Genomic DNA, 56614 nt, shown 5'->3' with positions numbered 1-56614 from the left:
CCGACGGCCCCTCCCGGTACCGCACGACTGACGAGCGTCGTCGAGCTCGCGCCCAGATCGCGAACGTAGACGTCGAGGCGACCGTTCCCGTCGACCGCGTCGACGTTCGCGAAGGTGGCGAACGCGACCCGCGAGCCGTCGTCGCTGACCGACGGGGTGATGCCATCGGTCACGACGCCGGCGGATCCCGCCGTTCGGCTCACGACCGACACCGCGTCGCCACCGCCGATCTGTCGGCGATAGGCCGCCACTCCGACGTTCCCGGGGATCGCAACCCCCAGGTTCCGGGCCGCCGACGAGAAGACGACGACGTCCCCGTCCTGGTCGAGCGACGGAGCCCGCGACGAATCGCTCCCGACCGCTCCACCGCCGCTCGCGCGGCTGACCAGGATCGTCTGCTCGCTGCCCAGGTCGCGCACGTAGACGTCCCGGACGCTGTTGGTGTCGGCTGGGTCCAGCGGCCCGTCGCAGGTGAACCCGACCCGCCGCCCGTCGTCGCTGATCGCGGCCTCGGAGCAGTTGGCGTGCGCGACGTCGCCGGCCGGCCCGCTGCGGCGGCTGACCAGCGTGACCACGCCGTCGGCGTCGCGGACGTAGACGTTGGAGACGTCGTCGTCGTCGCCCGCGAGCAGCCCGTCCGATCGCGAGCTGAAGGCGATCCGGCGTCCGTTCTGGCTGACGGCCTCGGCGCCCAGCTCTGCGTCGCTCACCGGCCGACCCAGCGGCGTCCGCAGATCGGCGGCGCCCGAGAGCAGCGCCGTGGTGCCGGCGGGCAGCGGCGCGGCGCCGGCCACGGTGGGCGTCACGAGAACGCCTGCGACAGCGATCGAGAGGGCGAGCGAGCGCAGCATCCCCCCATCGAAGCGCGTGGCGACCGGCAGATCGGCCAGGTTCCGGGTCGCCGGGCGAATGTCCCGGGTCCGACCCCGAGTCGGAACCGACGCCCGCGCCCCGACCGCCGCTCCGCGACCAGGATCTGGCCCGCCGGGAGGGACGACCCTGGTCCTCGGCACGGCGCGCCGTCCGCCTCAGCCCGCCAGGTAGACGCCGTGCAGCAGCTCGGGACGGTCGGCGAGCTCGTCGGCGACGCCGCGGAAGCCGATCCGGCCGCGGTCCATGATCGCCACGCGATCGGCCAGGCGCAGGGCGACGGTGGCGAACTGCTCGATCAGCAGCACCCCGATCCCCCGCTCCGCGATCCCGCGCACGACCGGCTCGAGGCGCTCGACGACGACCGGGGCCAGGCCGAGCGAGAGCTCGTCGATGATCACGTACGACGGCTGTCCGACCAACGCCGACGCGATCGCCAGCATCTGCTGCTGACCTCCCGAGAGCCGCCCAGCGAGCTGTCCCTGGCGGGCCTCCAGCTCGGGGAACGTGACCCATGCCTGCTCGATGCCGGCACGGAGCGCGCTGCGGCTGACGCCGGTCCCGGCGGCCCGCAGGTTGTCGGCCACGCTCAGGCCGCGCAGCACGCGATGCCCCTCGGGGACGACCGCCAGGCCGGCGGCCCGGATCTGGTGGGGGCTGCGGCCGGCCAGGTCGCGGCCGCCGATGCGCACCGCGCCGGCGATCGGCAGGACGCCGCCGATCCCGAGCACGAGCGTGCTCTTCCCCGCCCCGTTGGGCCCCAGCAGGGCCGTCACCTGGCCGGCGGGGACCTCCAGGTCGACCCCACGGACGACCGGGCGACCGCCGCGGGCGACGGAGACGTCCGCGAGCGCCAACGCGGCGTCGCGCGGCGTCGCGGCGAGCGCCACGGTGGCGGCGTCGGACGTCATGCCGCCACCTCGCGGTTGCCGAGCCAGGCCGCCCGAACGCGGTCGTCGTCGAGCGTCGCCCGGGTCGCGCCGGTGGCCAGGTGCTCGCCGAAGTCCAGGACCGTGACCCGCGGACAGACGGCGGCGATCAGCTCGACATCGTGATCGACGAGCACCACCTGCGCGCCGCAGGCCTCCGGGATCGCCCGCACGAGCGTGGCCAGCGCGGCGGACTCGGCACCCGAGAGACCGCCGGCCGGCTCGTCGAGCAGGACGACCTGCGGCGCTCCCGCGAGGGCACGGGCGATCTCGACCAGCCGCCGCTGGAACCCGTCGAGCGTCGCGACCGGGCGTTCCGGGTCGGCGATGCCGGTCAACGCGAGGGCGCGCTCGACGGTCGCCGCGCGCTGCCGGCGGGAGCTGGTCGCGTCGACCGCGACCGCGACGTTGGCGCGGGCCGACAGCCGCTCCGCCAGGCACTCGGTCTGGAAGGTCCGCCGCACGCCCCAGCGGGCTCGCCGGCGAGCGCCCATGCGGTGCAGGGCGACGCCGTCGCACGCGATCCGCCCGGACGCCGGGCGGACGAGTCCGCTGAGGACGTTCAGCAGCGTCGTCTTGCCGGCGCCGTTGGGGCCGATCACACCGTGGATCGGCGCGTCGAGCTGCACGGTCAGGTCGCTCAGCGGGCGAACGCCGCCGAGCTGGACGGTCAGGCCGTCGATGGTGATCACGCGAGGACCTCCTCGTGGTCGCGGCGGATCCGACGCGTCACGAGCGCCTGCTCGGCCGCGCCGACGACGCCGTGCGGCGATCCCAGCATGCTGCCCATCAGCGCGACGCCGAAGAGGATCGTCGCGACGCTCCCGTCGACGCCCGCCTCGCTGAGGGCGAAGGGCACGACCTTGTAGAGGACCGCGGCCAGGATCCAGCCCGCCCAGTGGTGGGCGCCGGCGACGACGACCAGGGCGAAGAGCAGCATCGACTCCGAGATCTGGAAGGTCGAGGGCCCGAGCTGCCCGAGCTGCCCGGCGAGCAGGCCACCGGCCAGACCGGCCAGGACGCCGGCCAGGCCGAACGCCCAGATCTGCGACAGCGACAGCGAGACGCCGGCGCTGGTCGCCGCGGCCTCGCTGCGGGCGATCAGCGCCCAGGTCCGTCCGGCCCGACCCCGCAGCTGTGCCAGCACCACCAGGATCGCGACCGCCGCGACCGCCAGGACCAGCCGGAAGTAGCCCGCGTCGGAGCCGGCGAACCGTGGGCGCTCGAGCCGCTGCAGGGCACCGGTCGACTGGTAGCCGAGGACGCCCCCGCCGCCGTTGGGGAAGCCGGTGGCGTTGAAGACGACGTCGAGGCCGGCGGCGACCATCAGGGTCACCAGCGCCAGGTACAGCCCGCGCAGACGGAGCGCCGGCAGCGCGAGCAGCAGACCCAGGCCGCCCGTCAGCAGGCCAGCCAGTGCGACCTGGACGACGAACGGCCACTCGGTCGCGAAGGCCAGGCGGAGGGTGATCCACCCCCCGACCCCGACGAGGCCGACCTGGGTCAGCGAGGTCAGGCCGAGCCACCCGTGGAGGAGGCCGACGCCGGCTGCGGCGACGGCGAAGATCGCGCAGCTGGTCCAGACGCTCAGCCATGCGACGCCGAACGCCGCAGGCACCGCCAGACCGAGCACGAGGACCGCGGCGACGGCGACGGCGACCGGCCGCAGCACGGCCGCCACGGGGCCGCCGGAGGGGCCGAGGCCGGGGACCGCGCGCATCACGCCACCCCGATCCGCGTCGCGGCGCCGCGACGGCGCTGGTGCCAGAGCAGGAACCCGATCGCGACCGCGAACGGCGCCGCCCCGCGATAGCTCGTGAGGCTGTCGAACGGCGTCGCGAGCGCCTCGACCAGGCCGATGCCGAGGCCGCCGGCGAGCGTCCACGGCAGCGAGGACAGGTGGCCGACGATCGCCGCCGCGATCCCGGGAACCACCAGGAAGGTGAGCGTGCCGGCGTCCAACCGGATCAGGTCGGCGACCAGCAGCCCGCTGACGCCGGCCAGGGCGCCGGACAGCGCCCAGGCGACGGCCCCCAACCGGACGACCGGCACGCCGAGCAGGCCGCTCAGCTCACGATCGTCGGCCATCGCGCGCAGGGCCAGGCCGCCGCGGGTCCGGCGCAGGAGCACCGCGACGACGGCCGTCACCGCGACGGCGAGGCCGAGCGCGAGCGGCTTGGTGGCGACGACGGTCACGCCGAGCACGTCGCGGCTCCACTGGTCGGTGGGCAGCGCGAAGGTCCGCGGCTCGTCCCGCCAGAGCAGGATCGCCAGACCGAGCAGGACGAGCGTGAACCCGAGCGACGCCGCGGCCTGGACCGCGGGGTCGCGCTGGGCCAATCGCGCGGCGACGGTCACCCCGTAGAGGACCGAGAGGGCCACGGCGGCCGCGACGGCGGCCGCCCAGGCCACCGGCTCGGCGCCGCCGCTCTCGAGGATCGACCAGGCGACGAGCGCGCCGATCGCGCCCGTCGCCCCGTAGGCGAAGTTCACGACCCCGGTCGTGCGGTGCAGCACCACCAGGCCGACGCCGGACAGCGCGTAGACCGCGCCGAGCGCCAGCCCGGTGACGATGAAGGGACCCAGATCGGGCATCGTGTCGCCTCGCCTTCCCGTCCGCCCGTCAGGCGCCGCGCTCGGCGTCCCGGACGTCGCGCAGCTCGGGGTCCTCGATCTCGCGGCACTGCTCGATCGTCGAGAACCCGGTCTCGCCCTCGCCGGTCTGGCGCACGACCCGACCCGCGTGGTTCGGGTTGTGGCGATCGCCGTCCCCGAAGTACCACGGCGCGCAGAGCAGATCGGTCTTGAAGTCCCGGACGTCGCGCAGCGCCGCGCCGACGCTCGCCCGGTCGACCTGGCCCTCCAGCTTCAGGGCGGTGTCGACGAAGATCTTCGCCGCCAGGTAGCCCGCCTGCGAGAACGAGTCGCGCGGAGCGTCCCCGCCGTACTCGTCCATGATCGCGCTCCAGGTGGCGTTGTCCCTGCCCGTGCCGTCGAGCGGCGCGAGCTCGATCGCGGCGGTCAGCTTGTCGTTCCAGTAGGCCCCGACCGTCTTGGGGAAGCTCAGGTCGTAGGCCGAGGTCGGCAGGTACCACGGCCGGTCCTCGCCACCGCTGCCCTGCTGCTGGGCGACCTTCAGGTACGCGGCCATCGCCGGCGCCGCGTCCACCAGGACCACCGCGTCGGTCTTGGCGCCGAGCGCCTTGAGGGTGATCGACTCCGCGTCGCTCGCGTCGGGCTTGCCGTTGAAGGACTTCACCTCGACGCCGGCCTGGCGGCCCCACGCCTCGACGCCCTCGCAGACCCAGCCCCCGAAGTTGGGGATGCTGTTGGCGACGCAGGCGATCGACTTCGCGCCGTTCTGCTTGGCGTACTGCGCCGCGCCGATGCCGCTCAGCCGCGGCCCCTGGTTGGTCGGCGCGATGTTGCGGCTGTGGAAGCACTCGCGCGGCACGCCGACGCCGGCGACGACCAGCACGTCGCGCTGCTCGTAGTACTTCGCGTTGACGCCGCACTCGACGAAGCTCGTGCTGCCGATCATCGCCACGACCTTCTCGTCCTCGACGAGCTTGCGCGCGACCTGCCCGGCCTTCTCCGGGTTCCAGCCGTCGTCCTCGACGAGGTACCGGACCGGCCGACCGTCGATGCCGCCATTGGCGTTGACGCAGTCGAAGTAGGCCTTCGCCGACTTCGCGGCCGAGCTGAAGTCTGCCGGGCCGGTGGCTCCGACGACGGCGCCGACCTTGATCGGCGTACCGGTCGCCCTGCGGCCGTTGGCCAGGCCGCAGGTCGCCTTCGCCGCGGCGGCCGCGGCGGTGCCCGCGGCGCTCCCGGTCGAGGAGCCTCCGCCGTCGTCGCTGCCGCAACCCGCGACTGGAAGCGCGAGAACGGCGACGGTCAGCGCCGCGATCCACCGCCCCGCTCGACCTCGGGGGCGTGCTCGGCGCTGAGCGCCGTCGTTCCTGGGCATGGTCTCTCCCTGCATGGACTTGCTCTCTCTCCGTCGAGGCCCGAGCGGGCCTCGGTCGTTGGTGCTCCCGGAACGGCGTCCGGGAGCCGTCACCAGACCCAGCCGCTGGCCAGCGCCTCGTCGCGGGACATCTGCCCGAACGAGCCGCGGTGGAACAGCAGCGGGTCGCCAGCACGGCTGGCGAGGTGGCCGACCCGGCCCAGATACAGCGTGTGATCGCCGGCCTCGTGGCAGGCGTGGAGCCGACAGCCGACGTGCGCGATCGCTCCGCGCACGAAGGGCACCCCGTCGGCCCACTCGAACAGCTCGTCGTGCTCCGCCAGCGGCCGACCGGCGAAGTGCAGCGCGATCCGCTCCTGGTCGGCGGCCAGGATCGAGACCCCGTAGCGCCCGGTCTCCGGCAGCCGCTGGTGCATCCGCGTGCGGTGGTCGACGGACACGAGCACCAGCGGCGGGGTCAGCGAGACGGACGCGAAGCCGTTGGCGGTCATCGCGTGGACGTCGTCCCCGGCGTCGTCGGCCGTGGTCACGACGGTCACGCCGGTGCAGAAGCGCCCGAGCGTGGCCCGCATCGCCTCGGGCGAGATCGTGGTCACCGACATGCCGCTCCGGCGACCGTCTCGGCCATCGCCAGGTGGGCCGGCACCCCGCGGGCGATCGCGCCGCGGATCAGCCTGGAACTGACCTTCTCGGTCCGGCCGGGCAGCGTCAGGACCGGGACGGCGACGACCTCGATCCCCAGCGCGCGCAGCGCCGGGATCGTGCCCCGGCGCCCGCGGCCGAGGGCGAACTCGCTGCCGACGCAGATCGCGATCGCCCCGAGCCCGTCGACCAGCGCGTCGACGAAGGCCGCGGCGGCGACGGCCATCGTCGCCGGCGTGAACGGGACGACGACGACCTCGTCGGCCCCCGCGTCCCGCAGCCGTCGCAGCCGCTCGTCGAGGTCGCAGATGTCAGGCAGCGCGGCGCGCGGGCGGACGACCGCGTCGGGCCGCGGCGAGAACGTCACCGCGACCAGTCGCGCCGCGCGCAGGCGGGCCTCGTCGCGCGCCCGGGCCAGCAGCGCCCGGTGGCCGGCATGGACCCCGTCGAAGGTGCCGATCGTGACGACGGCCGGCCCGGCCGGTGGCCGCCGCAGCGCCCCCAGCGGGTCCGTGATCGCGTTCCCTCTCACCGCTCCGGCTTCCGCTCGCGTGGCGTCGCTCAGCCCTTGCCGTTGCGACCGGCGAAGCGGTTCACGTCGGCCGAGTCGATCAGGTCGGGAGCCGTCCAGCCGTCCAGGTCGTACTCGGCCATGCACTGCTCGGCGAAGCCCTTGTAGGCGTCGACCTGACCGCTGGCGGTGGCGCTCTCCAGGCACTCGATCCGGATGCCCTCGTGGTTGCCGGCGTAGTTGCGCTCGTACAGCTCGTGGCGGCCGCCGAACTCGGTGCCGACGGCGTCCCAGGTCAGCTTCATCAGCTTGATCCGGCTCTCGGCGTCGTAGCCGTTGGAGCCGCGGACGAACCGGTCCAGGAGCGGCCGGATCTCGGAGCTCTTGAAGTCGACCGCGTGCGAGTTGAGGTAGATCAGCGCGCTGCCGAGGTCCTGCTGGATGATCTCCTTGATCCGCGGATAGGCCTGCGTGCCGAAGACCCGGTAGGCCAGGCCGTAGTCGAGCTTCGGCAGCACCGTGCCGTCGATCCACGGATCCGGGGTCCGGGCCATCGCGTCGGTCAGCCCCCAGAAGAGGTTGCGCCAGGCGAGCACCTCGCCGACCCGTGCCTGGACTCCGCGGAAGTCCTTGCTCCCGGTCGCCTCGACCCCCTTCAGGATCAGCCCGGCGAGGAAGTCGAGCTTGACCGCGAACCGCGTGCAGCCCTGGAACGTGAACCGCGGGATGAAGCCGGACATCGGGAAGAACCCGTTGATCTTGTCCAGGTCGCCGTAGACGAAGACGTTCTCCCAGGGGATCAGCGCGTTGTCGAACAGCAGGATCGAGTCGTTCTCGTCCAGCCGGCTCGAGAGCGGGTAGTCGAACGGGCTGCCCATCACCTCGGCCGCCATCGCGTAGGACGGCCGCGAGATCAGCTTGACCCCCGGCGTGCCCATGTCGACGGCGAAGATCAGGGCGAACTCCTTCGTCCGCACCGGCGCGACGCCGTAGTGGGCGACGAAGTTGAAGTTCGTGAGCGCGGAGCCGGTCGCGACGACCTTCGCCCCGCTGACGATCAGGCCCTCGTCGGTCTCGCGCTCGACGTGGACGTAGACGTCGCGGATCTCGTCCGGGCCCTTGTCGCGGTCGACCGGCGGGTTGACGATCGCGTGGTTGAAGTACAGGCAGCGCTCCTGCGCATCCTTGTACCAGCGCCGGGCGTTGTCCTGGTACGGCGCATAGAACTCGGCGTTGGCCCCGAGCGTCGCCAGGAAGCTGGCCTTGTAGTCGGGGCTGCGGCCCATCCAGCCGTAGGTCATCCGCGCCCACTCGGCGATCGCGTCGCGGTCGGCGACCTGGTCCTCGACGCTTCGCGAGGCCTTGAAGAAGTGGTGGGTGAAGCCGCCGTTGCCGGTGTCGGTCGGCGTGGTCAGGATCTTCGAGCGCTCACCGTCGTGCATCGCGTCGTAGAGCCGGGCGATCATCCGCGCCGCGTTGCGGAACGCCGGGTGGGTGGTGACGTCCTCGACGCGCTCGCCGTAGCAGTAGACCTCCCGCCCGTCGCGGAGGCTCTCCAGATACTCGTCGCCGGTCATCGGCCGCACCGCGTTCGCGGTGCCCAGGGTCGTCGCCACGCTGCTCACTCTCCAGGGGTTGAACGGGACGGACCGTAGAACGCACCCCAGGCCGCAACAACATCAATGAGGGCTTGATTGATATCCCTCGCGACTGAATAATCGGCCGATGGAGCTCCGCCACCTGCGCTACTTCGTCGCCGTCGCCGAGGAGCGCCACTTCGGGAGGGCCGCCCAGCGCCTGCACATCGCCCAGCCGCCGCTGTCCCAGCAGATCCGCCGGCTCGAGGCCGAGCTGGGGGTCACGCTGCTGCAGCGGACGACGCGACGGGTCGAGCTGTCGCCGGCCGGGGCGGTGCTGCTCGACCGGGCGCGGGGCATCCTCGCCGCCGCGGACGCCGCGGCCGAGGACTGCCGGCGGGCCTCCGACGGCGAGATCGGCAGGCTCTCGATCGGCTTCACCGGATCGACCACCTACTCGCTGCTCCCGCGGGTGGCGACGGCGCTGCGCGAGGGCCTCCCCGACGTCACCCTCGATCTCCGCGGCGAGATGATCACCCCGGCGCAGGTCGAGGGCCTGCTCCAGGGGACGCTCGACATCGGCTTCCTGCGGCCGCCGGTCCGGTCCCGGGACCTGACGCTCGAGGTGATCCGCTCCGAGCCGCTGGCGGCCGTGCTGCCCGCCGGTCACCGGCTGGCGGATGCGGACGAGGTGCCCCTGGAGGCGCTCGCCGACGAGCCGTTCATCGTCTACGCCCCGCACCTCCGATCGGTCCTCGGCGATCTCGTCGAGGACGCCTGCGTCGCCCACGGATTCACGCCGCGGATCGGGATGGAGGTGACGGAGACCGCGACCCTGGTCAGCTTCGTCGCCGCCGGGCTCGGCGTGTCGCTCGTTCCCACCTCGGTCTCGGGCATGACGGTCGCCGGCGCGGTCTACCGGCCACTGGCCGGCGTCGCTCCGCGCGCGCAGATCGCCGTCGCCCACGCGGCCGGGGAGCCACCACCGCTCGTGGCCCGCGCCCTGGACCTGGTGCAGACCGCCGTGATGGGGATCCCCGCCGACACACTCATATCGTGAGCGTCTCATTCCTTCCATCAGAACGACTTGGCACGTCTGGATCTGGGACGTACGGTGCGTCCGCCCCCAGCGCCCCCCGGCCGAGTCCCCATGCAGATCACCCACATCGACGCGATCCCGTTCCTCCTCCCCCTGCGCCGCGTCGCCCGCTTCGCATCGGGCGCCCGCGAGCGCGCCGACCACGTCCTGGTCCGGGTCCACACCGACGAGGGTCTCGTCGGTCAGGCCGAGGCCCAGCCGCGGCCGTACACCTATGGCGAGACGCAGGCGTCGATCGTCGCCGCGATCCGCGAGCACCTGAGCGCGGCCGTGACGGGCCTCGATCCGCTCGCGACCGAGCGGATCGACGAACGGATCGGCGCCCTGGTCGGCAACACCGTGGCCCGCGGAGCGGTCGACCTGGCGGTCTGGGACCTGGTCGGCAAGCTGCTCGACCGCCCCTGCCGCGAGCTGCTCGGCGGCTACGCGCCGGACGTGGCCGCCGCCCACATGATCAGCCACGGCGACCCGGCCGCGATGGCCGCGGAGGCGGTCGAGTACGCCGAGCGCTGGGGCATCTCCACCTTCAAGGTCAAGGTCGGGCGCGAGCTCGCCGTCGACATCGCGGCGACGACGGCGATCCGCGAGGCCCTGCCCGACGCCGAGCTCTACGTCGACGCCAACCGCGGCTGGGACGAGGACGGAGCGCGGCGTGCCGTGCAGGCGCTGCTGCCGCTCGGGATCCGCTCGATCGAGGAGCCGGTGCCGGTCGACGACCGCGACGCCCGCCGGCGGCTGGCCGCGCTCTGGCCGGTGCCCCTGGTCGGCGACGAGAGCTGCACCTCGCTGGCGAGCACCGCGCGCGAGCTCGACGCAGGCGCGGTCGGCACGGTCAGCGTCAAGGTCGCGCGGACCGGCTTCACCGACTCGCGGCGGATCCTCGGCCTCTGCCTCGGCCGCGGCATCCCCGTCACGGTCGGCAGCCAGTACGAGGGCGCGATCGGCGCGATCACCACCGCCTCGTTCGCGCCGGCGTTCGCCGCCACCGCCGGCCGCGCCGCCGAGGTCATGAACTACACGGACCTCGCCGACGACCTGCTGGCGGTGCCGCCCGACGTCCGCGGCGGGCGGATCGTCCCGCCCTCCGGGCCCGGCCTGGGCATCGAGATCGACGAGGACAAGCTCGACCACTACCGCCTCGACTCGCGACCCGCGTCGGCGGCGGCCTGACGGAGGCCCGACCGTGCTCTTCCTCGTCCAGATGGAGGTCCGGATCCCCCACGACCTCGATCCCGCGGCCGCCGACGACCTGCGCGCCCGGGAGCGGGACGTGGCCCAGGCGATCCAGCGCGACGGCCGTTGGCCGCACCTGTGGCGCGTCGCCGGCCGCTACGCCAACGTCAGCGTCTTCGACGTCGACTCCCCCGACGAGCTGCACGCGCTTCTGAGTAGCCTGCCCCTCTTCCCCTTCATCGACGCACGCGTGACCCCCCTGGCGCGTCATCCATCGGCCATCGACCACGAGACGGCGGCTGCCTTCGAGCAAGCCTCCGCCGCCGAGCGGCGAGAGAGGAGATAGATGTCCACCACCATCCAGCGTGGCGATCAGGTCGTCGGAGAGCTGCTGCAGCGCATCAACGCGCTGATCGCAGAGGCCGACGTCACCTACGACGAGTACCAGGCGGCCAAGCAGTGGCTGATCGACGTCGGGGAGGCGGGCGAATGGCCGCTGCTGCTCGACGTCTTCGTCGAGCACGCCGTCGAGGCGCAGGCGACCCGCCGGCGCGACGGGTCCGAGGGATCGATCCTCGGGCCGTACCACCTGCCCGACCACCCGTTCCTGGAGCCGCCGTTCGAGCTGCCGCAGCGACCCGACGAACGCGGCGAGTCGCTGTGGATCTCCGGTCGCGTCACCAGCGCCGACGGCCGACCCCTGCCCGGCGCGGTGCTCGACCTCTGGCACGCCGACGCCGACGGCCTCTACTCCGGTTTCTCGGAGCTTCCCGCCGGGCTCCTCCGCGGCAAGGTCCGTGCCGACGAGGAGGGCCGCTTCGCCGTTCGCACGATCAAGCCCGCGCCGTACACGATTCCCCACGCCGGCCCGACGGGCCGGCTGATCGCCGTCTGCGGCTGGCACCCGTGGCGTCCGGCGCACGTCCACCTGCTGGTGACCGCCGAGGGCCACGAACCGCTGGTCACGCAGCTCTACCTCGACGACAGCGAGTACCTCGACGGCGACATCGCCGGAGCCGTCAAGCCGTCGCTGGTCGTCCACCCGCAGCCGGTCGGGGATCACCTGGAGTTCGAGTACGAGTTCCGCTTGGCTCCGGCGCCGAGCGCCGCGGCCTGACGCCATGGCCGAGATCCTGCCCCTCCCCGTCGCCGTCGCGGAGCTCGTCCGCGACGGCGACAGCGTCGCGATGGAGGGCTTCACCCACCTGATCCCGTTCGCGGCCGGCCACGAGATGCTGCGCCAGGGCCGCCGCGACCTGGAGCTGATCCGGATGACGCCCGACCTGCTCTACGACCAGCTGATCGGCGCCGGCGCCGCACGACGACTCGTCTTCTCGTACGGCGGCAACCCCGGCGTCGGCTCGCTGCACCGCTTCCGCGACGCGATCGAGCACGACTGGCCGCATCCGCTGGAGTTCGAGGAGCACAGCCACGCCGGGATGGCGGCGCGCTACGCCGCCGGCGCGGCCAACCTGCCGTTCGGGATCCTGCGCGGCTACGCCGGGACCGACCTGGAACGGCGAACCGCCGTCGAGCGGATCGCCTGCCCGTTCACCGGCGAGTCGCTGGCCGCCGTCCCCGCCCTGCGCCCCGACGTCGCGATCATCCACGCCCAGGAAGCCGACCACCACGGCAACGTCCAGCTGTGGGGCATCCCCGGGGTGCAGAAGGAGGCCGTGCTCGCCGCAACCCGCTCGCTGGTCACCGTCGAGCAGATCGTCGAAGAGCTGCAACCACGCCCCGGCGGGATCGTCCTGCCCGGCTGGACGATCGACGCGGTCGCCGAGGCCCCCGGCGGCTCGCTGCCGTCCTACGCCCTCGGCTTCACCGAGCGCGACAACGACGCCTACCGCGAATGGGACGCGATCAGCCGCGACCGCGACCGCTTCCGGGCGTGGCTCGCCGAGCACCTCCTGACGACCACCGAGGCGACGGCATGACCGCGGTGACGGGTCGCGCCGGCCGCTCCCGCGGCGGTCACCGGGCGGCCACCCCGGAAGAGCTGCAGACGGTGGTCGCCGCGCGCCGGCTCGGCCGGGCCCGCTCCTGCTTCATCGGCGTCGGGCGCCCGAGCACCGCGGCGATCCTCGCGCGGATGCTCCACAACCCCGAGCTGGTGATCGTCTACGAGTCCGGCACGATCGGCGCCCGCCCGTACCGGGTCCCGTTGTCGATCGGCGACGACGCGCTGGCGGTCAGCGCCGACGCCGTCGTCTCGGTCCCGGAGATGTTCGCCTACTGGGTGCAGGGCGAGCGGATCGAGCTGGCGTTCCTCGGTGCGGCGCAGATCGACCGCTACGCGAACCTCAACTCGACCGTGATCGGGGACTACGACGCCCCGCGGACCCGGCTGCCGGGTGCTGGCGGCGCGCCCGAGATCTCCGCTGGCTGCCACGAGGTGGCGATCATCGTCCCGCATGGCCGGCGGACGTTCGTCGAGCAGCTGGACTTCCGGACCACGGTCGGTCACGGCGACGGCCCGGGATCGCGCAAGCGGCTCGGCCTGCGCGGCGCGGGGCCGACGGCCGTCTACACCGAGCTCGGCGTCCTGGAACCCGATCCCGAGCACCTCGAGCTGACGCTGACGCAGGTCCATCCCGGCGTCGACCCGGAGCAGGTGCGAGCCGCGACGGGCTGGGACCTGCTCGTCGCGGAGCACCTGCGCGAGACCGTTCCGGCCACCGCCGAGGAGCTCTCGGCGCTGCGGGAGCTGGTGGCGCGATGAGCTGGGGCGGCCTGCTCCACCACCAGGTGACCGGTCCGCCGGAGGCCCCGGTGATCGTGCTCTCGAACTCGCTCGGCACCGATACGCGGCTGTGGGACCTCCAGGTCGACGCGCTCTCCGAGCGGCTGCGGGTGGTGCGCTACGACCACCGCGGCCACGGTCGGTCCCCCGTCCCGCGTGGCCCCTACGCGCTGCAGGACCTCTCGCGCGACGTGCTCCGCCTGCTCGATCACCTCGGGGTCGCGCGCGCGTCGCTCTGCGGCGTCTCGCTCGGCGGCATGGTCGGGATCTGGCTCGGCGCCTACGCGCCCGAGCGGATCGAGCGGCTGGTCCTCTGCTGCACCTCGGCCCACCTGCCGCCTGGCGACGCCTGGGTCGAGCGGGCCCGGGCGGTCCGCGCCGCCGGGTCGACCGCGGTCGTCGCCGACGCGGTGCTCGCCCGCTGGCTGACCGCGGACGGGCTCGACGAGGATCCGGTGCGGGCCGCGGCGCTGCGCTCCATGCTCGTCGCGACGCCTGCGGAGGGCTACGCCGGCTGCTGCGAGGCGATCTCGCGACTCGACCTGCGGGACGCCCTCGGGCGGATCGTCGCGCCGACGCTCGCGATCGCCGGCGCCGACGATCCCGCCACGCCGCCGGAGCACCTGCGCGCGATCGCCAACGGCATCCTCGGCGCCCGGCTGGAGGTCCTCGAGGGCGCGGCGCACCTGGCCAACCTCGAACGCCCCGACGCCCTCACCGCGCTCGTCCTCGAGCACTGCGCCGCGCCGGAGGTCGACCGTGCGTGAGGCCGTGATCTGCGCCCCGTTGCGCACCCCCGTCGGACGCTTCGGCGGGGTCTTCCGCGACGTCCCGGCCGCGACCCTCGGCGCCACCGTGATCACGGCCCTGATCGAGCGGACGGGGATCGACCCCGCGTCGATCGATGACGTGCTCTTCGGCCAGTGCTACCCGAACGGCGAGGCGCCGGCGATCGGCCGGGTCGCCGCGCTCGACGCCGGCCTGCCGATCGACGTTCCGGGGTACCAGATCGACCGTCGCTGCGGCTCGGGCCTGACCGCGGTGGTGACCGCCGCGATGCAGGTCCAGACCGGGGCCGCCGAGGTCGTCCTGGCCGGCGGGGCGGAGTCGATGAGCCAGGCGGAGTTCTACGGCCTGATGCTCCGCTGGGGGCCCAACCGCGAGGGGATCGCCCTCCACGACCGCCTGGCGCGGGCCCGGGTGACCGCCGGGGGCGAACGCCATCCCGTCCCCGGCGGGATGCTCGAGACGGCCGAGAACGTCCGTGCCCGCTACGCGATCCCGCGGGCCGAGCAGGATGCCTTCGCGTTGGAATCCCACCGGCGCGCCGTCGCCGCGCAGCGCGCTGGGCGGTTCCTCGACGAGATCGTCCCGGTGACCGTCCGCGCCCGCGAAGGGGATCGACGGATCGAGAGCGACGAGCACCCGCGGCCCGACGCCAACCTGGAGCGGCTGGCGTCGATGCGTCCGATCCTCTCCGGGACGGTCGAGGACGCCACCGTGACCGCCGGCAACGCCAGCGGCCAGAACGACGGCGCGTCGGTCTGCCTGGTGACCACCCCCGAGCGCGCCCACGCGCTGGGCCTGCGCCCGCTGGCGCGACTGACCAGCTGGGCCGTCGCCGGCGTCGCGCCGGCGCTGATGGGCCTCGGCCCGGTCCCGTCGACGGCGAAGGCGCTGGCCCGCGCGGGTCTGACCCTGGCGGACATCGACCTGATCGAGTTGAACGAGGCATTCGCCGCCCAGGCCCTCGGCGTCACCCGCGAGTGGGGGCTCCGCGACGCCGACTTCGAGCGGCTCAACGTCAACGGGTCGGGGATCTCGCTCGGGCACCCGGTCGGCGCGACCGGGGGACGGATCCTCGCGACCCTGCTGCACGAGCTGGACCGCCGCGAGGCCCGCTACGGTCTCGAGACGATGTGCATCGGCGGCGGCCAGGGCATCACCGCGATCTTCGAGCGCATCGCGCCCTGAGTGAGGCCACCCGCCCGGGATCGGCTCCAGTGCCGGTCCCGGGGCCCGCCCTGCGCGCGGCGGCCTGACCCTTGCCCCGAGCCAAGCGTCAGACGAGGAAGCGCGCCGGTCCCCGGATCTCGACCACGCGAGCGACGGGCTCCCGGACCAGAGGCAGGTGGCGGTGATCCGGGTTGGCCATCGAGATCGCCTCGTCCTCGACGAGCCCCGATCGGCCGGTCGGTCGCAGCCCGGCCGCGACGACGCCGGCGACCAGCGAGACGACCGCCGCGACGAGGTAGGCGCGATCGGCGCGGGCCATCCCGTCGGCGATCGACGTCGGATCGCCGACGATCGCGACGACCCCGGCGGTGCCGATCACCGCCCCGACCTGGCGGAAGGTCGAGCTGAGCGCGCAGGCCGCGCCGAACCGCGCCTGCTCGACGTGCTCGACGGCCGCCGCTCCCAGGATCGGGAACGCCAGGCCGATCCCGATCCCGGAGGTGAAGCTCCACGGCACCCAGGCTCCGACGAAGTCCGGCGCCTCCGGAGCGCCGGTCAACCCGATCACCCCGACGGCGTAGAGCACGACGCCCGGGACGATCACCACGCGGTGGCCGTAGCGCTCGGCGACGGCGCCGGCCGGCCGCGCCACGATCGTCGACGCGAGCGCCCCGGGGACCGCCGCCAGGCCGGCCTCGAGCACGGTGTAGTGCCAGATGCCGGTCAGGAACAGGACGTTGCCGAGGATCACGGCGAACATCGCCGCGGAGAAGAGCAGCATCCCGACGCTGCCGAGCCGGAACGACGGGATCCGCATCAGCGCGGGGTCGACGACGGGATGCGGATGGCGCGCGCAGTGGCGCACCAGGACCGCGCCCAGCACCAGTGCGCCGCCGAGCGCTCCGAGGACCCGGCCGCTCTGCCAGCCCCACGAGCCGCCCTCGACCAGCGCCAGCGCCAGCAGGCCGAGGCTGAGAGCCGCCAACGCCGCCCCGACGAGGTCGGGGCGGGCCGGTGCCTGCTCGTCGCGGCTCTCCCGCAGCCCGCGGACGCCGAGCCAGAGGACGATCGCGCCGAGCGGCAGGTTGACGACGAAGATCCAGCGCCAGTCGGCCAGCTCGACGAGGGCGCCGCCGAGCGGCGGACCCGCGGCCGCGGCGAGCGCCGCCGAGGCGCCCCACGCCGCGACGGCCCGCGCCCGCTGGCCGCTCGGGAACTCGGTCAGCACGAGCGCCAGCGAGGAGGGGATCAGGATCGCGCTCGAGGCACCCTGCACGACGCGGAACGCGACCAGCGACTCCCAGCTCGGCGCGATCGCGCACAGCAGGCTGGAGAGCACGAACCCGACCACGCCGAGCAGGAACAGTCGGCGGCGGCCGAAGCGATCCGCCAGCGCACCGGCCGGGACCATCAGCGCGGCGACCACGATGAAGTAGCCGTCGAGCACCCACGACAGCTCGGATCGGTCGGCGTCGGGGAACGACGCCGAGATGTCGGGGAACGAGACGTTGACGATCGTCGCGTCGAGCAGGCCCAGGAAGGCACCGCCGGACGCCGCGACGAGCGCCATGGCGCGGCGACTCATCGATCCTCCAAGGCGTAGCAGGACACGGCTGCCAGTCACCCTGGCCCCGCGACGGCCCGCCGACAATCGGTGGGCCGCACCGAGATTTCGCCCGGAGACGCCCGATCGCGGCGGAACGGGGGTCCCGCGGCAGCGCCGCCGAGCGGCCCCGCCGGGCGTCCGCTCAGCCGCCGAGCGCCCAGCCGAGCAGCTGCGCGTTCTTGTACTGCCACAGGTACTTGCGCGGCGGGTCGGTGCGGTAGCGCGAGCGGCCGGCGGCGCGCGTCTCGGCGCCGTCGCGCGTCCAGTAGTCGATCGATTGGTCGTGGGTCCCCAGCAGTTCCTTCGCGGCATCCGCGAGCGCGGCGCGCTGGCCCGGGTCGGTGCTGAAGAAGGCGCCGAGCGCGACCGGGATCGCGACGTCCAGCGCGTGCTCGAAGCCGACGAAGGGGTTGTCGTCGTCGACGTCGTGCTTGGGCCCGAAGCTCGCGGCGATGTAGTACGGGTAGGTGCTCCCGACCTCCATCGGGCCGCTCTGTCCCGGGCGCCGGACGTCGACGCCGCGATCGACCTCGCACTGCGCCAGGTCGACCAGCGCCGGGCCGGCCGACGCGTCGCCGGTGGCCTGGTAGGCGCGCAGGAACGCGTAGGCCAGCAGGCTCGACATCCAGGGCGAGAACGTGTGCTCCTCGCCCTCGGGCGGGTAGTTGAAGCAGCCGTTCGGCGGGTTGCCGTCCAGCGGCGTCGTCTGCCGGTCGCGCATCGCGCGGATGCCGGCGGTGATCACGCCGGCCTGGTGGGCGCTGCCGGTCAGCTCCGCGTCGACGGCGTGGGCGAGCAGCGCGAAGCCGCGATGGCGCTCGGTGTCGCCGCTGCCCGTCAAGCCGATGTGGAACTCCATCCCCCACGAGATGTAGCCGATCCTCCGCAGCGCCTCGGGGTCGCCGTTCAGGAGGTAGTCCGACAGCAGGCTCTCCGAGTAGGAGTACTTCATGTCCTGGAACGCGTCGTTCGGGTTCGGGTTCTTCAGCTTGAAGCTGCCGACGCAGTAGGGGTAGAGCGTGCCGGCGCAGGACTCGGGGCCGTAGATGTTCTGGGCGTAGTGATCGACGGCGCGGTTGGCCTCGCGCAGCAGGTCGACGTTGCCGGTCCGCAGGTAGCCGTTGTAGAACGCCTGCGTGCGGTCGTAGAGCCACGGCTCGGCGTCAGCGTAGAAGTCGACCGTGTCCCGCGGGTCGGTCACCGGCCAGTCCTGGCGGCGGGCGTGCTGGTTGACGAGCGAGTAGAAGAAGTCCTCGGTCGCCCCGTCGAGCTTCGCCAGGTAGGGCCGGGTTCCGGCGACCTCGGCCATCGGCACCATCGACGTGCAGGCGAGGTAGCGGTGGTCGATCGCGGCCAGCACGGCCGGCTCGCGGATCGTCAAGCCGCTGGTGTTGACCGACGGGGCGTAGGTGCCGTCGTCGACCACCCGATAGGTGTCGCGGACGGGAACCTGGTCGGCCAGGTCACGGGTGCGCCGGCGGTTGACGCCGATGGTCACCGGGACCGTGGCGGTGGTCGGGAAGGCCATGTCGAACTGGACCAGGACGCTGCGAATGCCCGGATTGCCACCGGCCTGCAGGCCGTCGCACAGCAGCCGCTGGTCGGGAGCGCGCTCCCAGGCGCCGAGGCTGCGGACGAACGCGGGGATCTCGTGGCCGTCCGGTCCGGTGACCGTGATCCGGGACGTGTCGACCAGGGTGCCGGGCGGCAGCGGTAGCCCGAACGAGACGCGCCGGGTCTGGCCGACGGCGTCGGACGACGGATGCAGCCCGACCGCGACGTCGCGCGGCGCGCCGTTGACGGGGGCGCCGCCGCCGGACAGGTCGTCGCGGCGGTCCATCTCGGCCGTCATCGACCGGTAGTTGGTCGGCCGCGGGTGGAAGCCGGACTGCTCGAGGTCCCGCGACGGGTCGGGATCCGGGTCGGGATCCGGGTCGGGATCCGGGTCGGGATCGGGATCAGGACCCGGGCCGCTGCCCCGCTTCTGGACGACGAACAGGTGCGCATCGTCGACGGTCGCGGTGATCGACCCGCTGTCGTCGAGCTTGAACTGGAAGAGCACGTTGTCCAGGCGCTGGCCCGCCGTGTCGAGCGTCAGGAGGACGTCCACGATCCGGGTGCTGTCGACCGGGAGGCTCTGGCACGTCGAGCGCGGGACGCTGTCGATCTGCAGGTAGGCGATCGAGCAGATCTGGAGCTGCTTGCCGGGAGCGGATGCGCTCTCGACGCGGACCTTGGCCCGGACCGTCACCGAGTCGGCGAGCGGCCCGGCGCCGAAGCCGTAGTCGTGGAACTTGACGATCCGGCCGAAGGTCTGCGCGGTCACGCTCAGGCTCTGCTGGCCGGCGATCGGGTTGATCGCGGTCTGCGTGGCCGTTCCGTCGGTGGTCGGCGTCGCCGGGACGAAGCCGGCGACCGACGACTCGAAGCCGTTGTCGGCGATCAGGTCGACCAGCTCGGAGCCGTCCGGCACCGGCGGTCGCGGGCCGGGGTCGGGATCCGGGTTCGGGTCGGGCTGCGGGTTCGGGTCGGGCTGCGGGTTCGGGTCGGGCTGCGGGTTCGGGTCGGGCTGCGGCTTGGGCTGCGGCTGCGGCTGCGGTTCGGGCTGCGGCCTGGGCTCGGGCTGCGGCCGCGGCTGCACCGGCGTCCGTCGAACCATCCCGACGTGCACGTCGTCGAGGATCGCCGTGATCGATCCGCGACGGTCGTAGCCGAAGCGGAGCAGCACGCGCGTCAGGCGCCGACCGCCGGTCCTCACGGTGCGCGACAGGTCGACGACCCGTCGACGGTCGACCGGGACCGCCCGGCAGGACCTGCGCGGAGCCCGCTCGCCCGCGAGGTAGGCCAGCACGCAGACGTCCAGGCGGCCACGACCGCCGGTCGACGTGCCGACCACCCGCAGCCTCGCCGTCGCCGTGACCGAGTCCGCGGGCGGACCGTCACCCCCGGGATCGCGGCGGAACCAGACGATCCGCCCGCCCCGCTCGATCTGCAGGCGCAGGCTGCGTGCGCCGGCGATCGGCTGCCTGCGCGTGCGCGACACCAGACCGTCGACCGCTCGCGAGGTCCGCGGCGCGAAGCCGGCGACCGAGGACTCGAAGCCGCCGTCGGCGAGCAGTTCGACCCGCTCGGAGCCGACCGGGACGGACGGCGCCGCCACGGCGCCGCCGGGGCCGGCCGCGGTCGCGACGAGGAGGACGAGCAGCGCGTGGAGCGGTCTTGGCTTCATGGGTCTCCGCGGTCGTATGCGGGTCGTCGTCGGCCGGCGACGAGCGAACGCCTCGCCGGCGGCATCCGTTGGTTCCGGGCGCCCACGAGACCCCCGGAACCAACGACGCCTTCGGCACGCGAAGCGCCCCCCGGCGCTCGGGCCGTCCCCGCGCCCCAACCGCCCGCCAGATCGGCGTGCGGCTCGAACGCGCGACCGACCACATCAGAGCGGCCACGGCACCGACAATCGGGATGCGACCCCGAACCTGGGACGCCCGAGGTCGGATCGAAGTCGCGGCGTCAGGCGGGCGATCGCCGGGCGGCCGGAGCGCGCCGCCCGAGCGGCCGAGGCGGCGGCCTCGTCACCGAAGCACGGTGTCGCGGCCGCGACGAGGCTCAGTGCCAGACGATCCGAAAGCGCTGCCCGGAGCTCCTCCGCCCCTCTGCGATGGATCTCCAGGACGCGCGCGCGTAGCCGAGGCGGATCGCGTGGTCCCAATGCTCGCGGACGGCCGGGGAGCTCGCGGAGCGGGACGGCCCGCGACGAGCGGCGGCCGTCGCCGACGCCCGGCCCCGGACGGACCCCGCTAGCGCCGCGTGCAGCCCAACGCTCCCACGAGCACCGTCCGGTGCCGCCGCGCCGTCCGCACCCGTGGCACGCGCGCCGTGCCGTACGCGAACCGCCGGGCGCGGGCGCACGGTGTCGGCGCCGACAGCTCGACCCGGACGCGGCGCGGGGTCCGGTAGGCGCAGCGCGTGCGCGACGCACGGCGGCACTCCAGGACGCCGGTCCCGACCGCCCCCGCGAACCGCCACGACGACCACCGCAGGTCGCGGACCACGGCGCCGTCGGCGGCGCAGTCGAGGGCGATCGTCCCGGGGCGCGGCCGGGGCGCGGCGCCGCACGCGGGCACCGCGGCCATCCGATCGTCGGTCGCCGCGACGACCGTCGCCAGCTGATGACGCACGATCCTCGGGCAGACCCGCACCAGGTCGTGGCCGCTGACGCCGAACAGCCCGGGACCGGCGGCGTCGCAGGTCGGCGTCGGCCCGACGAGGCTCGGGGGCGACGCGATGCAGGGGGAGTCGGCGCGGCTGCCGTCGTCCGGGCAGCGGTAGACCAGCTGCGGCCGCAGCTCGCCGCCGCCGCTCAGCGGACCGTTGGCGTAGGTGGCGTCGTTCGGAGCCCCCGCCGCGACGAACGAGCCGTCGCGGCTGAGCTCGATGATCCGCGCGTCGTGGGCGTCGCGGTCCCCCCAGCGGCGGCACCACTCGGCGGCGACCGCGCGGCTGGAGCCGATCTTCTCGCCCAGCAGGTCCCCGAGCAGGGCGCCGCCGAGCAGGCAGTTCGCGATCCCGTTGATCGGCGAGTCCCAGGTGTAGACGCGGACGAGGTTGCCCAGCCGGCGGGCGGCCGCGCGCTGCTCCCACATCGCCTCGGCGACCATCCCGCCGTTGCTGTGGGCGCCGACGACGATCGCCGTCGCCGGCCAGGTGCGCTCGATCGAGGCGACCATCGCCTCCAGTCGCGCGACCGAGACCTCGGGCGGCTGGATCGAGTCGGGGTTGTCGTAGCCCGTGAACGAGAAGACGGCGCCGGCGGGCGTCGGCTCCAGGGCGGAACCCGCGTAGCTGAACGGCAGCACCACGGCGCCGGCGTCGGCCAGCCGCGCGAGCAGGCACGAATCGGTCCGCAGGCCGCCGGGCGAGCGGCAGACCGCGCTGTCGCTGATCGCCATCCGCCGCAGGCCCGCGTCGAGCCCGGGCGGGAACCGGCGGACCGCGCCGCCGGCGGTGACCGGGCAGTAGCTCGAGACGACGGGGATCCCGCGCGCCGGCCGCGCGACCGGCAGCGGGTAGGCGCGCCCGCTCTCGGTCTCCGCGCTGTGGTTGCCGTCCAGGACGACGAAGACCACCGGCGGCGCGCCACCGGCGACCGCCGGCCCGCCGCAGCGCTCGGCCGCGGCAGCGGGCGCCGGCGACGCCAGCAGCAGGGCCAGCGCCGCGATCGGCAGCGACCAGCGCACGCGCCCCCTCCGGACCAGCCCCACGACCGCGTTCTCCCCGCGCACCACCACGACCTCTCTCCGACACGTCCCGCGCCGGCCGCCACGGGCCGACGACGGCGACCCTATCGCGCGCCGTTCACGCCGGGCCAGCGCGCTCGGCTCCCGCGGCCGGCCGCAGGCCGCGCACGCCGAGGCCCGGACGAGCGACCGGCGCCCGATCGACGGGACGCCGGGCCAGCGACACACGCCGCCGTCCCTACCGTCGGTCGCAATTGGTGGCCAGCGAGATCCAGAGTCGCTACTGTCTTCATTCGATGGCCACCATGGACAGCTCGCTCGCGCTGCGGATCTTCACGCCGCTGAGGAACGCGCTCGAGGAGATCGGCGACATGCTGATCCTGACCGGCAAGACGCTGGTCTCGGCCTTCCGCCCCCCGTACATCTACGGCGACGAGTTCGTCCACCAGTTCCTGTTCATCCTGAAGCTCGGCTGGTTCCCGCTGCTGGTCACGGCAGCGGCGTTCGGCTTCGGGGCGCCCGGGCTGCAGGCCGCCAACTTCCTGGTCCTGTTCGGCGCGCTGGACCGCCTCGGCGGGTTCTTCGTGCTCGCCTCGATCCGCGAGTTCGCTCCGATCTGCTCCGGCATCATCATCGCCGGGGTCGCCGGCACCGCGATCACCGCCGACCTCGGCGCTCGCAAGGTCCGCGAGGAGCTGGACGCGCTCCAGGTCCTCGGCGTCGACCCGGTCAAGAGCCTCGTGGTCCCGCGGTTCCTCGCCCTGGCGATCGTCTGCGCGCTGTTCGACGTCTTCGCGATGATGGCCGGCATCTTCGGCGGCATCATGGCGACGGTCATCAACGGCGCCCCGCTCGGACCGTTCTGGGCGACGTTCTTCAGCAACGCGTCGACCACCGACCTGTGGGCGTCGTTCCTCAAGTGCGCCGGGTTCGGCGGGATCATCGCGGTGGTCTGCTGCTACAAGGGCATGACCACCCGCGGCGGCGCCGAGGGCGTCGGACGCGCCGTCAACCAGGCCGTCGTGATCTCGTTCCTGGCCTTCTTCGCCTTCAACTACGTCTTCACCCAGACCCTGCTGGCCACCAATCCCGAGATGCTCGTCATCAAGTAGGGACGGGAGGCGCTGCGCCCCCGCCGGGGCGCCTCGGACGCCGATCCGCGAACTCGTCCCCGACGGCGGCCACCGATCGGCGACGATGCCGTCGTCACCAACGACGACCACGTGCCAGCCGGGAGAACGCCCGGCGGGCCCTGATCCAGGAGCACCGATGGCCTACACCCTTGCCCCGACCGACGAGTCCTTCCTCGAGGCGGCACCGAAGCGGTTCCAGGAGACCTTCGCGATTCCCCGCCCGGCCGCCGACGTGTGGGCGGAGCTGACCGCCGACAACACGCTCTCCTGGTGCCGGGCGCTCGGCGGCCAGGGCGCGACGTGGACCTCGCCCCGGCCGTTCGGCGTCGGGACCACCCGCAAGGTCAAGGTCCTGCGCGGCCTGCTCGCCCTCGACGAGCGCTACATCGTCTGGGAGGAGGGCCGCCGCAAGGCGTTCGTCGGCGTCCGATCGAACCTGCCGCTGCTCAAGCGCGTGGCCGAGGACTACCTCGTCGAGCCCGACGGCGAGAGCGCCTGTCGGTTCACCTGGACCGTCGGCGTCGAGCCGACCGCCGTCGGCCGCCCGGGCTCGCCGCTCAACGCGGCGATCTTCGCGTCGCTCTTCAAGGACACCCGCCGGCACTACGGGATCGGCTGACCCGCCGCGGGCGCGCGGCCGGGGCGCGGGGCGGCGCTCCGTCGCCCCGCGGTCGCCGCTCAGCCCGCGTCCGGGCCGAACCCCAGCGTCCGGATCACCGGCTCACCCGCCTGGTCCGACGCGTCCAGGTCGACGTCCGCGACGATCGCGAAGTCGCGGTGGTCCTCGGGGTCGTCGACGATCTGGCGCACCCGCCAGCGGCGCCCGCCGTCCGCCGAGGCCGGGTCGGGGTCGCGGTCGATCATCAGCAGCTCGGGCGAGCGGGCGGCGGGCCCGGCGTGCAGCTCGTCGTACTCGTCCCAGTAGGCGTCGAGCGCCTCGCGCCATGCGGGCTCGCGCATCGTGATCCGGCCGGGCGGGTCGGTGAGCGCGGCCGCGGCGGCGTCGAGCTGGGCCAGCTCGGCCGAGCGACCGCGGGACGCCAGCCGGACCTTCTGGAACATCGCGTTGCGGACCATCACCGCGAACGCGCGCTCGTTGGCGGTGATCGGCCGCGATGGAGGCCCGCCCGCCCCCGCCCCGCCGGCCGCGATCGCGGCGGAGGCCCGCTCGACCGACTCCGGATCGGTCAGCGCCTCCCACTCGTCCAGCAGGCTCGAGTCGGTCTGGCGGACCGTCTCTCCCAGCCACTCGATGATCTCGGCCAGCTCGTCGGTCCGGACCTGCTCCGGCACCGTCTGGCGCAGCGCCCGGTAGGCGTTGCTGAGGTAGCGCAGGACCAGGCCCTCGGAGCGCGCGACGCCGTAGTGGGAGACGAACTCGGTGAAGCTCCGCCCCCATTCGTACATGTCGCGGACGACCGACTTCGGCGACAGGTCGGACTCGCGGACCCACGGGTGCGTCTCGCGGTAGGTGCGCAGCGCGTCGAGCAGCGGCTCGGCCAGCGGCTTCGGGTAGGAGACCTGCTCGAGCAGCTCCATCCGCTCCTCGTACTCGATCCCCTGGGCCTTCATCTCGGCGACGGCCTCGCCGCGCTCCTTGTTCGCCTGGGCCATCAGCACCGGGAACGGGTCGTCGAGGATCGCCTCGACGACCGAGAGCACGTCGAGCGCGTAGGTCTCGGACTCGCGGTTGAGCAGCTCGAACGCCACCAGCGCGAACGACGCCAGCGGCTGGTTGAGCGCGAAGTCGTCCTGCAGCTCGACCGCCAGCCGCAGCGTGCGGCCGTCCTCGTCGGGCTCCGGCAGCCACTCCAGGACACCCGCGTCGACCAGCTCGTCGCCGAGCGCCCGCGCCTGCTCGGACAGCCGCTCGCGGCCGCGCTCGTCCTCGTGGTTGTCGGTCGTCAGCGCCCGCATCGTCGTGACCGGATCGGCCGGCTGGTTGACGACGTTGAGGATCATCGCGTGGTCGACCCGCATCCGCGACACCAGCGCCTCGGGGGTCGCGGTCTTCAGCCGCTCGAACGTCTCCTCGGTCCAGCTGACGGCCCCGTCCTGCGGCTTCTTGACCTGGACCTTGCGCCGCTTCCTGGGGTCGTCGCCGGCCTTGGCCAGCGCCCGCTTGCGCTCGATCACGTGCTCCGGCGCCTGCACCACCACGTAGCCGGAGGTGTCGAACCCGGCCCGGCCGGCGCGGCCCGCGATCTGGTGGAACTCGCGGGCCTTGAGCAGCCGGTGGCGCGAGCCGTCGTACTTCGCCAGCGCCGTGAAGACCACCGTCCGGATCGGCACGTTGATGCCGACGCCGAGCGTGTCGGTGCCGCAGATCACCTTCAGCAGCCCGGTCTGAGCGAGCTGCTCGACCAGCCGCCGGTAGCGCGGCAGCATCCCGGCGTGGTGGACGCCGATCCCGCCGCGAACCAGCTTCGAGAGCGTGCGCCCGAACCCGGCGGTGAAGCGGAAGGCGCCGAGCGCCTCGGCGATCGCGTCCCGCTCCTGGCGGGTGACGAGCTTCGCCGACAGCAGCGACTGGGCCCGCTCCATCGCCGACGCCTGCGTGAAGTGGACCACGTAGATCGGGGCGCGGTCGGCTGCGGCCAGCTCCTCCAGCAGCTCGTGCAGCGGCTCCTCGGACCACGCGTAGCTGAGCGGCACCGGCCGCTCCGCGTCATCGATCAGGACCGTCTCGCGGTCGGTGCGCCGCGTCAGGTCGACGGTGATCCGGGAGACGTCGCCGAGCGTCGCCGACATCAGCAGGAACTGCGCCTGCGGCAGGCACAGCAGCGGCACCTGCCAGGCCCAGCCCCGCTGGCCGTCGGCGTAGTAGTGGAACTCGTCCATCACGACCAAGCCGACGTCGGCGGTCGCTCCCTGCCGCAGCGCGATGTTCGCCAACACCTCGGCCGTGCAGCAGATGATCGGCGCGTCGGCGTTGACCGACGCGTCGCCGGTCAGCATCCCGACGTGCTCGGCGCCGAAGATCTCGCAGAGGGCGAAGAACTTCTCCGACACCAGCGCCTTGATCGGCGCCGTGTAGAAGCTGATGCGGCGGTCGGCGAGGGCCGCGAAGTGGGCGGCGATCGCGACCATCGACTTGCCGGATCCGGTCGGCGTCGCGAGCACCACGTTGTTGCCGGAGAAGAGCTCGATCGCCGCCTCGTCCTGGTGCGGGTAGAGGTTCAGCCCCTCGTGGGCCGCCCAGTCCGTGAAGGCGTCGTAGAGCGCGTCGGCGCTCGGCTCGGTGGGAAGGGCGTCGACCAGGCTCATGCGTCGCCCGATCACGCTATCGGTCCGGGTCGCTCAGGCCAGGTGCCCGCCGACCCGCCGGCGGCCGCTCAGCAGGTTGCGGGCGATCGCGCGGCGCTGGATCTCGTCGGTGCCCTCGAAGATCCGCCACAGCCGCGCCTCGCGGTACCAGCGCTCGATCGGCAGCTCGCGGGTGTAGCCCATGCCGCCGTGGATCTGCATCACCCGGTCGACGACCCGGTTGGCCATCGTCGCGCCGCTGAGCTTGGCCATCGAGGACTCGTGTCGCGGGTCGCGGCCCTGGTCGACGGTCCAGGCCGCCACCAGCACCAGCCAGCGCGCGCTCTCCAGGTCGAGCTCGCAGTCGGCCAGCATCGCCTGGATCATCTGGTGCTCGCCGATCGGCTTGCCGAAGGTCTCGCGCTGGGTGGCGTACTCGACGGCCATCGTCAGCAGCCGCTCGGCGGCGCCGATCGCCTGCGACGGGATCACGTAGCGGCCGCGGCCGATCCACTCCATCGCCAGCCGGAAGCCGTCGCCGACCTGGCCGAGGACGTTGCGGTGCGGCACCCGGACGTCGTCGAAGGCCATCGCGATCGGCTCGGCCGGGCCCATCGTCTCGATCGGCGACGAGGTCCAGCCCATCGCGCGGTCGACGATGAAGGCGGTGAAGCCCCCGCGGTAGCCCAGCTCCGGGTCGGTGACCGCGATCACGATCGAGAAGTCGGCCTCCTTGCCGCGGGTGATGAACGTCTTCTCGCCGTTCAGGACCCAGTCGTCGCCGTCGCGCCGCGCCGACATCCGGATCGCGGTCAGGTCCGAGCCGGCGCCGGGCTCGGTGACGGCGAAGCAGGACGCGCGCGTGCCCTCGATCGCCGGCAGCAGGTACTCCTCGCGCTGGGCGGCGTCGGCCTTGTAGAGGATCACGTCGGTCTCGCCGCCGAAGACGAACGGCACGAGCGTGCGGCCGAGCTCCGACCAGACCAGGCTCTGGGTGACGGCGGGCAGGTCGGCGCCGCCGTAGGCCGCCGGGGTGCCGAGGCCCCAGAAGCCGAAGTCGCGCGCCTTGCGCTGCAGCGCCCGCAGCTCCTCGTGGGCGAGCGCCGGCTCGCCGCGGCGCTCGCGGCGCAGGACCTCCGGCTCCAGCGGCAGCACCTCGTTGGCGATGAACGTGCGGGCCGTGTCGCGGATCGAGCGCTGCTCGTCGGTCAGCGAGAAGTCCATGCGCTGCTCCTCCCGGTCGGCCGGCCGTCCCGGCGACGGCCGGCGCGTGGTCGCCGCAGCCTACGAGCACCGGGGGGCGACCGTGGCGGCGCGCCGCGACGGCGCGCCGCCGGCGACCGCTCAGGCGACCGGGGCGACGCCGCGCTCGACCGGCAGGCCGGCGGCCAGCCAGTCCTCCTTGCCCTCCGCGTACTTGCGGACGTCGCGGTAGCCCAGCGCCTCGAGGTGCGCCGCCGCGACCCGCGAGTTCGGGCAGGCGGTGTTGGAGCAGTAGGTCACGACGGTGGCGTCCTTGTCCGGCAGCAGCTCGGGCGCCAGCGCGCGGACCTCGGTGTGCGGGATGTTGATCGCCCCCGGCAGGTGGGCGTCGTCGTAGTACTGCTGGCCGAGGGTCTCGACGACGACGGCGTCGCCGGTCTCGATCAGGGCCCGCAGCTCGTCTCGGGTGATGGTCTTCATGCGGCCAGGATCGGACCCCGGCGGCCACCGGTCCAAGACCGGTCGGCTCCGGCGCCATAGGCTGGGGCGATGGTTCCCGACCTGCGCCTCGTCCGCTACTTCGTGACCGTCGGCGAGGAGGGGAACGTGACCCGGGCGGCCGAGCGGCTGCACATCGCCCAGCCGTCGCTGAGCGCGGCCCTCAAGCAGCTGGAGCAGCAGCTCGGCGTGACGCTGCTGGAGCGCTCCGGGCGCGGGATCGCCCTGACTCCCGCCGGCGAGCTGCTGCTGGTCCGCGGCCGCGAGCTGCTCGATCAGGCGCGGGCCGTGGCCGACGAGGTCCGGGGCCGCGGGGGCGCCGCGGCCGCGCGGCTGCGGCTGGGGCTCTCCCCGACGGCCCGCTACGAGGTCGGTCCGGCGCTGCTGGGCGCCTGCGCGACCGCCGCTCCCGCGGCGATGCTCTACACCCGCGAGGACACCACCGGCGCGCTGCTACAGGACGTCGCGAACGGGCGCCTGGACCTGGCGGTGACCTTCTGCGCCGCGACGGCGCCGGCGGGCGTCGAGCTGCTGCCGTTGGTCGACGCCCCCGCGATCGCGCACGTGCCCGCCGGCCACCGCCTGGCCGGGCGATCGACGGTGACCCTCGACGACCTCTCGGAGGAGACGATCCTCGTCGCCGCCAGCCGCGACTCGGGCGGCTTCAGCGACCGGGTGCTCGGAGCGTTCGCGGCCGCCGGGATCCGGCCCGCCACCCGCGTCGACCCGTACCCCGACCTGGGCCTGCAGGCCGTCCGCGAGGGGCTCGGCGTCGTGATCTACGTCCGCGGCGCCTTCCCGCCCGAGGTCGCCGGATCGGCCTTCGTCCCGCTCGACCCGCCGCTCACCCTGCCGTTCCACCTGGCCTGGCGCGACGGCTCGCGGACGGCGGCCGTCGACGCGGTGATCGAGGTCGCGCGCGGGCTCGCGGCCTAGCGCCCCCGCTCCCACTCGATCGGGTCCCCCGACGACGGCACCGCGGCACCCAGCTCGCGCAGGACCGATGCGAGCATCTCGCGGCGGACGGCACCGTAGGTCAGGACGTGCGCGAGCACGCCGCCGTAGGTGAACGACTCGGGCGGCTCGCAGAGGGCGTCGACGAAGGCGTCGTCCCACGCGCCGCGGTCGCGGATCCGGCGGGCGACGCGCTCGAACGCCCGCGACGCGCGATCGAAGCGCGCCAGCCGGTCGCCGCCGGGCTCGGGCGCGAGCTCGCCGACGATCGCGGCGACCCAGACCTCGAGCGTCCGCACCAGCCGCTCGGCCATCAGCGCGGCGCTCGGCTCGTCGCCCTCGAACCAGACCGCCACGAACCCCGGTCGCAGCGAGCGCTCGAGCGCGTCGTCCGGCTGCGTCGCGGCGATCTCCAGCAGCTCGCGGGTCCGCTGCAGGTGGTGCAGGACCATCCGCTCGGTCAGGTCGCGGCCGAGCGCGGGCCCGCCGGCCGCGTCCGGCGGCGCGGCGTCCGCACCGGGCACCAGCAGCCCGGCCGGCGGGTGGAAGTGGATGCCGTTCGGCGCATCCAGCGCGACCGGCCGCGGGGACGCCGCGAAGGCGCTCGGCGGCACCCCGTGGGCGCGGGCGAAGGCGCGCGAGAAGGCGGCCAGCGATCCGTAGCCGGCGGCCGTGGCCGCCTCCGACGGCGTGCTCGCGCCGGTCCGCAGCTGCCACGCCGCCCGCTCCAGCAGCAGCCGCCGGCGCAGCGCCACCGGCGACTCCCCGGTCGCTCCCGCCAGCACCCGGTCCAGGTGGTCGCGCGAGAAGTGGGCGCGGCGGGCCAATGCGCGCCCGTCGGCGTCCGACTCGTCGAGCGAGTCGATCACGAGGTCGAGGAGGTCCCGCAGGCGGTCGGCCACCGCCCCATCCTCGCGCGCCCGGCTTGATCGCGTTCGACCTCTCGCTCGACGGCGGCCCCGCGCCCCGCGACGCTGACGCGATGCCGAGCTGGTCCGCCTTCGAAGCCGCCGCGCCGGAGCTCGCCGCCGAGGTCCGGCAGCGACTCGACGCCCACACCCACAAGACGCTCGCGACCGTCCGCGCCGACGGGGCGCCGCGGATCTCCGGGACCGAGACCCGGCTGGTCGACGGCGACCTCTGGATCGGGTCGATGTGGCAGGCCCGCAAGGCCCACGACCTGCAGCGCGATCCGCGCTTCGCGCTCCACAGCGGCTCGGACGACCCGCCCGAATGGCCCGGCGACGCGAAGCTGGCCGGCGTCGCCGACGAGGAGACCGACCCCGAGCGCGTCAGCGCGATCAACGGCGAGGCGGCCGCCGCCGGCCCGACCCACCTGTTCCGGCTCGACCTGCGCGAGGTCTCGACCGTCCGGCTCGACCCGAGCGGCAAGCAGATCGTGATCACGGTCTGGACGCCGGAGCGCGGCGTGCGGACCGTCAGCCGGGCGTAGGCCGCGGACGACGCGCGGCCGCCGCGTCAGCCGGCCCCGGCCCCGACGAGCGGCAGCCGCAGCCGGAAGCGCGCCCCGGGCTGCCCCTCGACCGGATCCAGCAGCTCGAGCGATCCGTCGTGCGCCTCGGCCACGAGCCGCGCGATCGGCAGGCCCAGGCCCGACCCGCCGGCGGCGCCGCTGGCGCGGTGGAAGCGATCGAAGACCGCGGCGCGCTGCGCCGGCGGCACGCCGGGACCGTGGTCGCGGACCTCGACGACCGCCTGGCCGTCGGCGACCTCGAGCGACACGTCGACCCGGCCGCCGACCGCGCCGTAGCGGATCGCGTTCTCCACCAAGTTGGCCACCGAGCGGGCCAACAGCCGCTCGTCGCCGAGGACGACCGCCTCGGGAACGGCCTCCAGCCGCAGCTGCGCCCCGGCCGCCGCCGCCTGGTCGCCGTACTCCTCGACCACCTGCTCCAGCAGCAGGTCGAGGCGCAGCGGCTCGCGCTCGAAGCGGCCGCGGCGGGCGTCCAGCCGCGCCAGCTCCAGCATGTCCGCGATCGTCCCCGACGCCCGCTCGGCCGCCCGCTCGATCGCGCTCAGGGCATCGCCGGCCGGACCGTCGGGCCCCTGCTCGCGCAGCGCCTGCTCGGCCCGCGCGCGGATCACCGCCACCGGCGTCCGCAGCTCGTGGGCGGCGTCGGCCAGGAACGCCTCCTCGCGCCGCGCCGTCGCCGCCGCCGGCGCCAGCGCGCGCCCGGCCAGCAGCCATCCGGCGGCGATCGTCAGCAGCCACAGGCCCAGCGTCGCCCCGGCGATCGCCAGCGTCGTCCGGCGCAGGTCACGCTCGGCCGACGCCAGCGGCTCGACCGCGACGATCGCCGCCAGCACCCCGTCGGTGCCGTTGAGCGGGCTGGCGGCGACCCGCAGCGACCGCCCGTCGACGGCCTCGTCGTAGAGCCGCAGCAGACGCCCGTCGCGGATCCGTCGCAGCGCGCGCCGGGCGGCCGCCGGGTCGAGCGCGCCGGACGGCCCGGCCACGATCCGGCCGCTGCGATCGACCACCAGCACCGGTGCGCCCGGCCGCCGCTTGGGCCCGAAGTAGCCGTCGGGCTGGCGGTCGACCACCAGCCGGCTCGGCTCGCCCTCGGGGTAGGCGAAGCCGTCGGCGGAGAGCGCGGTCCGCTCCAGCAGCCGGTCCAGCTGCTCGTAGCGCCGGTCGTGGGCCTGCAGCACCGCGATCACCGCCAGCACCAGCAGCACGACCAGCGAGACCGCCGCGTAGGACGCGGTCAGCCGCCGGCGCAGCCGCCGCAGCTGGAGCGCGTTCACGCGCCGTCCGCCAGCCGGTAGCCGGCGCCGCGGACGGTCTCGATCGACGCCGCCCCGAGCTTGCGCCGCAGCGCGGCGACGTGGACGTCGACGACGTTGGACTCCGGCTCGTAGGCGTGGTCCCAGCAGTGCTCGAGGATCTCGAAGCGGTCGACGACCTCGCCGGCACGATCGGCGAGGAACGCCAGCAGCGCGAACTCCTTGGTCGTCAGCGGCACGATCACCCCGTCGCGGCGGACCCGCCGGCGGGCCGGCTCGATCAGCAGGTCGCCGGCCTCGATCGTGTCGTGCCGGCGGGCCGGGCGCCGCCGCAGGAGCGCGTGGACGCGGGCGACCAGCTCCTCGGTCGCGAACGGCTTGGTCAGGTAGTCGTCGGCGCCGTGGGCGAAGCCGTCGACGACATCGTCGGTCCGGTCCATCGCCGTCAGCAGCAGAATCGGCGTCTCGACCCCCGCGGCCCGCCACTGCCCGCACAGCTCCAGCCCCTGGCCGTCGGGCAGCCGGCGATCGAGCACGATCGCGTCGTACGGGTGCAGGTCGGCGTGGAACCGCGCCTCGGCCAGAGTGCCCGCCACGTCGACCCCGAACGACTCCACCCGTAGTCGCTGGGCCACGGCGGTCGCCAGCTCCGCCTCGTCCTCGACCAGGAGGATCCGCATCGCGCGAGCATAGAGCGCCCTGCGCCGACTTCCAAAGATCGCGGCGGCCACCGTCGCCCTCGCCCCGCTCAGCCGGCCTGCAGCGCGGCCAGCAGCAGGACCGATCCGGCGGCGTAGTCGATCGCCGGCTCCGAGGTGACGTAGTCCTCGATCCGGTCCTCGTAGGTCGCCCCGGCGGTGTCGAAGGGGCTCGGCCGCGGGCGGCCGAGTCGCTGCTCGGCGATCGTCCTCGCCGGCGCCGGACCACCGACGACCGCGCCGACCGGCTGGCCGGGACGAGCCGAGGCCCAGTGGTGGATCGCGCGCGGGGCGCGCGGCCCGTAGCCCGCGACGAAGCTGGCGCCCCACGGGTTGCGCCCCAGCAGCCAGTCGCGGGCGCCGCTGCCGACCGCCAGCCCGCGCGCCACCGAGCCGGCACGGCCGGCGACCGTCGCCAGCACCCCCGCGCCGCCGTTCTCGCCGGTCTGGCCCCACGTGAGGGCGCCGGGCGTGCCGAAGGCCCCGGCGCTCGCCCGGGTCACGGCCGCCCGACCCTGGGCCGCGGTCGCCGCGCACGCGCTGTCGCGTGCGGTCGGGTCGGCGACCGCGGGGGCTCCCAGGAGGCCGCAGAGATCCGCCGCCGCGAACCCGGCCAGGGCGTTCCACCCCAGTCGGCCGTCGGCGGCGCTCCGCTCGAGGAAGGTCAGCGCATCGTCGAGGAAGGCCCGCTCGCCGGTCACCCGGTGGAGCGCCGCCGCCCCCGCCGCGAGCGCGTCCTCCTGGGTGTCTCCGACGTAGAAGTCGCCGGCGGGCGACGGCAGCTTCGGCGCGACGACGCCCGAGGCCCGGCCGGCGGCGTACCACTCGCGAGCGTGGCGCAGCAGCTGGTCGCGAGCCGCACCGCTGGCGCGCTCGGCGGCCAGCGCCAGCGCCAGCGCGGTCCCGCCCCCGAGGTCTCCGCCCATGTTCGGATAGGCGGCGCGGACGGCGATCCCGGGCAGGCCGGAGCCGTCGTCGGTGGCCGGGTCGCGGAAGCCGCGATCGTGATCGCGCTCGTCGCCGACCTGGGCGACGAACAGGTCGCCCCGCGGGTGGGCCTTCAGCAGCCAGCGGATGCCGACATCGGCGCTGGCCCGCAGCGCCGGCGCGTCCGCGCGGTCGAGGCGGGCCGCGGCCTGCAGCGCCGCCGCCGCGTAGGCGGTGGTCTGCGTGAACTTGATCATGTCGCCGGCGTCCATCCAGCCACCGGTCAGGTCGAACCGCTGCCCGGCGTAGGGGCCGCTGGCGACCACCGCGTCGGCGAGGTGCGCAGGCCCGTGGACGGGCGAGGGCTCGTCGCCGTCGGCGTTGGCCGCGAGGTAGCGCAGGATCGTGGCGATCGGGGCGCTCGACGGACGCCGGGCGACGATCCAGGCGCGCGAGGTCAGGGCGCCGACCCGGACGCGGTAGGAGCCGGGCGTCCGCAGCCGCGTGAGGTCGGCGGCGAAGGCGCGCCGCCACGGCGCCGGCGAGCCCGGGGTCCGGCGCAGCCGGCCGCGGAGCACCGTCCGCCCCCGCCGGTCGACGACCGTGAACCGCCGGCCCCGCAGATCGCGCCGGGATCCGACGATCGCGACCTTCGCGTCCGCCGGGCCGGAGGGCCCGCCGACGCGGATCGCATCGGGTGGCGCGGCCTGCGCCCAGCCGCACCCGAGCCCGGCCAGCCCGGCCAGCAGCGGCAGCGCGACCGCGGCCAGGCGCGCCCCGCCGTGGCTCGTGGCGGGGACGGGGCTCTCGGCTCCTCGGACGCGGCGTGGCATGCGAGGAGCAGCCTGCCGGGACCCGGATGAAGCCGACGTGAAGCGCCGCGTTGCCGTCGTCGCCGGGCCGGACGACGGCGCCCGACTCAGCGGCGGAGCGTCCGCGTGACCTTCGTCGTCCGTGCCGTGGTGCCGGGCGCCGTCGAGGTCGCCGTCACGGTCACCTTCAGCTTGCGGGCGCGGCCGAGCGCGCTGCGGACCTTGGCGGAGAGCTTCAGCTTCAGGGTCGCGGTGCCGGCCTTCCTGAAGCTCTTGGACGCCTTGCCGAGGGTGAAGGTCCTGGCCTTCTTCGAGACGCGCAGCTTCAGCTTCCTGGCGTCCTTCGCCGAGATCGTCGCCGTCGCCGCGCACTTCCCGGCCGCCGCCAGCCGGCAGGAGACGCTCAGCGCCTTCTTGCGGCGGATCGTCGCCAGCCGCTGCTTCGGAACGGTGACCTTGACCACCGGGGCCTGCGGCGTGGCGCCCGGACCGCCGGGACCACCCGGTCCGCCGGGCCCGGCCGGGAACAGGTTGGCGTCGATCGCGACGGCGCCGATCATGTTCGCCGCCTGGTCGTAGAACCACAGCCGGCCGTCGGCCCCGAAGGCGACGCCATCGCCGTGGTAGGGGGCCAGCGAGGCGTGCTGGACGCGGCCGTCGGCGGTGATCCGACCGATGCCGTCCTTCTCGCCGAACCAGATCGCCCCGTCCGGCCCGTGGACCAGCGACTTCGGCAGGTAGTCGCCACCGAGCGGGAACAGGTCCAGCCTGCCACCCGCGAAGCGCCCGATCGTGCCGCCCCTGGCCGAGCTGAACATCGAGCCCGGGGAGTAGGCGCCGAACCAGACGGCGCCGGACGGGTCGAAGGCGATCGAGGAGACGTCGTAGGTGACGTCCATCGGCGCCAGCGGCACGCTCAGCGGCGTGCCCGACTCGGGGATCCGGCGCAGGTAGTCGCCGCTGTCGCTCAGCCAGACCGCGCCGTCGGGGGCCGTCGCCAGGTCGCCCATCCCGGCCGAGTACTGCGACGGGTACGTCTGCACGATGCCGCCGCCGTTGCCGTCCAGCCGGTGGACGTTGTCGTCGCCGAACGTGGTCATCCAGGCCCCGCCGCTGGCGCTCGGCGCCAGCCGCGACGCCGACGGCTCGCCGAGCGCGGCGTCGCGGATCAGGTGCATCGCCTGCGGGTTGGCCGGGTCGAACCAGACCACCTGGCGCCCGACCTCGTTGGTGAACCAGAGCCGCCCGCCGGGGCCGGCCGCCAGCTCGTCGGGACCGGAGTCCTCGACCGAGTCGTTCGGGACGATGTACTCGGTGATCGCGCCCGCCGGCGTGATCCGGCCGATCCTGTCGGCCTTCCGCTCCGTGAACCAGACGTTCGAGTCCGGGCCGGCGACGATCCGGGTGATCCCGGCCCCGCCGGTCGGCACCGGGAACAGCTGGACGGTCGGAGCCGCTGACGCCGCCGCCGGCAGCAGCAGCCCGAGGACGATGAGCGACAGCACGCTCAGGAGCCGGGACGCACGCACACGCATAGCGATCCGCACTATCCCAGCCACGGGGGATGACTGCGCCGGAAGGTCCGCCCGCGTCGCTACGGTGGACCGGCGATGAGCGTGCAGATGGTGATCGCCCGTGCGCGGTTCCGGATCGCCGGGCAGTGGTCCCGGATCGCCGCCCGCCGCAGCGGGCCGCCGTCGTACGAGGAGCTGCAGGCCGGCGACCTGCACGACCCCCCGCGCGAGATCCGCCGCGCCCACCACTGCACCGTGGTCGAGCACCGCGGCGCCCGCGCGATCTGGCTCGATCGCAACCACGCCCCGGCGGGGGTCCTGGTCTTCCTGCACGGCGGCAGCTACGTCTGCGGGCCGTTCCTGGACCAGTGGCAGTACCTCAGCCGGCTCTGCCTGCGGACCGGGATGGCGGGGCTGCTGGTCGACTACCGGCTGGCGCCGCAGCACCCGTACCCGGCCGCGCTCGAGGACGTGCTCGCGGTGATCGACGGCGCCCGGCGCGAGCGGCTGCTGCGACCGGGCGCGTGGTCGCTGATCGGCGACAGCGCCGGCGGCGGGCTGGCCGTCGCCGTCGCCGCGCGGCTGCGCGACGGTGCCGGGGACCCGCCGGCCGCGCTCGTGCTCTGCTCGCCGTGGCTGGACCTGGCCGTCGCCGACCCCGAGGCCCGCGGGAACGCGCGCGTCGACGCGATGCTGACCCTCGACGGCCTGGCCCGCCACGCCGCCGCCTACGCGGGCGGCCGCGACCTGGGAGACCCGCTGCTGTCCCCGCTCCACGGCGACCCCCACGGGCTGCCGCCGACGATGATCCACAGCGGCACCCGCGAGCTGTTCCTGTGGGACGTCCGCAGCTGGGAGCGACGTTGCCGCGAGGCCGGGGTGACGGTCGTCAGCCGCGAGCAGCCGGGTGGCTTCCACGGCTACGCGACCGCCGTCGCGTCGATCCCCGAGGCCCGCCACGCGGCCGACGAGCAGGCCGAGTTCGTCGTCGAGGCGCAGGCGGTCGAGGCCGGACGCGCCTGAGCGCGCGGCCGACTCGACTTCAACCGCAGTTGAACCTGGGCGCGGCAGCTGCTGTGCTCTCGCCATGGATCACCTGATGACGATCGGCCAGCTGGCCGCGCGGACCGGCGTCGCCGCCTCGGCGCTCCGGTTCTACGAGGACCGCGGCCTGATCCAGTCGATCCGCTCGGGCGCCGGCCACCGGCGGTTCCCGCGCTACGTGACGCGGCGGATCGCGTTCATCGTCTTCGCCCAGCGGATCGGGCTGACGCTGGGGGAGATCAAGGGCGAGCTCGACCGGCTGCCGACCGAGCGGGTCCCCGGCCGCGACGACTGGGCCAAGCTCTCGAGCGCCTGGACCGCCCGGATCGACGAGCGGATGGCCGAGCTGGAACGGCTGCGCGACAGCCTCACCGGTTGCATCGGCTGCGGCTGCCTGTCGCTGGACCGCTGCGCGCTCGTCAACCCCGAGGACCGGCTGGGCCGGCGCGGACCCGGCCCCCGCCTGTGGATCGGAGAGGCCGCGTGACCCCCGACGAGATCGATCACGACGCGGTGCTGGAGCGGGTCCGCCGAGCCTGCCTGGACCTGCCCGAGGTGACCGAGCGGCTGAGCCACGGGTCGCCGACGTTCTTCGTCCGCGACAAGCGGACCTTCGTGATGTTCCTCGACGACCACCACGGCGACGGGCGGCTCGCGCTCTGGTGCGCCGCGGCCGAGGGGATGCAGGAGGCGCTGATCGACAGCGACCCCGAGCACTACTTCCGCCCGCCCTACGTGGGCCACCGCGGATGGGTCGGGGTGCGGCTCGATCGGGGCCTCGAATGGGACGACGTCGAGGGCGCGATCGAGGACGCCTACGTCCGGATCGCACCCCGCCGATTGATCGATTCGGCAGGACTTTCCAACGGGACGGCCTGAGCCCGCTACGCTTTACGAGACCGTGCCGGGCAAAAACGTCCGGCGAAGCAGTGCCAGTGTCCGCAGTTGTTGCAGTAGCACCCTCCGCGTGTCCCGTTGCACAGAGAACCCCGTGGAGGGAAAAACACATCATGGCTACCGGAACTGTCAAGTGGTTCAGCGAGGAGAAGGGCTTCGGGTTCATCACGCCCGATGACAGCGGCAAGGACCTCTTCGTCCACCACTCCGCGATCAACGGCTCGGGCTTCAAGACCCTCGCCGAGGGCGCGAAGGTGAGCTTCGACGCCGAGGTCGGCCCCAAGGGCCCCAACGCGACGAACGTCTCGGTCCTCTAGAGACCTCGTACCACGCAGCACCCGACGGCCCGCCATTGGCGGGCCGTCGTCGTTTCCGGACTCGAACGCGTCCGGAGCGCACCGAATCGGCGCCGATCGCGCCGGATCCGCCACCGACGGCCGACGAGAACATCCGCCGAGCGGGCCGTCCGCCGGCGCCGTTGGCCTGCGCCCCTGGCGCGCGGCCGGGTCCGCACCGGCGTCCACCGGACCCATCGGTCCACTTCATCGCCCGTCCGCGACCGGCGTTCGGCGCCGCCCGAACGTCCGGCCACCGCCGACGCGCCAGGGATCGGGAGGGACCGCCCCAGAAGGCCGAATCCACCGTAAGCTCCCCGGTCGCCACCCGTACCGACCCGCGGTCGATACGGAGGGAGAACCTCCACATGAACCTGTCCCCGCTCTCCTCCCCCACCGATCTCGGGCGCTTCGCGATCGGCTTCGATCCGCGCGACCGCTCGCGCCTGCACCAGCTGTGGGACGAGGTGATCGACTCCAACCGCTGGGCCGAGGGCGACCTCACCAAGCGCTTCGAGGACGCCTGGGCGGCCAAGCACCCCGGCGCCGCCGGCGCGGTCGCGACCGGCAGCTGGTCGGGCGGCGCGGTCGCCGCGCTGAAGCACGCCGGCGTCGGCCCCGGCGACGTCGTGCTCTGTCCGTCGAACACGTTCATGGCCACGCCGCTGGCCGCGCTGCACCTGGGCGCGAAGGTCGAGTTCGTCGACTGCAACCGCGAGGACCTCTGCGTCTCGTTCGCGGACTTCGAGCAGAAGCTGGCCCAGCACAAGCCGAAGGCCGCGTTCGTGGTCCACATCGGCGGCCACATCGCCTTCGACATCCAGCGGATCGCCGACCTCTGCCGCGCGCAGGGCGTGTTCCTGATCGAGGACTGCGCCCACGCCCACGGCGCCACCTGGAACGGCCAGGCGCCGGGCACCTGGGGCGACGCCGGCGTCTACAGCTTCTACGCGACGAAGACCGTCTCGACCGGCGAGGGCGGGATCCTGGTCTCGCGCCACCCCGAGCTGCTCGAGTTCGCCCGCGCCTTCCGCAACTACGGCAAGCCCGACCACGAGGTCGAGGGCCTGAACTTCCGGATGAGCGAGTTCACCTCGGCGATCGGCCTGGTCCAGACCGAGCGGCTGGACGAGCTCGTCGCCTGGAAGAACGCCGCCGCCCGCGAGCACCTCGACCCGGTCCACGCCGGGCGCCTGCAGCTGCCCGACGGGATGGTCTCCGGGCTCTACAAGTACATCGTCTTCGACCCGATCGAGAAGTCGACCGGGAAGGTCTACGACCAGCCGTGCCATCGGATCCTCCGGCACCAGGTCGACCTGCCCAACAGCGACTGGGTGGCCACCGGCCACTGGTGCGTTCCCATCTACTACCGGCCGGAACTCGGCAACCAGGAAGAGGTCACGGCATGAAGAAGGTCCTCGTCACGGGAGGGTCCGGGTTCATCGGATCGCACGTCGTCGACAAGCTGGCCGCCGCCGGCGTCGAACCCCGCATCTTCGACATGGTCCAGTCGCCGTTCCATCCGGAGGGCACGGTCGACACCTACATCGGCGAGCTCGGCGACCTCGAGGCGCTGACCGCCGCGATGCAGGGCTGCGACGCCGTCCTGCACCTGGCCGCGGTCGCCGACGTCGGCCAGGTCGCCCTCGACCCGGTCTTCGCCGAGCAGGTCAACTCGAAGGGCACGCTGAACGTCCTGCAGGCCGCCCGCGACGCCGGCGTCGGCCGCGTCGTCTACGCCTCGACGATCTGGGTCTACGACGGCTTCTCGGCCGACCAGGTCGACGAGGACAGCCCGCTCGGCCTGCCCAAGCACCTCTACACGGCGACCAAGATCGCCGGCGAGATGTACTGCACCAGCTACGCCGAGCTGTACGGCGTCGAGTACACGATCCTGCGCTTCGGCATCCCCTACGGCACCCGTGCCCGCCCGGCCGCCGTGGTCCCGCAGTTCGTCAAGAAGGCGCTCGCCGGCGAGCCGCTGACGATCGCCGGCAAGGGCGACCAGACCCGCCGCTTCGTCTACGTCGAGGACCTCGCCGAGGGCTGCGTCGCCGGCCTCCAGCCGCAGGCCGCCAACCGGGTCTTCAACCTGGTCGGCACCGAGGAGACGACGATCCTCGAGATCGCCGAGGTCGTCCGCGACCTGCTCGGCGACGTCGACATCGTCCACGTTCCCGGCCGCCCCGGCGACTTCAAGGGCGCCGTCGTCGATCACCGCCGCGCCGAGCAGGAGCTGGGCTGGACGGCGACGACGTCGTTCCGCGACGGCGTCGTGAAGTACCTCGACTGGCACCGCGAGACGCACGCCGGCGAGCGGACGGCCGAGCCGGTCGCCGACCCCAGCGGCGACTGATCCGCCGCGGCGCCGGCAGCCGCCGGCGCCCTCAGAACCGCGCCGGAACCGTCGCGGTCGCCAGCCCGGCGGCCGCGATCCGCTCCAGGACGACCGGCAGCGCCGCCGCGGTCGCCCGCCACGACTGCGGGTCGCTGTAGTCGTCGGCGTCGTGCAGCAGCAGGACGTCGCCGGCGGCCAGGCCGCGGGTGACCTCGGCGGCGATCGACGCGGCCGTCGCGTCGTCGCGCCAGTCGTGGCCCCAGCGGCTCCACAGCAGCGGCCGCCAGCCCCGGCGCGCGACGTCGGCGATCGCCGGATGGGCGTAGATCCCGTACGGCGCCCGGTGGACCGGCAGCAGCGCGTCGCCGGCGATCGACCCGATCGTCTCGGCGGCGCGGTCGAGGTCGTCGCGGATCGCGCGCGGCGACCGGCGCAGCAGCAGCCGGTGGCGATCGCCGTGGATCGCGACCCGGTGCCCGGCGGCGACCACCTCGGCCAGCAGCGACCCGGTCCGCCGGACCTGCTCGCCGATGCAGAAGAAGGTCGCCGTGGCGCCGTGCTCGCGCAGCGCGTCGAGCACCGCCGGCGTTCCCTGCGGGTGCGGGCCGTCGTCGAACGTGACCGCGACCGCGCCGTCGAGCGGCAGCCGCCGCGGCAGCCCGAGGGCGCCGGCCAGCCGCGGCACCAGCGGCGCCAGCGCCGGCAGCGACCAGCCGACGCCGGCCGCGACGGTCGTTCCGGCGAGGAGCGGGGCGGCGCGCACCGGGGGATGGTGGCACGCTTCCCGCCCGCGATCTACGCTCGCGTCATGTCCGAGTTCGAGGAGCACCCCAGCCGGGTCGCCACCTGGCGGGACGGCCGCTTCGTGGTCCTGCCCGACGCGGTCGACGAGGACTGCACCGTCTGGTTCCCCGTCGACCGCGGCCGCGACCACGCGATCGCCTGGGAGGGCCTGCTGGCGCGGCGCACGGGTCCCGACCGGGCCGTCGTCTGCGCGGTCCCGTTCTGGCTCTACGACGTGAACCTGGGGGACGAGGTCGTCCTGCGGCAGCGACCCGACGGGGCCGACGTCGCCGACGCGGTCGTGCGCGACGGCGGCAACTACACCTTCCGCGTGGCCTTCAGCGACGCCCGCGACGACGACGATCGCTGGCGCCGGCTGATGGTCGACCTGGCGACGTGGGACTGCTGGTTCGACGTCCGCGGTCCGGCCTACGTCGCGATCTCGGTCCCGGCCGCGCACGCCCAGGCGGTCGCCGACCTGCTGGCCGCGCGCGAGGCGGCCGGCGAGCTGGTCTACGAGACCGGCCGCAGCACGCCGCCGACGTTGCACTGAGCCCGGGCCGGGCCCGCGGGGCCCGACCAGGGAACCGGCGGAACCGGGCTCAGGCCACGTCGACCGCCTCGTGGACGTCGTGGGTCAGGAGCATCGCGTCGTCGGTCATCGCGATCCGGCCGTAGTAGGTCGACATCACGACCTGGATCAGGCTGCCGTCGACCGGGAAGCCGCACTCGTCGCTGAGCTGGGCGAAGTCCAGCCGCAGCCGGTCGCGCGCCCGGACCTCGCAGTAGGACGCGTTCTCGAAGACCTCGACCCCGTCGTGCTCGCAGAGGGCGTCGACGATCGCGTCGCCCTCGACGCAGCGGGCGATCGTCACCCCGACGTAGTCGAAGGGCTGGTCGCCCGCCCGCGCGGTGCCCATCCCCTCCTCGGCCCGCGCGACCGCGGCCTCGTCGCCGCTCACGCGACCACCGCCGGGCGAGCCGGGTCGAGCGTCGCCGCGGCGACCAGCTCGCGCTGATCGGCGACGACCGCCGCCCGCGCGTCGGCGAAGCTCGTCCCCGGAGCGCCGTCGAGGATCGGCTCGAGCGCGTCGACCGCCGCCAGCGTCTCGGGCGTCCAGGCCTCCAGCCAGCCGTCGACCAGCACCCGGTTGGCCGCGCCGTGCTCGGGATCCTGGACCGCGAAGCGCGCGAACGCGACCGCGAAGTCCTGCCACCAGGCGCCCTCGCGCTGGGCGTTGCGCGCGATCGCCGGAGTCACCGGGTCGGCCGCGCGCAGCGCCCCGCGCAGCAGCAGCTCGCGCCGCAGCAGGACCCCGAGCAGCGGCTCGACGACCAGGCCGGCGACGACGATCAGCTCGCCCCAGTCGCGGATCGTGCCCATCCGCTCGACCAGCCGGCGGGCGTCCTGCCAGGCCGGCTCGCGCAGCCAGCGCTCGCGGGCCGCCTCGATCGTGACGTCGCCGAACGCGTCGTCGAGGTCCATCCCCTCGATCACCAGCGCCTGCGCCTGCCGCTGCTTGATCGCCGCGTAGAGGACGATCCCGTGGGTCAGGGCATCGCTCAGCGCCGCCCGCGAGCGACGGGTGGCGATCGCCCAGATGCCGTGCTCGACGAACGCCGGGACCTGCCCGTCGCGGCGCAGGAAGGCGACCCAGTCGGGGTCGACGTCGGCGTACAGGCCCTGCGAGCGGGCGCTCTCGACCGCGGCGTCGATCTCGCGCTCGCACTGGGCGCCCTGCTGGTAGTAGGGCCGCTCCCAGAGCTCGTTGGGATCGCGGAACGCCGACCAGGTGACGACGTCGAGGGCGGTCGACGCGTCGTCCCAGGTGCCGCGTCCGTCGGCGAACGAGCAGTGGTAGCCGCTCTTGAGGAAGCGGTGGACCGACGGCTGGGTGTCGAGCGTCAGGTCCTCGTAGATCGACGCCTTGCGCCCCGCCGGGACGACCCACTGGAACTGCCGCTCGGGGTCCTCGCCGCGGCGCTGGCGCCGCTCGCCGGCCCGGATCTCGCCGGCCATCAGAGCTTCACCCACGGGGTCGACCCGACCGCGGCGGCGGCCAGGTCCTCGGGGGTGCTGACGACGCGGCCGTCGCCGTTGCGGCCTCGTCCGCCGCCGTAGAGCGTCACCGGCTGGAAGCCGTTGCCGTCGCCCATGACCGCCCCGTGCGGATCGTCGGGGTCGTGCCAGTTGCCGTCCGGCAGGCCGAGCACGCGGGCCTGGGTGATGTTCGGGCTGCGGATCTCGAAGTCGCAGTCGCGGATGTGGTCGATCGTCCACATCTGGTCCTTGCGCAGGTGCGGCTGGCCGATCAGCGTGCGGCCGTCGGCGCGCAGCAGCCCCAGCTCGACGATCACCTCCGACAGCGCCTTGCCGTGGTGCTTGTCGAAGAAGTTGCGGTCGCCGGTGTAGCGGCCGGGGTTCGTCTCGTCGAGCCACTTGCACTCGGGCGAGCAGTAGAAGCGGGTGCGCTCGTGACCGTGGGCGTCGGTGCAGGTGCGATGGCACATGTCGTCGTCGAGGACGCAGGCCAGCATGCAGGTCCAGCAGAACGGCGGCGCGCCGTCCAGCAGGCCGCCGAGCAGCAGCGCGCCCTCCTCGGGATCGGTCAGCGCCGAGTAGGCCTCCCAGGTGGCGCCGTACTCGTCGTACCAGCCGGGGTACTGGGCCTCGAACCAGTCGAAGTCCTTTTCGGTCAGCGGCGAGAACTTCCAGAACTGCAGCGGCCAGGTGGCGAACGCCAGCGGCGCGGTCTTGTGGTGGAGCCCGGCGACGAGCCGCTCGCGGGCCCGCTCGAACATGTCCGGCGGGACGGTCACGCCCATCTTGCCGAGCTGCTCGACGTAGGACCGGTACCAGTCGTCGCGGATCCAGCGGTCCCACTTGGTCAGGTAGCTCTCGTTGTCGGACCGGTCGCTGGAGAAGTACTCCATGATCGTGCCGACGAACGGGTCGACGAACGCGTGCACGATCCACCACGCCTGCTGCAGGTCGTGCTGGATCAGCGGGATGTTCTCGTCCTTCTGGAGGACGGTCAGCATCGTCGCGTAGCCGTTGGAGATGTGGCGCGCCTCGTCGGACTGGACCGACGAGTAGGTGGTCGCCTGGATGAAGTCGCCGTTGCGGGTCGCGACGTCCGGCAGCGCGACGAAGGCGACGTTGGTGAACGCCGTCTCGATCACGGTCATCATCGTGAAGCCGGCCGCGATCGGATCGCCGACGAACGAGTGGGAGAACATGTTGATCCCGGCGCGGGTGAACATGTTCTCGGCCATGTACTCCTGGCCGCGGTGCCAGCCGGCCGGGTCCGGCGTGTGCTTGGCGTACCAGCGCGCCAGGTTCATCTGCATGCCGATGTGACGGACCTCGTCGACGAACTGCACGTGGTAGCCGTTGAGCAGCTCCTCGTTGGGGACGACGTCCATCACGACCGACATGCAGCGGCCGGCGGCGCCCTCGGCGTAGACCAGGATCAGCACCAGCGGCTTCATCACCTGCAGCCAGCGCTCGTCGGCCTTGGTCGGCATCCCGGCGCGGAGCGCGGCGTCGAATCCGCCGTAGACCCGGTCGTCCTTCTCCAGCTGCATCGGCAGGTACTCGCGCATCACCTGCTTCATCGGGTCCTTGGCCTTCTCGGGGAAGACGTAGCGGGTCTCGTAGATCGGGACCGGCTGGTGGTAGTCGTGACGCCAGCCGAGCTGGGCGATGCGCTCGTGCGTCTTCGTGACGCTGCGGCGACGGGTCTGCTGCGTGGCCATGACGCCACTATCCGTCGGCGCTCCGGGGCCTGGCATCGGGAGGGTGGGTGATATCCCTCACCCGTTCAGCGTCACGCCCTTCCCGTGGGCCCCGGAGCGGGGGTACGTTCGCCGCGATATGAGCCCCGTGATCAAGTTCGAGCCGATCGGCATCGAGGTCGAGTGCGACGAGGACGAGACGGTCCTCGACGCCTCCTTCCGCGAGGGCTGGAACCTCGTGCACGGCTGCCGCGAGGGCCAGTGCACCGCCTGCAAGAGCTTCCTGCTCGAGGGCGAGGTGTCGCTGGAGCCCTACTCCACGCACGCGCTGTCGGAGAGCGAGGAGGCGCAGGGCTACACGCTGCTCTGCCGCGCGATGCCCGACTCCGACCTGGTCGTCGAACTGCTCCACTTCGACCCCGACAACCTGCGCCTGGCGCACCCGATCGGCGACGGCCGCGCCCGCGTCGCGGCGATCGAGGAGCTGACCGCCGAGATCGTGCGGCTGCGGCTGGAGGTGTTGGAGCCGGCCGGCTTCTCGTTCACGCCGGGGCAGTACGTCGACCTCTGGGTCCCCGGCACCGACGGTGACGAGCGGCGCTCGTACTCGCTGGCGAACCTGCCCGGGGACGGCGTCCTGGAGCTGGTGATCCGCCGCTACGCCGGCGGCCGCTTCTCGGGGATGGTCGGCGTCGCCGGCCAGGTCGGCGTCGGCGACGAGCTGCGCTTCACCGGGCCCTACGGGACGATGGCGCTGCGGCCCGGCGAGCGGCCGGTGCTGCTGGTCGCCGGCGGCTCGGGGATCGGGCCGATCCTGTCGCTGCTGCGCGAGTTGGCCGCCGCCGGCACCGCGCGCCCGGTGCGGTTCCTCTACGGCGCCCGCCGCGAGGCCGACCTGCCGCTGCGCGAGGAGATCGCGGAGCTCGGGGCGCAGCTGGCGGACTTCGCGTTCGTGCCGGTCCTGTCCGAGCAGTCGTGGGACGGCGCCACCGGCCTGGTCCACGAGGCCGCCGCGCGGCTGGTGGCCGACGGCGAGCTGGTCGACCCCGTCGTCTGCACCTGCGGCCCGCCGCCGATGATCGAGGCCCTGATCGCGGTCCTGACCGGTCGCCACGGCATCGCCGAGGGCGACATCGCCTTCGACAAGTTCACCACCGCCGCCGCCGGCGAGACGGTGTGACGACGCCCGCAGCGCGCGTCGCCGGCCGCGCGGCGACGTTTCCCGGCGGTCGCTGCGCCGATGGTACGTTCGCGTCGATGGGGACGATCGCGGACGAGGGGACCGCGCTGGCCGGGGTCCAGCGGGCGCTCGCCGCCCTCCGCGAGCCGGCGAGCGCGGGGACGGTGATGGACCGCGGGCTGCGGGCGCTCTGCACGCACTGCGGCTTCTCGCGCGCCGTGCTGTTCCGGCTCGAGGGATCCGAGCTGGTCGGCGAGGCGATCCACTTCGAGCAGCAGCCGGAGTGGGCGGCCCAGCTGCTGCTGGAGACCCGTCGCACGCCGATGCCGATGAAGCACACGGTGCTCGAGACCGAGATGCTGCGGCGGCGGACCGCCGGGCTGGTGCTGCGACCGCAGGACGACCCGCACGCGTTCAAGGCGCTGACCGAGCCGTTCCTGACCCGCTCCTACGCGGCGGCGCCGCTGGTCGCCGACGACCGCGTGGTCGGGTTCGTCCACGCCGACCACTACTTCGAGCCCGACCGCCACGTCGACGAGCGCGACCGGCTGCTGCTGGCCGCCTTCTCGGAGGGCTTCGCGATGGCGCTGCACCGCGCCGTCCTGATCGACCGCCTGGCCCGCCACCGGCAGGCGCTGCGGCGACTGATCGGCGAGGCGGGCGAGGTCGCCGAGCAGATCGGCTCGCTCGACGGCGGCCTGGCGCGGGCCGACGAGGACCTGCACGCGTCGCTGCGCTCGGCCGCGGCCTCGGGCGGCCTCCCGGTCGACGAGCGGCTGCGGTCGCTGCTGACCCCGCGCGAGCTCGAGGTCCTCGAGCTGATGGCGTCCGGCGCCACCAACGCGGCGATCGCGCGGCGGCTGGTCGTCTCGGAGCAGACCGCCAAGACCCACGTCTCGCACGTCCTGCGCAAGCTGCGCGCCACCAACCGCGCGGCCGCGGTCTCGCGCTACCACGCGATCACCAACCGCGATCGCTGAACGGGTGAGGAAGCTCACCCGATCCCCCGATGCCGTCGCCGACGGCCGGGCCTAGGGTCGCGCCATGCCCTACTTCGACAGCGACACCGAGGCCTACGCCTACCTGGCGGGAGTCTTCCGCAAGGCCGCCGAGCACCCCGAGGTCGGCCCGAAGCTGGCCGCCGCGGACCTGATCCTGCAGCTGCGCTACTCCGAGCCGGACTGCCAGACGACCGTCGTGCTGCGCGAGCCGATCGAGGTCCACGAGGGCGACAGCGACCTGCAGCCGGACGTGGTCCTGGAGCTGACCGCCGACGACGCCGACCGCTACTGGCGCGGCGAGCTGAACCTGGCGGTCGCGCTGGCCAAGCGCCGCGCGCGCAGCGAGGGGCCGATCAACAAGATCCTCAAGCTCGTGCCGCTGACCAAGCCGATGTTCCCGATGTACCGCGAGATGGCCGCCGAGAAGGACGCCGCGACCGCCTGAGCGCGACCGCGACGCCGGGGACGACGCTTGCCGGAGGGCCGAGCCGCGATAGTGCCCCCGTGCCCTCCTCGGACACCATCCTCGGGATCGTCGCCGCCGCCGGGGCCGCCGCCTGCTTCGACGGCGCGGTGGTCCTGCAGGCGACCGAGGCGCAGGCCGTCGCCGACGAGCACGGCCTGCGGCCCTCGCTGCTGACGCGGCTGGTGCGACGGCCGCGGTGGGTGCTGGGAACGCTGCTGGCGGTGCTCGGCTGGCCGCTGCAGCTGGTGGCGTTCGCGCTGGCGCCGTTCACGGTCGTGCAGCCGACGCTGGCCCTGGGGCTGGTGCTGCTGCTGATCCTCGGCCGCCGGATCCTCGGCGAGCAGGTCGGGCGGGCGGCGTGGAGCGCCGCGGCGATCGTCGTCGCCGGGGTGGTGCTGCTGACGCTGGTGGCGCCCGAGCGCAGCGACGCGATCCCCGACAGCGGCCGCCTGATCGGCGTGCTCGCGCTGCTGGCGCTGGCGATCGCGCTGCCGTTCGCGCGCGGCCAGGCCCGTGCCGGCGCCTGGATGCTGATCGCCTCGGCCGGGACGGCGTTCGCCGCCTCGGCCCTGACCGGCAAGCTGATCGTCGTCGAGCTGCAGCACGGCCGGCCGCTGGCCGCGCTCGGCTGGGCCGGCGCGACCGTGCTCGCCGCGGGGATCGGGTTCCTCGTCGACATGACCGCCCTCCAGCGGTTCGCGGCCACGCGCGTGGCGCCGCCGATGTTCGTGGCCGAGACCGCGATTCCCGTCGCCTGCGCGCCGTTCCTGCTCCACGAGAGCTGGAGCGGGACCCCGGGCGGCGGGGCGCTGGTGGTCCTCGGGCTGCTGTTGGTGCTGGTCGGCGGGGCCGGGCTCGGCCGCTCGCGGACGGTCAACGCGATCGAGCACCCGGGCGATCCCGCGGTGCCGTCGGTGGCGGGCGTCGCACGGGTCGCCGGGGCGCGGCCGCGGACGGTCGACCCGGCCGGCGGCGTCGATCAGGCGGCGGCGCCGGCGCGCGACGCGGCCAGCTCCAGCACCAGGTCCGCGGCCGACGGCCGCGCCCCGTAGCCCAGGTCCGGGGAGGGTCCCTCGGCCAGCGCGTCGGCCAGCGCCTGCCGCAGCGCCGGCGCGTCGACGGCCACCCGCGCCAGCCCGAAGCGCTCGTAGGCGCGGTTGTTCAGCCGGATGTGGGCGACCCCCCAGCCGTAGGAGATCACGCGCGCGCCGCGGATCATCGCCTCGAGCGCGGTCAGGCCGGCGGTCGAGTGGACGAGCACGTCGGCGGCGGCCATCAGCTCGCCCATCCGGTCGGTGAAGCCCCAGGTGCGGACGCGCGGCTGGCCGGCGAAGGCGGCGTCGAGCGCCGCGCGCAGCTCGCCGTTGCGGCCGCAGAGCGCCACGATCGTCGCCTGCGGGTCCGCCTCGAGGCCGGCGCGGACGGCGCCCTCCAGGTCGCCGACGCCCCAGCCGCCGCCGGAGACGACGATCAGCGGGCCGGACGCGGGAAGCTCGAGCGCGGCCCGTGCCTCCCGCTGGTCGAGCGGCCGGTCGAACGCGGCGTGGGTCAGCCCGCGCACGGTCTCGATCCGCGCGCCGACGCCGGCGATCTCGCGGACCTCGAAGGCGGACTCCTCGTGGGTCAGCAGGTGCAGGTCGACGCCGGGGTGGGCCCAGTAGCGCATCGCCGCGAGGTCGGTGATCGCCGAGGCGACCGGCACGTGCAGGCGCCCGAGCCGCCGCAGCACGCCGAGCACGTAGCTCGCCATCGGGTAGGTGCAGACGACCACGTCCGGGCGCTGCCAGCGGATCGTCTCCAGCAGCCGGCGGCCGGCCAGCAGCGGCATCCCGACGTCGCCGATCCAGCGCGTCGGCCGGTGGAACGCCAGCTGATACTGGAGGTCGAAGACCGCCGGCCCGCGCTCCAGGATGACGTCGGATCCCTCGCGGACGATCTTGCGGATCGTCGGTCCCGAGACGGCGAGCGTGTCGACGATCGCGACCTCGGCGTCCGGGACCCGCTCGCGGACGCCGGCCGCGAGGACGCGGGCGGGCAGGTCGTGTCCCTCGCCGATGTCGGCGCTGAGGATCAGCAGGCGCACGGCGAGGCACTGTACCCGCGCCGTGCGCCCGCCGGTCGGCTAGCGCCTGCGGTCGAAGTGGATGTAGCGGAGGTCGCTGGTGCGGGCCACCCAGCGCTGGCTGTAGGCGTCCTTGTGGACGTGGTTGTACTCCTCCAGCAGGACCTTGCCGGCCTTGACCTTGGCGACCACGGCGACGTGGCCCCAGCGACCGCTGTTGCGGACCATCACCGAGCCGACCGTCGGGCTCGAGTTGACCAGGTAGCCGAGCCGGCGGGCGTTGTCGTCCCAGGTGTTGGCGTTGCCGAAGCGGCCGCCGCCCATCCCGTTGCCGAAGCCGGGGATGTTGCGGCTCAGGCGCCAGGCGACGAAGCTCGTGCACTGGCCCTTGTAGAAGTTCCACGGGTCGACGCCGCTGCCCTGGCCGCGGTAGGGGTAGTCGTCGCGGAGGGTCACGCTGGCGACGTTGCCGGTCGGCGCGGGCGGCGCCGGCTTCGGCGGCTTCGGCTTGCTGCCGCAGTCGGGCGCGACGCGGCCGTCGCTGCCGGTGTAGACGAAGGTGTCGCTGACGTAGCCGCCGCCGGCCAGCTTGTCCCACAGGGTCGACGTGCCGAAGCGGCCGCTGACGCGGCTGCCCTGGGTCTGGCAGACGATCGTGACCCTGCTGCCGTTGGCCAGCTGCCGGACCTTGCTCGCGGTCGACAGGGGCGCGCTGCGGGCGCTGAGGCTGTAGCCCTTGTTGACGGTGACCGTGCCGGTGGCCGCGTCGGCCGCTGCCGGGGCCAGCAGCAGCGCGGCGCCGAAGGTCGCGGCCACGGCGATCGAGCGCGCTGGGACGGCGCGCGGCGAGGACGGGAACATGGGGTGAGCTCCTGGTGCGGAGGACGGGGCGGGTGCTGCGCTCGCCAACCTACGGCGGCGGCGACCCGGTCGGACCCCCTCTCTCACCAACCTCTCACGAGCCCTCGTCGCGCCCGCGCGATCCGGTCGCGAGACGTTCGTGCCCGGGCCCCGGGCACGCCCGCCGCGGGCCGCTCAGCCGGCGGCGACCAGCCCGAGCCGGTGAGCGACGGCCGCCGCCTCGGTGCGGCTGCGGACCTCGAGCTTCGCCAGGATCCGCGAGACGTGGACGCTGGCGGTCTTCTCGGCCATGAACAGCTGCTGCCCGACCTCGCGGTTGGTGGCGCCGGCCGCGACCAGCTCCAGCACCTGCCGCTCGCGCGGGGTCAGGCCGAACGGGTCCTCGACCGGGACCGCCTCGGGCTCCGGCTGGTCCTCGGGGGCGGCGATCGGGGCGGCGTCGGCCGGGGCGGCAGGGTCGAGCGCCAGCCGACCGCGAGCGGCGAGCCCTTCGACCTCGCTCGCCAGCCAGTCGGACCCGAGCGCCCGCGCGGCGGCCAGCGCCTCGACCGCGGTCGCCGCGGCAGCGGCCCGGTCGCCGGCCGACAGCTCGGCCTCGGCCCGGCGCCAGAGGGCGCGCGCGACCGGGTAGGGGTGCTCCAGCTCCCGCCAGGCGGCCTCGACCCGGCGCCAGGCGTCGGGATCCGCCTGCCCGTGGGCGCGGCCGAGGTCGGCTTCGGCCTCCAGCAGGTTGGCCCGCTCGACCGGGCCGGCGTCCTCGGCGGCGGCCCGCACCCGCTCGGTCATCGACTCCGCCCGGGCGAGCGCCGGGCCGTCGTCCTCGCGCAGGTCGCGGGCCCGCTGGGCGGCGGCCGCCTCGACGGCGACGCCGACGCGCGCCAGGTGAGCCATCCGCGCCGCGTCCTCGGCGCAGAACTCGATCCGGTCGAGGCCGCGGTCGATCGCCTCGCGGGCGCCGTCGAGGTTGTCGCGGCGCAGCTCGCGGACCGCGCGGGCGGTCGCCACCGGCCCGTGGAACTGCGGCTCGGAGGAGCTGGCCGACAGCGCCTCGATCTCGGGCAGCAGCGCCGCGGCCGCCGCGTCGTCGCCGCGGCCGAGCGCCAGGTCCAGCCGCCGCATGCTGATGTTCAGGACCCCGTTGGGCGACAGCCGCCGGACCCGCTCCTCGGTCGGCAGCGTGCGCTCCGCCGTCTCCCAGTCCCCGAGCGAGAACGAGAACTCCGAGATCGCCGCCTCCAGCCAGGCGCGGTCGGCCGACCGCGGCGCGGCGATCTCCCAGCCCTCGCGGGCGACGGTCAGCGCCTCGCGCGTGCGGCCGGCGATGTGCATCGCGTCGGCGAGGTTGGTGTAGGCGCTCGTCAGCTCGCCGAGCGGGCCGCCGAGCTTGGCGACCTCGATCGCGCGCCGCAGCTCGCGTCCGCCGCCGTCGGGATCGCCGGCGCCGGAGAGCGAGACGCCGAGGGCGTTGCGCGCACGGCTCTCGGCGACCTCGTCGCCGACCGCCTGCGCCAGCGCGATCGCCTCGCGGGCGACGCCGACCGCTTCGCGGTAGCGCCCCTGCAGCATCCGCGCCTTGGCCCACCAGCTGAGCAGCCGCGCCCGCTCGACGCTGGTGTCGCCGGCCAGCAGGTCGAGACCCTCCTGCGCCGTGTCGAGCGCCTCGATCGGCCGCATCTGCGACCACCGCACGCGGGCGAGGCGCTCGAGCGTGCTGGCCGCCAGGCGCGGATCCGCGGCGCGATCGATCTGGTCGAGCGCCGCGACCAGCAACGTCTCCGAGCGCCCGTGCTCGCCGACCCCCTGGTGGGCGAAGGCGGTTCGGCGCAGGACCCGGACGTGGGAGCGGCCGGCGACCTGCTCGGCGTCGGGGACGTTCGGCCACAGCGCCAGCGCCCGCTCCAGCAGCTCGGCCTCCTCGCCGTAGGCGTGGACGCGCTCGGCCGCGTCGGCGGCGCGGATCGCTGCCCCGAGCGCGGCGGGTTGGTCGCCGGCGCTGGCGTAGTGGTGGGCGATCCCGCTGGTCAGGAAGACCCCGTCGCCGACCTCGTCGACGCGCCGCTCGAGCGCGTGTGCGAGGGCCAGGTGCAGTTCGGCCCGCTCGCCCGGCAGCAGGTCGTCGTCGACGACCTCGCGCAGCAGGGCGTGGCGGAACGCGTAGCGGCCCTCGTCGTCGGCGACCAGGATGTGGCTGGAGACGGCCTCGCGCAGCGCCTCGCGCAGCGCGCGACCGTCGACCCCAGCCGCGTCGGCCAGGATCGCGTGGTGCAGCCGCTGGCCGAGCGCCAGCGTCCGCAGGACCTCCTGGGCGTCGTCGGACAGCTGCTCGACCCGCAGCATCAGCGCGTCGCGCAGGGTCGGCGGAAGGCCGCCGCGGCCGTCGAGGCCGGCGGCGAGCAGCTCCTCGCTGAAGAGCGGGTTGCCCTCGCTGCGGGCGTAGAGTCGGTCGACCAGGGCATCGTCGGGCGGCGCGCCGAGGATGTCCGACAGCTGCTCGCCGAGCTCGTCGCGGCTGAGCGGGGCCAGCTCGATCCGCCGGGCACGGGCGTCGCGCTCCAGCTCGGCCAGCAGCGGACGGAGCGGATGACGGCGGTGCAGCTCGTCCGGCCGGTAGGTCGCGACGACCAGGATCCGCTCGCGGCAGAGGCTGCGGGAGAGGAAGGAGAGGAACGCCCGCGTCGAGCGGTCGGCCCAGTGCAGGTCCTCGATCGTCAGCAGCAGCGGCCGCTCGCGCGCGAGCGCGTCGAAGAGGTGCAGGAGCGCCTCGAACAGCCGTCCCTGGGCGACGCCGTCCGCCTCGACCGCCGCCGACGCCGACGGGGCAGCGACGCCACCGGGCGCGTCGAGGGCCGGCCGGCTGCCGTCGGGCAGGACCGGCCCCAGGCCGGGAAGGAAGCGCCCCAGCTCCGCGCGAGCGGCGGGCGCGAGCGCGTCGAGGACCGGATCGCCCCGTCGGGCGAGCGGTCGGAGGGCGGCGATCAGCGGCGCGTAGGGCAGCTCGCCGCTGCCGAGCTGGACGCAGTCGCCGCCGACGACGCGCGCGAACGGCTCCGGCGAATCGCCGGAGCCGTCGTGCGCGGGGACGGGATCCTGGTGGGGCGCCCGAGCGAGACGCTCGAGCTCGGTGACGAGACGGGTCTTGCCGACGCCGCTCTCACCCGCGACGAACGCCAGTGACGGACGTCCCGCCGCGGCGTCGCGGAGCGCGGCTCGCAGTTCCGCGAGCTCGCCCGTGCGGCCGACGAACCGTGTGCTCGTCACGCGCGTCGCCATCGCTCCAGTATCGCGCGAGGACTCGGCGAACGGTGGGGCGGAAGCCGTTGTCGTGACGGCCGGGGGCGTAGCGCGCCACGTCGAGGTCCGAGGCCCGACGGGCAGCACGCGCGAGGTCGGCGCTCCGTGCGTCGACGAGGTGATTGGTGATGTTTCCGTGCATCGTGCGCTCCCATCGGTCGGATTGGGCACAACGTCATCCTGGGCTACGCCGGCCCCCGCCACATCGGGCGGATGGAGCGTCCGCGCGGGTTCGACCCCTTACCCCGGAGCCGCAGCCGCCGCCCGACCCCTTACCCGCCCCGCCCACCACGACCGCCGGTCCTCCCGGGGGCGCGGCACCTCCCGGGGGCGCGGCACCTCCCGGGGGCGCGGCACCTCCCGGGGGCGCTTGGCGATCGTTCGCGCGCCGTGAACGATCGCCAAGCGCCCCCGGACAGAGCCCCCGACCCCGCCCCAGCCCGGCACCGGCGAGGCCCGCGGCTCGCGGCGGGGCGCAGGACGACGCCGGCACGCGGCACGGGAAGGTCTCGGGCGCTTGCGGTCTCGGGCGCTTGCGGTCTCGGGCGCTTGCGGTCTCGGGCGCTTGCGGTCTGGGGCGTGTCGAGACCGTGGCGGACCGTGCCCGATCGCGGTCGGAACGGTGCCGATCCGGTGGCGGGGCTCGGTGGCGGTGGGTTCGGGGCTACGGTGGCGGGGTGTTCGCGATCCGGCAGCTCGAGGCGCTCGTCGCGGTGGCGGAGACGGAGCACTTCGGTCGAGCGGGGGCTCGGCTGGGAACGACGACGAGCGCGGTCAGTGGCTTGATCGCCCGGCTGGAGCGGGAGGCGGGCGTGGCGCTGGTCCGTCGGACGACGCGGAGGGTCTGCTTGACCGCCGAGGGGGTCGCGGTCCTGGGGCAGGCGCGCGCGGTCGTGGCTGCGGCCCGGCGGCTGACCGAGCGTGTCGCCGCAGTCGCCGAGGGGCGCGTCGGCGTGGTCCGGATCGGGGTCAGCTCGGACTGCCGTCAGGCCGGTCAGCGGGTGGCGCGGGCGGTTCGGGCAGCGACCGCTCCGGGATGGTCGGTCCGGACCGAGGTCCGCGCCGCGGCCGACGTCGGCGAGCGGTTCGACGAGGGTCGCCTCGAGCTGCTGGTCACGCGTCGGCCGCTCGCTCGTCGGCAGCGACCCTGGTGGCACAAGCCGTGGAGCCAGCGGCGCCGCGACCGACGGGCGTTCGCGCTCGAACCGGGGCCCGCAGCGGTGCGCGCGGTCTGGGATCCGGCGTGGTCGCCGCCCGTGACCGTGGCCGAGCTGCGCCGGTCCGCGCCCACGCGGAGCCCGTGACCGTTCGGGCGTGCGGGCTTCGCCGCGATCGGGCTCAGCGGCCGGAGGGAACCCCGCTGGCCGCCTCGTCGCCGGCGAGGGCTCCGAGCAGCGCGTGGGTCAGCGCGACGGCGCGCTCGATCGTGCCGTAGTCGAGGTTCTCCGGGGTGTCGGACATCTGGTGGTAGTTCGTCATCGCCTTGGCGCGGTCGAACGAGACCAGGGTCGCGGTCGGGTACCGGGCGCGGCTGGGGATCACGGCGTCGGTGCTCGAGCGTGCCCGCATCCCGCGGCGCAGGGCCAGGCCCTCGCGAACCGCGACCCGGTCGATCAGGTCGCGGAAGCTGCGCCAGTGGTAGTCCTCCATCACCATCGTGCCCTCGCCCTCGATCATCACCAGCTCGGGCGAGCCGATCGTGTCGTAGTTGAGGAACCACGTCCGCTCGACGTCCAGTTGCGGGAAGTGCCGCTCGGCGAAGCCGTAGATCCCGCCCTGGATCACCTCTTCCGCGCCGCACGAGACCAGCAGCACCCGGACCCCGGGAACCGGCTCGGCCCGCAACCGCTCGGCCAATGCGACCAGGGCCGCGACCGCGCTGAGGTTGTCGTTCGCTCCCGGGACGATCGGGCTGCGGGCGATGTCGGCGAACGAGGCGGTCGCCAGCGCGCCGAGCGCGATCCCGGCCAGGCTGGCACCGCGGCGCCCGGTCGCCGCGCCGAGCGCCGACAGCGCCGGGGCCGCGACCACCGGCCACCACAGCGGCAGCGAGGTGTCGACCCGCTCGAAGACGCCGGGCGCCAGCTTGGCCATCGTCCGCTGCAGGGTCTGGTCGAAGGCCGCGCCGGTCGGCGCCGCGTCGTGGTGGGCCATCACCACCAGGGTCCGCTCGGCCGCCGGGTCCCCCGCCTCGGCGACGACGTTCCAGGTCGTCTGGGGCTGCTGGGTCGCCTTGCGCGCCACCCGCGGCCCGTTCGAGACGTCGTCCGCGATCGCCGCCGCGGCGCCCACGCCGCCGAGGATCGCGGCCAGGCGGCCGCGCCGGGCCAGGCCCGCGACGCCGGCGGCGGCCCCGATCGCGCTGAGCTTGGCGATCAGCGGCGCGTAGCCGTCGAGGAACTCGGCCTCCTCGACCCGGGCCGGCGCGCCGGCCGTCGTCAGCCGCTCCGCGATCCAGTCGGCCGCCTCGTGCTCGGCCGGCGACCCGGCGCGGCGCTCCAGCGGCGCCAGCCGCTCGACGACCTCGCGCAGCGTCTCGCCGACCGGGGGCAGCTTCGGCGCCGCCGGC

General features: G+C 74.3%; 52 protein-coding genes (1 of these 52 cut by a window edge). 24 read left to right on the top strand and 28 right to left on the bottom strand.

The window, feature by feature from the left end:
- The 9 genes from PAI11_RS15855 to PAI11_RS15815 form a co-directional block, all read right to left on the bottom strand.
- Positions 1 to 806 carry the beginning of a TolB-like translocation protein gene (locus PAI11_RS15855; protein WP_170320738.1) on the bottom strand. Its footprint begins 2176 nt before the window's first position, so 806 of the gene's 2982 nt are visible here — the first part of the coding sequence; the start codon lies at positions 804 to 806; its stop codon lies off the left edge, out of view.
- Positions 807 to 1028: 222 nt separating this feature from the next.
- Entirely contained in the window at positions 1029 to 1781 is a 753-nt protein-coding gene (locus tag PAI11_RS15850) for an ABC transporter ATP-binding protein (RefSeq protein WP_007576567.1), read from the bottom strand.
- On the bottom strand, positions 1778 to 2491 hold the full coding sequence (locus PAI11_RS15845; RefSeq protein ID WP_007576566.1) for an ABC transporter ATP-binding protein: 714 nt from the start codon (positions 2489 to 2491) through the stop codon (positions 1778 to 1780). The genes PAI11_RS15850 and PAI11_RS15845 overlap by 4 nt, the downstream gene beginning before the upstream one ends.
- Entirely contained in the window at positions 2488 to 3519 is a 1032-nt protein-coding gene (locus PAI11_RS15840) for an ABC transporter permease subunit (protein ID WP_007576564.1), read from the bottom strand. Before PAI11_RS15840 ends, PAI11_RS15845 begins: the two co-directional genes overlap by 4 nt.
- Positions 3519 to 4394 (bottom strand): branched-chain amino acid ABC transporter permease, encoded by an 876-nt coding sequence (locus PAI11_RS15835; protein ID WP_007576563.1) that lies wholly within the window; start codon positions 4392 to 4394, stop codon positions 3519 to 3521. Before PAI11_RS15835 ends, PAI11_RS15840 begins: the two co-directional genes overlap by 1 nt.
- 28 nt (positions 4395 to 4422) lie before the next feature.
- Complete coding sequence (locus tag PAI11_RS15830) at positions 4423 to 5769, bottom strand: ABC transporter substrate-binding protein (protein ID WP_138974358.1); 1347 nt, start codon at positions 5767 to 5769, stop codon at positions 4423 to 4425.
- A gap of 89 nt (positions 5770 to 5858) precedes the next feature.
- A complete protein-coding gene (locus PAI11_RS15825; RefSeq protein ID WP_007576559.1) occupies positions 5859 to 6371 on the bottom strand; it encodes a flavin reductase family protein in 513 nt (170 codons plus the stop codon).
- Complete coding sequence (locus PAI11_RS15820; protein WP_007576558.1) at positions 6362 to 6943, bottom strand: FAD synthetase family protein; 582 nt, start codon at positions 6941 to 6943, stop codon at positions 6362 to 6364. The genes PAI11_RS15825 and PAI11_RS15820 overlap by 10 nt, the downstream gene beginning before the upstream one ends.
- A gap of 29 nt (positions 6944 to 6972) precedes the next feature.
- On the bottom strand, positions 6973 to 8499 hold the full coding sequence (locus tag PAI11_RS15815) for a 4-hydroxyphenylacetate 3-hydroxylase N-terminal domain-containing protein (protein ID WP_050897270.1): 1527 nt from the start codon (positions 8497 to 8499) through the stop codon (positions 6973 to 6975).
- 148 nt (positions 8500 to 8647) lie between these two features.
- On the opposite strand from PAI11_RS15815, the gene PAI11_RS15810 reads away from it, so the two are divergent.
- The 8 genes from PAI11_RS15810 to PAI11_RS15775 all read left to right on the top strand — a co-directional run bounded on the left by PAI11_RS15810 (position 8648) and on the right by PAI11_RS15775 (position 15491).
- A complete protein-coding gene (locus PAI11_RS15810; protein ID WP_007576556.1) occupies positions 8648 to 9559 on the top strand; it encodes a LysR substrate-binding domain-containing protein in 912 nt (303 codons plus the stop codon).
- Positions 9560 to 9649: 90 nt separating this feature from the next.
- Positions 9650 to 10768, top strand: a complete 1119-nt coding sequence (locus tag PAI11_RS15805; RefSeq protein ID WP_007576555.1) for a mandelate racemase/muconate lactonizing enzyme family protein — start codon at positions 9650 to 9652, stop codon at positions 10766 to 10768.
- A 13-nt stretch (positions 10769 to 10781) separates the two neighbouring features.
- Positions 10782 to 11117 (top strand): muconolactone Delta-isomerase, encoded by a 336-nt coding sequence (gene catC / locus PAI11_RS15800; protein WP_007576554.1) that lies wholly within the window; start codon positions 10782 to 10784, stop codon positions 11115 to 11117.
- Positions 11118 to 11888 (top strand): dioxygenase family protein, encoded by a 771-nt coding sequence (locus PAI11_RS15795; protein ID WP_007576553.1) that lies wholly within the window; start codon positions 11118 to 11120, stop codon positions 11886 to 11888.
- 4 nt (positions 11889 to 11892) lie between these two features.
- Positions 11893 to 12711: a CoA transferase subunit A gene (locus PAI11_RS15790; RefSeq protein WP_007576552.1), complete on the top strand. Its 819-nt coding sequence runs from the start codon at positions 11893 to 11895 to the stop codon at positions 12709 to 12711.
- The gene (locus tag PAI11_RS15785) at positions 12708 to 13496 is read left to right on the top strand and encodes a CoA-transferase subunit beta (RefSeq protein ID WP_050897268.1); all 789 of its coding nucleotides are present in this window, start codon (positions 12708 to 12710) and stop codon (positions 13494 to 13496) included. The genes PAI11_RS15790 and PAI11_RS15785 overlap by 4 nt, the downstream gene beginning before the upstream one ends.
- Complete coding sequence (pcaD, locus tag PAI11_RS15780; protein ID WP_007576549.1) at positions 13493 to 14284, top strand: 3-oxoadipate enol-lactonase; 792 nt, start codon at positions 13493 to 13495, stop codon at positions 14282 to 14284. The genes PAI11_RS15785 and pcaD overlap by 4 nt, the downstream gene beginning before the upstream one ends.
- Positions 14277 to 15491: an acetyl-CoA C-acetyltransferase gene (locus tag PAI11_RS15775; RefSeq protein WP_040600580.1), complete on the top strand. Its 1215-nt coding sequence runs from the start codon at positions 14277 to 14279 to the stop codon at positions 15489 to 15491. The genes pcaD and PAI11_RS15775 overlap by 8 nt, the downstream gene beginning before the upstream one ends.
- An 88-nt stretch (positions 15492 to 15579) precedes the next feature.
- Here PAI11_RS15775 and PAI11_RS15770 read toward each other — a convergent pair whose 3' ends face one another.
- The 3 genes from PAI11_RS15770 to PAI11_RS15760 form a co-directional block, all read right to left on the bottom strand.
- A complete protein-coding gene (locus PAI11_RS15770; protein ID WP_138974357.1) occupies positions 15580 to 17058 on the bottom strand; it encodes a DHA2 family efflux MFS transporter permease subunit in 1479 nt (492 codons plus the stop codon).
- Positions 17059 to 17221: 163 nt separating this feature from the next.
- Positions 17222 to 20308, bottom strand: coding sequence for a hypothetical protein (locus PAI11_RS27880; protein WP_007576543.1), 3087 nt, complete (start codon positions 20306 to 20308; stop codon positions 17222 to 17224).
- 568 nt (positions 20309 to 20876) lie between these two features.
- The gene (locus tag PAI11_RS15760) at positions 20877 to 22367 is read right to left on the bottom strand and encodes a hypothetical protein (protein WP_138974353.1); all 1491 of its coding nucleotides are present in this window, start codon (positions 22365 to 22367) and stop codon (positions 20877 to 20879) included.
- 254 nt (positions 22368 to 22621) lie between these two features.
- Here PAI11_RS15760 and PAI11_RS15755 point away from each other — a divergent pair, with 254 nt between their 5' ends.
- Together PAI11_RS15755 and PAI11_RS15750 are read left to right on the top strand one after the other, a co-directional pair.
- The gene (locus PAI11_RS15755) at positions 22622 to 23428 is read left to right on the top strand and encodes an MlaE family ABC transporter permease (RefSeq protein ID WP_007576541.1); all 807 of its coding nucleotides are present in this window, start codon (positions 22622 to 22624) and stop codon (positions 23426 to 23428) included.
- A gap of 157 nt (positions 23429 to 23585) precedes the next feature.
- On the top strand, positions 23586 to 24068 hold the full coding sequence (locus PAI11_RS15750; protein ID WP_007576540.1) for an SRPBCC family protein: 483 nt from the start codon (positions 23586 to 23588) through the stop codon (positions 24066 to 24068).
- A 59-nt stretch (positions 24069 to 24127) separates the two neighbouring features.
- On the opposite strand, the gene PAI11_RS15745 is transcribed toward PAI11_RS15750, so the two are convergent.
- The 3 genes from PAI11_RS15745 to PAI11_RS15735 form a co-directional block, all read right to left on the bottom strand.
- Entirely contained in the window at positions 24128 to 26716 is a 2589-nt protein-coding gene (locus tag PAI11_RS15745) for a DEAD/DEAH box helicase (protein ID WP_007576539.1), read from the bottom strand.
- Positions 26717 to 26749: 33 nt separating this feature from the next.
- On the bottom strand, positions 26750 to 27919 hold the full coding sequence (locus PAI11_RS15740) for an acyl-CoA dehydrogenase family protein (protein WP_007576537.1): 1170 nt from the start codon (positions 27917 to 27919) through the stop codon (positions 26750 to 26752).
- A 120-nt stretch (positions 27920 to 28039) separates the two neighbouring features.
- Entirely contained in the window at positions 28040 to 28378 is a 339-nt protein-coding gene (locus PAI11_RS15735; RefSeq protein ID WP_007576536.1) for a rhodanese-like domain-containing protein, read from the bottom strand.
- A 69-nt stretch (positions 28379 to 28447) separates the two neighbouring features.
- Between PAI11_RS15735 and PAI11_RS15730 the strand changes: the two genes are divergently transcribed.
- A complete protein-coding gene (locus tag PAI11_RS15730; RefSeq protein ID WP_007576535.1) occupies positions 28448 to 29332 on the top strand; it encodes a LysR family transcriptional regulator in 885 nt (294 codons plus the stop codon).
- Here PAI11_RS15730 and PAI11_RS15725 read toward each other — a convergent pair.
- Positions 29329 to 30252: a helix-turn-helix domain-containing protein gene (locus PAI11_RS15725; protein ID WP_007576534.1), complete on the bottom strand. Its 924-nt coding sequence runs from the start codon at positions 30250 to 30252 to the stop codon at positions 29329 to 29331. The two genes, PAI11_RS15730 and PAI11_RS15725, sit on opposite strands and share 4 nt — an antisense overlap.
- Positions 30253 to 30332: 80 nt before the next feature.
- On the opposite strand from PAI11_RS15725, the gene PAI11_RS15720 reads away from it, so the two are divergent.
- Positions 30333 to 30803: a pyridoxamine 5'-phosphate oxidase family protein gene (locus tag PAI11_RS15720; RefSeq protein WP_040600594.1), complete on the top strand. Its 471-nt coding sequence runs from the start codon at positions 30333 to 30335 to the stop codon at positions 30801 to 30803.
- Positions 30804 to 30829: 26 nt separating this feature from the next.
- Here PAI11_RS15720 and PAI11_RS15715 read toward each other — a convergent pair whose 3' ends face one another.
- From PAI11_RS15715 to PAI11_RS27875, 4 genes are all read right to left on the bottom strand, one after another.
- Positions 30830 to 32119: a sensor histidine kinase gene (locus PAI11_RS15715; RefSeq protein WP_007576532.1), complete on the bottom strand. Its 1290-nt coding sequence runs from the start codon at positions 32117 to 32119 to the stop codon at positions 30830 to 30832.
- Positions 32116 to 32778 (bottom strand): response regulator transcription factor, encoded by a 663-nt coding sequence (locus PAI11_RS15710; protein WP_007576531.1) that lies wholly within the window; start codon positions 32776 to 32778, stop codon positions 32116 to 32118. Before PAI11_RS15710 ends, PAI11_RS15715 begins: the two co-directional genes overlap by 4 nt.
- A 68-nt stretch (positions 32779 to 32846) precedes the next feature.
- A complete protein-coding gene (locus tag PAI11_RS15705; protein WP_007576530.1) occupies positions 32847 to 34556 on the bottom strand; it encodes a glycoside hydrolase family 9 protein in 1710 nt (569 codons plus the stop codon).
- Between the two features lie 86 nt (positions 34557 to 34642).
- Positions 34643 to 36040 carry a Vgb family protein gene (locus PAI11_RS27875; protein ID WP_007576529.1) on the bottom strand — a complete coding sequence of 466 codons (1398 nt, stop codon included), beginning with the start codon at positions 36038 to 36040 and terminating at the stop codon, positions 34643 to 34645.
- 105 nt (positions 36041 to 36145) lie between these two features.
- Between PAI11_RS27875 and PAI11_RS15695 the strand changes: the two genes are divergently transcribed.
- From PAI11_RS15695 to PAI11_RS15670, 6 genes are all read left to right on the top strand, one after another.
- Entirely contained in the window at positions 36146 to 37072 is a 927-nt protein-coding gene (locus PAI11_RS15695; RefSeq protein WP_007576527.1) for an alpha/beta hydrolase, read from the top strand.
- Positions 37073 to 37136: 64 nt separating this feature from the next.
- Complete coding sequence (gene soxR, locus PAI11_RS15690) at positions 37137 to 37580, top strand: redox-sensitive transcriptional activator SoxR (RefSeq protein WP_007576525.1); 444 nt, start codon at positions 37137 to 37139, stop codon at positions 37578 to 37580.
- Positions 37577 to 37972 carry an MmcQ/YjbR family DNA-binding protein gene (locus PAI11_RS15685; protein WP_007576523.1) on the top strand — a complete coding sequence of 132 codons (396 nt, stop codon included), beginning with the start codon at positions 37577 to 37579 and terminating at the stop codon, positions 37970 to 37972. Before soxR ends, PAI11_RS15685 begins: the two co-directional genes overlap by 4 nt.
- A 131-nt stretch (positions 37973 to 38103) precedes the next feature.
- Positions 38104 to 38307, top strand: coding sequence for a cold-shock protein (locus PAI11_RS15680; protein WP_007576522.1), 204 nt, complete (start codon positions 38104 to 38106; stop codon positions 38305 to 38307).
- Between the two features lie 386 nt (positions 38308 to 38693).
- Entirely contained in the window at positions 38694 to 39734 is a 1041-nt protein-coding gene (locus PAI11_RS15675; RefSeq protein ID WP_007576520.1) for a DegT/DnrJ/EryC1/StrS family aminotransferase, read from the top strand.
- A complete protein-coding gene (locus tag PAI11_RS15670; protein ID WP_007576518.1) occupies positions 39731 to 40681 on the top strand; it encodes an NAD-dependent epimerase/dehydratase family protein in 951 nt (316 codons plus the stop codon). Before PAI11_RS15675 ends, PAI11_RS15670 begins: the two co-directional genes overlap by 4 nt.
- A 31-nt stretch (positions 40682 to 40712) precedes the next feature.
- Here PAI11_RS15670 and PAI11_RS15665 read toward each other — a convergent pair whose 3' ends face one another.
- Positions 40713 to 41426 (bottom strand): polysaccharide deacetylase family protein, encoded by a 714-nt coding sequence (locus PAI11_RS15665; RefSeq protein ID WP_007576516.1) that lies wholly within the window; start codon positions 41424 to 41426, stop codon positions 40713 to 40715.
- Positions 41427 to 41471: 45 nt separating this feature from the next.
- Between PAI11_RS15665 and PAI11_RS26410 the strand changes: the two genes are divergently transcribed.
- Positions 41472 to 41999, top strand: coding sequence for a DUF4265 domain-containing protein (locus tag PAI11_RS26410; RefSeq protein WP_007576514.1), 528 nt, complete (start codon positions 41472 to 41474; stop codon positions 41997 to 41999).
- A 49-nt stretch (positions 42000 to 42048) separates the two neighbouring features.
- Here the strand turns inward: PAI11_RS26410 and PAI11_RS15655 are convergent, their stop codons facing one another.
- Genes PAI11_RS15655 through PAI11_RS15645 form a run of 3 tightly spaced genes read right to left on the bottom strand, consistent with a single transcriptional unit; the run spans position 42049 to position 45205 of the window.
- Complete coding sequence (locus tag PAI11_RS15655; RefSeq protein ID WP_007576512.1) at positions 42049 to 42408, bottom strand: MmoB/DmpM family protein; 360 nt, start codon at positions 42406 to 42408, stop codon at positions 42049 to 42051.
- A complete protein-coding gene (locus PAI11_RS15650) occupies positions 42405 to 43481 on the bottom strand; it encodes a ferritin family protein (protein WP_138974350.1) in 1077 nt (358 codons plus the stop codon). The genes PAI11_RS15655 and PAI11_RS15650 overlap by 4 nt, the downstream gene beginning before the upstream one ends.
- Complete coding sequence (locus tag PAI11_RS15645) at positions 43466 to 45205, bottom strand: ferritin family protein (protein ID WP_007576508.1); 1740 nt, start codon at positions 45203 to 45205, stop codon at positions 43466 to 43468. Before PAI11_RS15645 ends, PAI11_RS15650 begins: the two co-directional genes overlap by 16 nt.
- Before the next feature lie 118 nt (positions 45206 to 45323).
- On the opposite strand from PAI11_RS15645, the gene PAI11_RS15640 reads away from it, so the two are divergent.
- The 4 genes from PAI11_RS15640 to PAI11_RS15625 all read left to right on the top strand — a co-directional run bounded on the left by PAI11_RS15640 (position 45324) and on the right by PAI11_RS15625 (position 48883).
- A complete protein-coding gene (locus tag PAI11_RS15640; protein WP_040600577.1) occupies positions 45324 to 46364 on the top strand; it encodes a 2Fe-2S iron-sulfur cluster binding domain-containing protein in 1041 nt (346 codons plus the stop codon).
- Between the two features lie 77 nt (positions 46365 to 46441).
- Positions 46442 to 47344 (top strand): LuxR C-terminal-related transcriptional regulator, encoded by a 903-nt coding sequence (locus PAI11_RS15635; RefSeq protein ID WP_007576504.1) that lies wholly within the window; start codon positions 46442 to 46444, stop codon positions 47342 to 47344.
- 64 nt (positions 47345 to 47408) lie between these two features.
- A complete protein-coding gene (locus PAI11_RS15630; protein WP_007576502.1) occupies positions 47409 to 47810 on the top strand; it encodes a hypothetical protein in 402 nt (133 codons plus the stop codon).
- Between the two features lie 59 nt (positions 47811 to 47869).
- A complete protein-coding gene (locus tag PAI11_RS15625; protein WP_040600576.1) occupies positions 47870 to 48883 on the top strand; it encodes a hypothetical protein in 1014 nt (337 codons plus the stop codon).
- Here the strand turns inward: PAI11_RS15625 and PAI11_RS15620 are convergent.
- The 3 genes from PAI11_RS15620 to PAI11_RS15605 form a co-directional block, all read right to left on the bottom strand.
- The gene (locus tag PAI11_RS15620) at positions 48811 to 49914 is read right to left on the bottom strand and encodes an MGDG synthase family glycosyltransferase (protein WP_007576500.1); all 1104 of its coding nucleotides are present in this window, start codon (positions 49912 to 49914) and stop codon (positions 48811 to 48813) included. The genes PAI11_RS15625 and PAI11_RS15620 overlap by 73 nt on opposite strands.
- 39 nt (positions 49915 to 49953) lie before the next feature.
- Complete coding sequence (locus PAI11_RS24600; protein ID WP_007576499.1) at positions 49954 to 50754, bottom strand: CHAP domain-containing protein; 801 nt, start codon at positions 50752 to 50754, stop codon at positions 49954 to 49956.
- 174 nt (positions 50755 to 50928) lie between these two features.
- Positions 50929 to 54024, bottom strand: coding sequence for a helix-turn-helix transcriptional regulator (locus PAI11_RS15605; RefSeq protein WP_007576498.1), 3096 nt, complete (start codon positions 54022 to 54024; stop codon positions 50929 to 50931).
- A gap of 698 nt (positions 54025 to 54722) precedes the next feature.
- On the opposite strand from PAI11_RS15605, the gene PAI11_RS27365 reads away from it, so the two are divergent.
- A complete protein-coding gene (locus PAI11_RS27365) occupies positions 54723 to 55349 on the top strand; it encodes a LysR family transcriptional regulator (RefSeq protein ID WP_007576496.1) in 627 nt (208 codons plus the stop codon).
- Positions 55350 to 55383: 34 nt separating this feature from the next.
- Here PAI11_RS27365 and PAI11_RS15595 read toward each other — a convergent pair whose 3' ends face one another.
- Complete coding sequence (locus PAI11_RS15595; RefSeq protein ID WP_050897269.1) at positions 55384 to 56598, bottom strand: M28 family peptidase; 1215 nt, start codon at positions 56596 to 56598, stop codon at positions 55384 to 55386.
- Positions 56599 to 56614 lie beyond the last annotated feature (16 nt).

This window comes from Patulibacter medicamentivorans, assembly GCF_000240225.1.
Classification (GTDB): domain Bacteria; phylum Actinomycetota; class Thermoleophilia; order Solirubrobacterales; family Solirubrobacteraceae; genus Patulibacter; species Patulibacter medicamentivorans.
Note: the sequence above shows the minus strand (reverse complement) of the source record. Positions and strands in the feature narration are given on the sequence as shown.

Coding starts and splice junctions, on each gene's coding strand:
- PAI11_RS15850 (WP_007576567.1), bottom strand. CDS start 1,781: ATGACGTCCGACGCCGCCACCGTGGCGCTCGCCGCGACGCCGCGCGAC.
- PAI11_RS15840 (WP_007576564.1), bottom strand. CDS start 3,519: ATGCGCGCGGTCCCCGGCCTCGGCCCCTCCGGCGGCCCCGTGGCGGCC.
- PAI11_RS15835 (WP_007576563.1), bottom strand. CDS start 4,394: ATGCCCGATCTGGGTCCCTTCATCGTCACCGGGCTGGCGCTCGGCGCG.
- PAI11_RS15830 (WP_138974358.1), bottom strand. CDS start 5,769: ATGCCCAGGAACGACGGCGCTCAGCGCCGAGCACGCCCCCGAGGTCGA.
- PAI11_RS15825 (WP_007576559.1), bottom strand. CDS start 6,371: ATGTCGGTGACCACGATCTCGCCCGAGGCGATGCGGGCCACGCTCGGG.
- PAI11_RS15815 (WP_050897270.1), bottom strand. CDS start 8,499: ATGACCGGCGACGAGTATCTGGAGAGCCTCCGCGACGGGCGGGAGGTC.
- PAI11_RS15810 (WP_007576556.1), top strand. CDS start 8,648: ATGGAGCTCCGCCACCTGCGCTACTTCGTCGCCGTCGCCGAGGAGCGC.
- PAI11_RS15805 (WP_007576555.1), top strand. CDS start 9,650: ATGCAGATCACCCACATCGACGCGATCCCGTTCCTCCTCCCCCTGCGC.
- PAI11_RS15795 (WP_007576553.1), top strand. CDS start 11,118: ATGTCCACCACCATCCAGCGTGGCGATCAGGTCGTCGGAGAGCTGCTG.
- PAI11_RS15790 (WP_007576552.1), top strand. CDS start 11,893: ATGGCCGAGATCCTGCCCCTCCCCGTCGCCGTCGCGGAGCTCGTCCGC.
- PAI11_RS15785 (WP_050897268.1), top strand. CDS start 12,708: ATGACCGCGGTGACGGGTCGCGCCGGCCGCTCCCGCGGCGGTCACCGG.
- pcaD (WP_007576549.1), top strand. CDS start 13,493: ATGAGCTGGGGCGGCCTGCTCCACCACCAGGTGACCGGTCCGCCGGAG.
- PAI11_RS15770 (WP_138974357.1), bottom strand. CDS start 17,058: ATGAGTCGCCGCGCCATGGCGCTCGTCGCGGCGTCCGGCGGTGCCTTC.
- PAI11_RS27880 (WP_007576543.1), bottom strand. CDS start 20,308: ATGAAGCCAAGACCGCTCCACGCGCTGCTCGTCCTCCTCGTCGCGACC.
- PAI11_RS15755 (WP_007576541.1), top strand. CDS start 22,622: ATGGACAGCTCGCTCGCGCTGCGGATCTTCACGCCGCTGAGGAACGCG.
- PAI11_RS15750 (WP_007576540.1), top strand. CDS start 23,586: ATGGCCTACACCCTTGCCCCGACCGACGAGTCCTTCCTCGAGGCGGCA.
- PAI11_RS15745 (WP_007576539.1), bottom strand. CDS start 26,716: ATGAGCCTGGTCGACGCCCTTCCCACCGAGCCGAGCGCCGACGCGCTC.
- PAI11_RS15740 (WP_007576537.1), bottom strand. CDS start 27,919: ATGGACTTCTCGCTGACCGACGAGCAGCGCTCGATCCGCGACACGGCC.
- PAI11_RS15735 (WP_007576536.1), bottom strand. CDS start 28,378: ATGAAGACCATCACCCGAGACGAGCTGCGGGCCCTGATCGAGACCGGC.
- PAI11_RS15730 (WP_007576535.1), top strand. CDS start 28,448: ATGGTTCCCGACCTGCGCCTCGTCCGCTACTTCGTGACCGTCGGCGAG.
- PAI11_RS15720 (WP_040600594.1), top strand. CDS start 30,333: ATGCCGAGCTGGTCCGCCTTCGAAGCCGCCGCGCCGGAGCTCGCCGCC.
- PAI11_RS15710 (WP_007576531.1), bottom strand. CDS start 32,778: ATGCGGATCCTCCTGGTCGAGGACGAGGCGGAGCTGGCGACCGCCGTG.
- PAI11_RS15705 (WP_007576530.1), bottom strand. CDS start 34,556: ATGCCACGCCGCGTCCGAGGAGCCGAGAGCCCCGTCCCCGCCACGAGC.
- PAI11_RS15695 (WP_007576527.1), top strand. CDS start 36,146: ATGAGCGTGCAGATGGTGATCGCCCGTGCGCGGTTCCGGATCGCCGGG.
- soxR (WP_007576525.1), top strand. CDS start 37,137: ATGGATCACCTGATGACGATCGGCCAGCTGGCCGCGCGGACCGGCGTC.
- PAI11_RS15680 (WP_007576522.1), top strand. CDS start 38,104: ATGGCTACCGGAACTGTCAAGTGGTTCAGCGAGGAGAAGGGCTTCGGG.
- PAI11_RS15675 (WP_007576520.1), top strand. CDS start 38,694: ATGAACCTGTCCCCGCTCTCCTCCCCCACCGATCTCGGGCGCTTCGCG.
- PAI11_RS15670 (WP_007576518.1), top strand. CDS start 39,731: ATGAAGAAGGTCCTCGTCACGGGAGGGTCCGGGTTCATCGGATCGCAC.
- PAI11_RS26410 (WP_007576514.1), top strand. CDS start 41,472: ATGTCCGAGTTCGAGGAGCACCCCAGCCGGGTCGCCACCTGGCGGGAC.
- PAI11_RS15645 (WP_007576508.1), bottom strand. CDS start 45,205: ATGGCCACGCAGCAGACCCGTCGCCGCAGCGTCACGAAGACGCACGAG.
- PAI11_RS15640 (WP_040600577.1), top strand. CDS start 45,324: ATGAGCCCCGTGATCAAGTTCGAGCCGATCGGCATCGAGGTCGAGTGC.
- PAI11_RS15635 (WP_007576504.1), top strand. CDS start 46,442: ATGGGGACGATCGCGGACGAGGGGACCGCGCTGGCCGGGGTCCAGCGG.
- PAI11_RS15630 (WP_007576502.1), top strand. CDS start 47,409: ATGCCCTACTTCGACAGCGACACCGAGGCCTACGCCTACCTGGCGGGA.
- PAI11_RS24600 (WP_007576499.1), bottom strand. CDS start 50,754: ATGTTCCCGTCCTCGCCGCGCGCCGTCCCAGCGCGCTCGATCGCCGTG.
- PAI11_RS15605 (WP_007576498.1), bottom strand. CDS start 54,024: ATGGCGACGCGCGTGACGAGCACACGGTTCGTCGGCCGCACGGGCGAG.